The organism is Shewanella sp. NIFS-20-20 (genome assembly GCF_019209865.1).
In the GTDB taxonomy this organism is placed as follows: Bacteria; Pseudomonadota; Gammaproteobacteria; order Enterobacterales; family Shewanellaceae; genus Shewanella.
On record NZ_JAHUTT010000030.1, the window covers coordinates 1 to 46,304 of the forward strand.

Annotated in this window: 54 protein-coding genes and 1 pseudogene; 30 read left to right on the top strand and 25 right to left on the bottom strand. The window is 47.5% G+C overall.

From position 1 onward, the window contains the following. The first annotated feature begins 373 nt into the window (after nucleotides 1-373). The 5 genes from KU855_RS10760 to KU855_RS10780 all read left to right on the top strand — a co-directional run bounded on the left by KU855_RS10760 (nucleotide 374) and on the right by KU855_RS10780 (nucleotide 5,016). The gene (locus KU855_RS10760) at nucleotides 374-760 is read left to right on the top strand and encodes a DUF2306 domain-containing protein (RefSeq protein WP_218530289.1); all 387 of its coding nucleotides are present in this window, start codon (nucleotides 374-376) and stop codon (nucleotides 758-760) included. Nucleotides 761-868: 108 nt separating this feature from the next. Beyond that, nucleotides 869-1,951, top strand: coding sequence for an agmatine/peptidylarginine deiminase (locus tag KU855_RS10765; protein WP_256260980.1), 1,083 nt, complete (start codon nucleotides 869-871; stop codon nucleotides 1,949-1,951). A 198-nt stretch (nucleotides 1,952-2,149) separates the two neighbouring features. Then, nucleotides 2,150-2,404, top strand: coding sequence for a type II toxin-antitoxin system Phd/YefM family antitoxin (locus KU855_RS10770; protein WP_218530290.1), 255 nt, complete (start codon nucleotides 2,150-2,152; stop codon nucleotides 2,402-2,404). Next, nucleotides 2,397-2,666, top strand: a complete 270-nt coding sequence (locus KU855_RS10775) for a Txe/YoeB family addiction module toxin (protein ID WP_218530291.1) — start codon at nucleotides 2,397-2,399, stop codon at nucleotides 2,664-2,666. Before KU855_RS10770 ends, KU855_RS10775 begins: the two co-directional genes overlap by 8 nt. A 667-nt stretch (nucleotides 2,667-3,333) precedes the next feature. Next, complete coding sequence (locus KU855_RS10780; protein WP_218530292.1) at nucleotides 3,334-5,016, top strand: methyl-accepting chemotaxis protein; 1,683 nt, start codon at nucleotides 3,334-3,336, stop codon at nucleotides 5,014-5,016. 95 nt (nucleotides 5,017-5,111) lie between these two features. Here the strand turns inward: KU855_RS10780 and KU855_RS10785 are convergent, their stop codons facing one another. Continuing rightward, nucleotides 5,112-6,500: a DUF4397 domain-containing protein gene (locus KU855_RS10785; protein ID WP_218530293.1), complete on the bottom strand. Its 1,389-nt coding sequence runs from the start codon at nucleotides 6,498-6,500 to the stop codon at nucleotides 5,112-5,114. Between the two features lie 286 nt (nucleotides 6,501-6,786). Here KU855_RS10785 and KU855_RS10790 point away from each other — a divergent pair, with 286 nt between their 5' ends. Continuing rightward, nucleotides 6,787-7,281, top strand: a complete 495-nt coding sequence (locus KU855_RS10790; RefSeq protein WP_218530294.1) for a histidine phosphatase family protein — start codon at nucleotides 6,787-6,789, stop codon at nucleotides 7,279-7,281. 68 nt (nucleotides 7,282-7,349) lie between these two features. On the opposite strand, the gene KU855_RS19015 is transcribed toward KU855_RS10790, so the two are convergent. Both KU855_RS19015 and KU855_RS10800 read right to left on the bottom strand, forming a co-directional pair. Next, complete coding sequence (locus tag KU855_RS19015) at nucleotides 7,350-7,883, bottom strand: type II secretion system protein (protein ID WP_218530295.1); 534 nt, start codon at nucleotides 7,881-7,883, stop codon at nucleotides 7,350-7,352. 205 nt (nucleotides 7,884-8,088) lie between these two features. Continuing rightward, nucleotides 8,089-8,523, bottom strand: a complete 435-nt coding sequence (locus tag KU855_RS10800; protein WP_218530296.1) for an HNH endonuclease — start codon at nucleotides 8,521-8,523, stop codon at nucleotides 8,089-8,091. Nucleotides 8,524-8,859: 336 nt separating this feature from the next. On the opposite strand from KU855_RS10800, the gene KU855_RS10805 reads away from it, so the two are divergent. Further along, nucleotides 8,860-10,155, top strand: a complete 1,296-nt coding sequence (locus KU855_RS10805) for a M20 family metallopeptidase (RefSeq protein WP_218530297.1) — start codon at nucleotides 8,860-8,862, stop codon at nucleotides 10,153-10,155. Between the two features lie 70 nt (nucleotides 10,156-10,225). Here the strand turns inward: KU855_RS10805 and KU855_RS10810 are convergent, their stop codons facing one another. Together KU855_RS10810 and KU855_RS10815 are read right to left on the bottom strand one after the other, a co-directional pair. Further along, nucleotides 10,226-11,200: a LysR substrate-binding domain-containing protein gene (locus KU855_RS10810; RefSeq protein ID WP_218530298.1), complete on the bottom strand. Its 975-nt coding sequence runs from the start codon at nucleotides 11,198-11,200 to the stop codon at nucleotides 10,226-10,228. A 129-nt stretch (nucleotides 11,201-11,329) separates the two neighbouring features. Beyond that, a complete protein-coding gene (locus KU855_RS10815) occupies nucleotides 11,330-12,172 on the bottom strand; it encodes a hypothetical protein (protein WP_218530299.1) in 843 nt (280 codons plus the stop codon). A 194-nt stretch (nucleotides 12,173-12,366) separates the two neighbouring features. Between KU855_RS10815 and KU855_RS10820 the strand changes: the two genes are divergently transcribed. Continuing rightward, nucleotides 12,367-13,089 (top strand): YebC/PmpR family DNA-binding transcriptional regulator, encoded by a 723-nt coding sequence (locus KU855_RS10820; protein ID WP_218530300.1) that lies wholly within the window; start codon nucleotides 12,367-12,369, stop codon nucleotides 13,087-13,089. A gap of 54 nt (nucleotides 13,090-13,143) precedes the next feature. Here the strand turns inward: KU855_RS10820 and KU855_RS10825 are convergent. Then, a pseudogene (locus KU855_RS10825) lies at nucleotides 13,144-13,764 on the bottom strand (EamA family transporter); the annotation flags it as partial. A gap of 15 nt (nucleotides 13,765-13,779) precedes the next feature. Beyond that, complete coding sequence (locus KU855_RS19085; RefSeq protein WP_371316353.1) at nucleotides 13,780-14,034, bottom strand: hypothetical protein; 255 nt, start codon at nucleotides 14,032-14,034, stop codon at nucleotides 13,780-13,782. Nucleotides 14,035-14,254: 220 nt separating this feature from the next. Between KU855_RS19085 and KU855_RS10830 the strand changes: the two genes are divergently transcribed. Beyond that, on the top strand, nucleotides 14,255-14,503 hold the full coding sequence (locus KU855_RS10830) for a hypothetical protein (protein ID WP_218530301.1): 249 nt from the start codon (nucleotides 14,255-14,257) through the stop codon (nucleotides 14,501-14,503). Here KU855_RS10830 and KU855_RS10835 read toward each other — a convergent pair. Both KU855_RS10835 and KU855_RS10840 read right to left on the bottom strand, forming a co-directional pair. Beyond that, entirely contained in the window at nucleotides 14,500-15,921 is a 1,422-nt protein-coding gene (locus KU855_RS10835) for a GGDEF domain-containing protein (protein WP_218530302.1), read from the bottom strand. The two genes, KU855_RS10830 and KU855_RS10835, sit on opposite strands and share 4 nt — an antisense overlap. Next, nucleotides 15,906-17,045: an FIST signal transduction protein gene (locus KU855_RS10840; RefSeq protein WP_218530303.1), complete on the bottom strand. Its 1,140-nt coding sequence runs from the start codon at nucleotides 17,043-17,045 to the stop codon at nucleotides 15,906-15,908. Before KU855_RS10840 ends, KU855_RS10835 begins: the two co-directional genes overlap by 16 nt. 149 nt (nucleotides 17,046-17,194) lie before the next feature. On the opposite strand from KU855_RS10840, the gene KU855_RS10845 reads away from it, so the two are divergent. Further along, nucleotides 17,195-17,860, top strand: a complete 666-nt coding sequence (locus tag KU855_RS10845) for an OmpA family protein (protein WP_218530304.1) — start codon at nucleotides 17,195-17,197, stop codon at nucleotides 17,858-17,860. A gap of 50 nt (nucleotides 17,861-17,910) precedes the next feature. Here the strand turns inward: KU855_RS10845 and mgtE are convergent, their stop codons facing one another. From mgtE to KU855_RS10905, 12 genes are all read right to left on the bottom strand, one after another. Continuing rightward, a complete protein-coding gene (mgtE, locus tag KU855_RS10850) occupies nucleotides 17,911-19,284 on the bottom strand; it encodes a magnesium transporter (RefSeq protein ID WP_218530305.1) in 1,374 nt (457 codons plus the stop codon). 85 nt (nucleotides 19,285-19,369) lie between these two features. Next, complete coding sequence (locus tag KU855_RS10855) at nucleotides 19,370-19,645, bottom strand: HPr family phosphocarrier protein (RefSeq protein ID WP_218530306.1); 276 nt, start codon at nucleotides 19,643-19,645, stop codon at nucleotides 19,370-19,372. After that, nucleotides 19,632-20,486, bottom strand: a complete 855-nt coding sequence (rapZ, locus tag KU855_RS10860) for an RNase adapter RapZ (RefSeq protein ID WP_218530307.1) — start codon at nucleotides 20,484-20,486, stop codon at nucleotides 19,632-19,634. The genes KU855_RS10855 and rapZ overlap by 14 nt, the downstream gene beginning before the upstream one ends. Further along, the gene (ptsN, locus tag KU855_RS10865) at nucleotides 20,483-20,926 is read right to left on the bottom strand and encodes a PTS IIA-like nitrogen regulatory protein PtsN (protein ID WP_218530308.1); all 444 of its coding nucleotides are present in this window, start codon (nucleotides 20,924-20,926) and stop codon (nucleotides 20,483-20,485) included. The genes rapZ and ptsN overlap by 4 nt, the downstream gene beginning before the upstream one ends. Nucleotides 20,927-20,928: 2 nt before the next feature. After that, complete coding sequence (gene hpf / locus KU855_RS10870; RefSeq protein ID WP_218530309.1) at nucleotides 20,929-21,216, bottom strand: ribosome hibernation promoting factor; 288 nt, start codon at nucleotides 21,214-21,216, stop codon at nucleotides 20,929-20,931. 28 nt (nucleotides 21,217-21,244) lie between these two features. Continuing rightward, nucleotides 21,245-22,792, bottom strand: coding sequence for an RNA polymerase factor sigma-54 (locus KU855_RS10875; protein WP_218530310.1), 1,548 nt, complete (start codon nucleotides 22,790-22,792; stop codon nucleotides 21,245-21,247). A gap of 104 nt (nucleotides 22,793-22,896) precedes the next feature. Beyond that, nucleotides 22,897-23,628, bottom strand: a complete 732-nt coding sequence (gene lptB, locus KU855_RS10880) for an LPS export ABC transporter ATP-binding protein (protein WP_218530311.1) — start codon at nucleotides 23,626-23,628, stop codon at nucleotides 22,897-22,899. Next, on the bottom strand, nucleotides 23,628-24,218 hold the full coding sequence (lptA, locus tag KU855_RS10885) for a lipopolysaccharide transport periplasmic protein LptA (protein ID WP_218530312.1): 591 nt from the start codon (nucleotides 24,216-24,218) through the stop codon (nucleotides 23,628-23,630). The genes lptB and lptA overlap by 1 nt, the downstream gene beginning before the upstream one ends. Then, complete coding sequence (gene lptC, locus KU855_RS10890) at nucleotides 24,205-24,765, bottom strand: LPS export ABC transporter periplasmic protein LptC (protein ID WP_218530313.1); 561 nt, start codon at nucleotides 24,763-24,765, stop codon at nucleotides 24,205-24,207. The genes lptA and lptC overlap by 14 nt, the downstream gene beginning before the upstream one ends. Continuing rightward, on the bottom strand, nucleotides 24,762-25,310 hold the full coding sequence (kdsC, locus tag KU855_RS10895) for a 3-deoxy-manno-octulosonate-8-phosphatase KdsC (RefSeq protein ID WP_218530314.1): 549 nt from the start codon (nucleotides 25,308-25,310) through the stop codon (nucleotides 24,762-24,764). The genes lptC and kdsC overlap by 4 nt, the downstream gene beginning before the upstream one ends. Nucleotides 25,311-25,313: 3 nt before the next feature. After that, nucleotides 25,314-26,291 carry a KpsF/GutQ family sugar-phosphate isomerase gene (locus KU855_RS10900; protein ID WP_218530315.1) on the bottom strand — a complete coding sequence of 326 codons (978 nt, stop codon included), beginning with the start codon at nucleotides 26,289-26,291 and terminating at the stop codon, nucleotides 25,314-25,316. A 36-nt stretch (nucleotides 26,292-26,327) separates the two neighbouring features. Beyond that, nucleotides 26,328-27,290 (bottom strand): calcium/sodium antiporter, encoded by a 963-nt coding sequence (locus KU855_RS10905; RefSeq protein ID WP_218530316.1) that lies wholly within the window; start codon nucleotides 27,288-27,290, stop codon nucleotides 26,328-26,330. Between the two features lie 278 nt (nucleotides 27,291-27,568). On the opposite strand from KU855_RS10905, the gene mlaF reads away from it, so the two are divergent. From mlaF to KU855_RS10945, 8 genes are all read left to right on the top strand, one after another. Continuing rightward, nucleotides 27,569-28,381: a phospholipid ABC transporter ATP-binding protein MlaF gene (gene mlaF / locus KU855_RS10910; protein WP_218530317.1), complete on the top strand. Its 813-nt coding sequence runs from the start codon at nucleotides 27,569-27,571 to the stop codon at nucleotides 28,379-28,381. Continuing rightward, on the top strand, nucleotides 28,368-29,153 hold the full coding sequence (mlaE, locus tag KU855_RS10915) for a lipid asymmetry maintenance ABC transporter permease subunit MlaE (protein WP_218530318.1): 786 nt from the start codon (nucleotides 28,368-28,370) through the stop codon (nucleotides 29,151-29,153). Before mlaF ends, mlaE begins: the two co-directional genes overlap by 14 nt. A gap of 22 nt (nucleotides 29,154-29,175) precedes the next feature. After that, on the top strand, nucleotides 29,176-29,643 hold the full coding sequence (mlaD, locus tag KU855_RS10920; RefSeq protein ID WP_218530319.1) for an outer membrane lipid asymmetry maintenance protein MlaD: 468 nt from the start codon (nucleotides 29,176-29,178) through the stop codon (nucleotides 29,641-29,643). Nucleotides 29,644-29,653: 10 nt separating this feature from the next. After that, nucleotides 29,654-30,304: a phospholipid-binding protein MlaC gene (gene mlaC / locus KU855_RS10925; RefSeq protein WP_371316354.1), complete on the top strand. Its 651-nt coding sequence runs from the start codon at nucleotides 29,654-29,656 to the stop codon at nucleotides 30,302-30,304. 3 nt (nucleotides 30,305-30,307) lie between these two features. Continuing rightward, nucleotides 30,308-30,604, top strand: coding sequence for a lipid asymmetry maintenance protein MlaB (locus KU855_RS10930; RefSeq protein WP_218530320.1), 297 nt, complete (start codon nucleotides 30,308-30,310; stop codon nucleotides 30,602-30,604). A gap of 36 nt (nucleotides 30,605-30,640) precedes the next feature. Next, nucleotides 30,641-30,898: a BolA family protein gene (locus KU855_RS10935; RefSeq protein WP_218530321.1), complete on the top strand. Its 258-nt coding sequence runs from the start codon at nucleotides 30,641-30,643 to the stop codon at nucleotides 30,896-30,898. A gap of 9 nt (nucleotides 30,899-30,907) precedes the next feature. Further along, a complete protein-coding gene (murA, locus tag KU855_RS10940; RefSeq protein ID WP_218530322.1) occupies nucleotides 30,908-32,173 on the top strand; it encodes a UDP-N-acetylglucosamine 1-carboxyvinyltransferase in 1,266 nt (421 codons plus the stop codon). A 103-nt stretch (nucleotides 32,174-32,276) separates the two neighbouring features. Next, a complete protein-coding gene (locus KU855_RS10945) occupies nucleotides 32,277-32,438 on the top strand; it encodes a hypothetical protein (protein WP_218530323.1) in 162 nt (53 codons plus the stop codon). A gap of 1 nt (nucleotide 32,439) precedes the next feature. Here KU855_RS10945 and degS read toward each other — a convergent pair whose 3' ends face one another. The 3 genes from degS to KU855_RS10960 all read right to left on the bottom strand — a co-directional run bounded on the left by degS (nucleotide 32,440) and on the right by KU855_RS10960 (nucleotide 35,460). Then, complete coding sequence (gene degS / locus KU855_RS10950; protein WP_218530324.1) at nucleotides 32,440-33,519, bottom strand: outer membrane-stress sensor serine endopeptidase DegS; 1,080 nt, start codon at nucleotides 33,517-33,519, stop codon at nucleotides 32,440-32,442. A gap of 87 nt (nucleotides 33,520-33,606) precedes the next feature. Then, a complete protein-coding gene (locus KU855_RS10955) occupies nucleotides 33,607-34,974 on the bottom strand; it encodes a DegQ family serine endoprotease (protein WP_218530325.1) in 1,368 nt (455 codons plus the stop codon). A 150-nt stretch (nucleotides 34,975-35,124) separates the two neighbouring features. Further along, entirely contained in the window at nucleotides 35,125-35,460 is a 336-nt protein-coding gene (locus tag KU855_RS10960) for a ZapG family protein (RefSeq protein ID WP_218530326.1), read from the bottom strand. Between the two features lie 149 nt (nucleotides 35,461-35,609). On the opposite strand from KU855_RS10960, the gene zapE reads away from it, so the two are divergent. From zapE to rlmB, 8 genes are all read left to right on the top strand, one after another. Beyond that, complete coding sequence (gene zapE / locus KU855_RS10965; RefSeq protein WP_218530327.1) at nucleotides 35,610-36,716, top strand: cell division protein ZapE; 1,107 nt, start codon at nucleotides 35,610-35,612, stop codon at nucleotides 36,714-36,716. Nucleotides 36,717-36,955: 239 nt separating this feature from the next. Next, nucleotides 36,956-37,387, top strand: coding sequence for a 50S ribosomal protein L13 (gene rplM / locus KU855_RS10970; RefSeq protein ID WP_218530328.1), 432 nt, complete (start codon nucleotides 36,956-36,958; stop codon nucleotides 37,385-37,387). A gap of 14 nt (nucleotides 37,388-37,401) precedes the next feature. Beyond that, complete coding sequence (gene rpsI, locus KU855_RS10975; protein ID WP_140930891.1) at nucleotides 37,402-37,794, top strand: 30S ribosomal protein S9; 393 nt, start codon at nucleotides 37,402-37,404, stop codon at nucleotides 37,792-37,794. 333 nt (nucleotides 37,795-38,127) lie between these two features. Then, nucleotides 38,128-38,316, top strand: coding sequence for a DUF2065 domain-containing protein (locus KU855_RS10980; RefSeq protein WP_218530329.1), 189 nt, complete (start codon nucleotides 38,128-38,130; stop codon nucleotides 38,314-38,316). Between the two features lie 66 nt (nucleotides 38,317-38,382). Continuing rightward, nucleotides 38,383-39,678 (top strand): adenylosuccinate synthase, encoded by a 1,296-nt coding sequence (locus KU855_RS10985; RefSeq protein ID WP_218530330.1) that lies wholly within the window; start codon nucleotides 38,383-38,385, stop codon nucleotides 39,676-39,678. A 103-nt stretch (nucleotides 39,679-39,781) separates the two neighbouring features. After that, on the top strand, nucleotides 39,782-40,417 hold the full coding sequence (locus KU855_RS10990) for a tetratricopeptide repeat protein (protein WP_218530331.1): 636 nt from the start codon (nucleotides 39,782-39,784) through the stop codon (nucleotides 40,415-40,417). Nucleotides 40,418-40,456: 39 nt separating this feature from the next. Then, a complete protein-coding gene (gene rnr / locus KU855_RS10995; protein ID WP_218530332.1) occupies nucleotides 40,457-42,901 on the top strand; it encodes a ribonuclease R in 2,445 nt (814 codons plus the stop codon). A gap of 14 nt (nucleotides 42,902-42,915) precedes the next feature. Beyond that, complete coding sequence (gene rlmB / locus KU855_RS11000) at nucleotides 42,916-43,656, top strand: 23S rRNA (guanosine(2251)-2'-O)-methyltransferase RlmB (RefSeq protein ID WP_218530333.1); 741 nt, start codon at nucleotides 42,916-42,918, stop codon at nucleotides 43,654-43,656. 51 nt (nucleotides 43,657-43,707) lie between these two features. On the opposite strand, the gene KU855_RS11005 is transcribed toward rlmB, so the two are convergent. After that, nucleotides 43,708-44,457, bottom strand: coding sequence for a YdiY family protein (locus KU855_RS11005; protein WP_218530334.1), 750 nt, complete (start codon nucleotides 44,455-44,457; stop codon nucleotides 43,708-43,710). Between the two features lie 250 nt (nucleotides 44,458-44,707). Here KU855_RS11005 and rpsF point away from each other — a divergent pair, with 250 nt between their 5' ends. The 4 genes from rpsF to rplI are packed head-to-tail and all read left to right on the top strand — an operon-like array spanning nucleotide 44,708 to nucleotide 46,148. Continuing rightward, on the top strand, nucleotides 44,708-45,106 hold the full coding sequence (gene rpsF, locus KU855_RS11010) for a 30S ribosomal protein S6 (protein WP_218530335.1): 399 nt from the start codon (nucleotides 44,708-44,710) through the stop codon (nucleotides 45,104-45,106). A gap of 8 nt (nucleotides 45,107-45,114) precedes the next feature. Further along, nucleotides 45,115-45,420 carry a primosomal replication protein N gene (priB, locus tag KU855_RS11015; protein ID WP_218530336.1) on the top strand — a complete coding sequence of 102 codons (306 nt, stop codon included), beginning with the start codon at nucleotides 45,115-45,117 and terminating at the stop codon, nucleotides 45,418-45,420. Between the two features lie 12 nt (nucleotides 45,421-45,432). Next, a complete protein-coding gene (gene rpsR / locus KU855_RS11020; RefSeq protein WP_140930907.1) occupies nucleotides 45,433-45,657 on the top strand; it encodes a 30S ribosomal protein S18 in 225 nt (74 codons plus the stop codon). A 38-nt stretch (nucleotides 45,658-45,695) separates the two neighbouring features. Then, a complete protein-coding gene (gene rplI, locus KU855_RS11025; protein WP_218530337.1) occupies nucleotides 45,696-46,148 on the top strand; it encodes a 50S ribosomal protein L9 in 453 nt (150 codons plus the stop codon). The last annotated feature ends 156 nt before the right edge of the window (nucleotides 46,149-46,304 follow it).

A 46,304-nucleotide genomic window follows, 5' to 3' on the forward strand; every position in this document is an offset into this window, starting at 1 on the left:
CTAATTTCAGGGCTTCAGCTTTAAATTCAGCAGTGTGGGTCTTGCGGGGCTTTTTGGTTGTCATATTCACCTCGTTAAGTCATTTTACTCACTTAGCGTGGTGTCCAAAAGTATTGGATCAGATCACATCAGCTTCGCAGCGATATCCCTTACTGTTAACTCCATTCCCAGTAGTGCTTCTATCTGGTATCGTTCCTTGAGTGTCAGCTGCTTGTATTGTTTCACTATGTGAGCACCTGGTTGTTTGTGTGAGAACGTCAGCCTACGAGCAGCTGGCCATCAAGTCTATTCTAAGTGTGTTGGTTACTTTGAGAATCTAAGTGTGACTAATCATACATTTGCAGTAATTCATAAGAATAAAGGGTATTAATTCGTGAGCTATCTTGAACTTGCATATATTCATCTGGCAACTGTTATTCCAGCATTTTTAATTGGCACTTATCTTCTCTTTACAAAAAAAGGTACACCAAACCACAAAAAGTTTGGGAGAATTTATATGATTCTCATGCTTGTAACAGCGAGTATTTCTCTTTTTATGCAAGCTCAATTGGGCACGTTATTTTTAGGTCATTTTGGGTACATTCATTTGCTAAGTTTTCTAACAATTTATGCTGTACCCGTAGCATATTTCTCAGCTAAAAATGGCAATATTAAAAGACACAAAACCAGCATGGTCGCTTTGTATGTTGGTGGTATGCTAGTTGCAGGTACATTTGCTTTACTGCCGGGGCGTTTACTCCATGGCTGGCTTTTCGTTTAAGTATTAATTTAACCGTCACATAACAAGTCATTCCAGGTGTCGCCTACAGCGCACCGGCATGAAGCGTTAGGCACACAGGAGATTCACATGGTCACAAGAAGACGTTTCATGCAGAAAGCAGGAATCCTGACAGCGAGTTTGATCATGGGGTGCAGGGTGGGTGCCAGCGGCAAAGAAGAATACACTGATGGCTGGTTCATGCCAGATGAGAGCGACCCACACAAGCGCACATGGATGGCTTTTGGCGCGAGTGCCGCCATATGGGGACGAGATTTGCTACCTGAAGTACAGCGCAATCTCGCCACCCTTGCCCAAACTATCGCAAAATATGAACCGGTTTCTATGTTGGTCAGGGAAAACGAATACGACCTGGCGCGGGAAATGGTCGGGGATACAGTACAGTTGATCGTTTCTCCGCTGGATGACCTGTGGATCCGCGACACCGGTCCGGTATTCGTGATAACAGAACAAGGGAAGAAGGCTGCGGTAAATCTCAACTTCAACGGCTGGGGCGAGAAGCAGGAACACCGCTGGGATGCCAAGGTTGCAGATTTTGTGGCCTCACGCGCGGGCGTCAAGATCATTGGAACGCAACTGGTCATGGAAGGCGGCTGTATTGAGGTAGACGGTCACGGCACTGCTATTATCACGGAGAGCTGCACACTCAATGCGAACCGGAATCCAGGTATGTCCAAAGCTCAGTTTGAAGATTCTCTAATGCCTCTGTTGGGACTTGACAAGATCATCTGGCTGCCCGGCATCAAGGGAAAAGACATAACCGATGGTCACACCGACTTCTATGCGCGGTTCGCTCGCCCCGGTGTTGTGCTGGCAGGTTACGACCCTGATCCAACCTCCTTCGACCATGAAGTGACGAAGCGCCATTTAGAACTCCTTGAATCGGCTAGCGATGCACAGGGAAATAAGCTAGAAGTAATCACTCTTGAAGGACCCTCGACAGTACGAGAAGACTACGAAACGGAAGATTTCGCCGCTGGTTACATAGGCTTCTATGTGTGTAATGACGCAGTGATCATGCAAGAGTTTGGAGATGTAAAAGCCGACAATGCGGCTAAGGTGGCTGTGCAAAAAGCGTTTCCAGACCGAATAATTGAACAGATTAATATCGACGGTATTGCCGCAGGTGGTGGAAGCATTCATTGCGCGACCCAACAAGAACCGATGGCCTAACAAGTAGCAGCAGCGGAAAAAGCTACGCGCCGCCAATTTTTTGGTTCGCTGCGCTCACTTTACCAAAAATTGGCTCTGCTCCGCTTTTCCGCGGTGCAGGGCGTTAGTTGCCTTATCAATATTGCATGTCCAACTTACAGTACAAGTCTGTATGTAAAGACTATACTTGTTCCATTAAATGTACATGTGGAGGTTCTTATGAGAATCGTATCTTTTACTGAAGCTAGAAATGGTCTTAAAGCTGTATTAGACGGTGTAGTTAATGACGCAGATACAACAGTCATTACACGACGTGACTCTGAAGATGCTGTGGTTATGTCTTTAGATTACTACAATAGCCTAATGGAAACAGTTTACTTACTACGCTCTCCTCAAAATGCTGAACACCTCAATCGCTCAATTGCACAGTATCGTGCTGGTCAAACAACCGCACGAGATTTAATTGATGAGTAGCAGTCAACGCTTACTGTCATGGACTGACGACGCTTGGGGTGACTGCCTGTATTGGCAAACGCAAGACAAAAAAACGCTCAAACGCATCAACAAACTCATCAATGATGTTAAGCGTTCTCCTTTTGAGGGCATTGGTAAACCTGTACCGTTAAAAGAGAACTTATCTGATTTTTGGTCTCGTCGTATTGACGATACCAACAGGCTTGTTTATGCAGTCGATGATCAAGCGATAACGATAATTTCGTGTGGTTACCACTACTAGAACAAGCCCGAGTGATCCCTTTATAGTGTAAATATCGGCGTAAGAACTTACGTTTTTTAGGTGTGTGCTTAGCCGTAACATTTCTTACTAGCCGCATCGATCCCTTAGCACCGTCAGCTAATTTCGTTACCTCTACATATCAATGCCTTAGCACATCATTATTTTTTCTTGCTCCGCATCTTAAGTGTTAATTTTTTAATCCCTCCGCTTTAACCGTGGCGTTAGGAGTCGTTATTTTTTGCCTAATAAAGCTAAGCGGCCAGAGTGGATGCTGACGATGCGCCGAGCTGATTGCAACCCCTGATGGCGTTGTGAGTCTGTTTCTCGGTTGGTTAGCACTGGCGCCGACGGATCTAAGGGTACTGCATATAAGGTGTGACTCACAGCCATGTCAATGTGAGTAATCGCTAAGATTTAGGCAAGGCAGTGTGAATAATTTTTAGCGCACAGAATCATTGACTATACTTTTGACATTACGATTAATTTATCGCGTCAACATGGATGTAGCAATGAGTCATTGTCATATGGATATCAACCATTTTTTCCACTCCCTCAGTCAACCTAGCCTGTCCCCCACATGATATTGCCAAGCAATATGCTTGCTTAGCACCGCGGCTATTAAGGGAAGTTGAATCATTTTTTGTGCATATTTTACAAGGAAAGCAACATGGATGATGTTGATAACAAGGCTCAGGATGTCATGGCTGAGTTGCATGAATTAACCGCCAAATTTAATGCCATTAGCAAAGTTCAGGCGGTGATAGAATTTAATATGGATGGCACCATCATTACTGCCAATGACAATTTCCTCAATGCCATGGGCTATCGTTTGGCTGAAGTCCAAGGCAAACACCACAGCATGTTTGTTGATCTCGATGTTAAAAATAGTCGCGATTACCAACTTTTTTGGCAAAAACTCAATCGAGGTGAACATGAAAGTAAGGAATATCGGCGCTTAGGAAAATTTGGCAAAGAGGTGTGGATCCAAGCCTCTTATACCCCGATTATCGGTGTCAATGGTCGGCCGTATAAAGTCGTGAAAATAGCGACCGACATTACTGAGCAAAAGCGCAAAAATGCCGATATTTATGGCCAAATTGATGCCATCAGTAAAGCGCAAGCCGTGATTGAGTTTAATATGGATGGCACCATCATTACTGCCAATGATAATTTTCTTAATACCATGGGTTATCGCCTCGATGACATCAGGGGGAAACACCACAGTCTATTTGTTGAACCTCAGTATAAACACTCGAATGAATATAAAGCGTTTTGGCAAAACCTTAATCGTGGTGAATATGATGTCAATGAGTACCTGCGTTTTGGTAAAGACGGCAAACGGGTTTGGATCCAGGCGTCTTATAACCCGATTTTTGATACCAATGGCAGGCCCTATAAAGTGGTGAAATATGCCACCGATATTACGGCGAGAAAGCGAGCCATCGCCAAAATAAGAAACGTATTAATGTCGCTCTCAAAAGGGGATTTAACTAAATCGATCGATCAAGAACTGGTCGGTGAATTCCAAGTGATCGGCACCTCCTTAAATGAGTTCATCACTACATTGCGCAGTTTAGTCACGAATATTCGCACGACTTCTGCGAGCGTGTTTGAATCATCAAGAGAAATAGCTTCGGGCAATAATGAACTTAGCGTGCGCACTGAGGCGCAAGCCTCGCGTTTAGAGCAAACGTCATCGGCGATGGAGCAGCTCAGTAGTACGGTGCAGTTAAACGCCGAGAATGCAACCAGAGCCTCGGGATTGTCCTCATCAGTCATGCAAAAAGCCAATGACGGTGGCAATGTGGTCGCCAATACCATTCAGGCGATGCAAGCAATTAATCAGTCGAGTAAAAAAATTGCCGATATTATTGGCGTGATAAACGAAATTGCTTTTCAAACGAATTTATTGGCGTTGAATGCGGCGGTTGAGGCAGCAAGAGCTGGAGAACAAGGGCGAGGGTTTGCGGTCGTCGCCGCCGAGGTGCGCAATTTAGCGCAGCGCTCGGGCAGCGCGGCGAAAGAGATTAAAGAGTTGATTAACGACAGCGTGACGGCGGTTGATCGGGGCACTAAATTTGTCGGTCAAACCAAAGACACCTTTAAAGAGTTATTTCACTCTATTGAAGAAGTCAGTGAGATGATTGCCGATATCGATAATGCCGGTAAAGAGCAATCGACTGGGATAAAAGAAGTCACCATTGCCGTGAGTCAAATGGATGATATGACTCAGCAAAATGCTGCCTTAGTGGAAGAGGCTGCTGCGGCCAGTCAGTCGATGTCCGATCAGGCGCAAAATCTGATCAATCAAATTGACTTCTTCAATGACGGCCAGAAGCAATATCACTAGCGCCTGCCGGCCTTGAGTGATGGCGGGTCTCATGCCTCAGGTTACCACAGCTAATGGTTAGGGCTTTATTGCGCCTAACCATTAGCCCTGAGCGCTTAATTCACGTTAAAGTCATCCAGTAATATAACCCCCAGTGGCGCTCCGCCCGCTGCATTATCAACGGCAATCGCTGCGTAAATTCCGGCGGCATTTAGGCTGATTGCTAGCGGGCCTAATGCCACGGTTTTTGTGCCTGTCGGTGTCACATCTAAGACATAGTCACCGGCGGCAAGTTTGAGCACTGCCGTCGTGGCGCCAAAGGGTACATTAGCCACAGCTGGCGTGGCATTGGCAATGTTGCCATCAGTAGTGACATAGATATCCACCGAGCCCGCACTGGCCGAAGCATGGGTGATGCGAACTTTAGCTTCGGTGGCTACGCGCCGTCTATCTTCATCCACGTCGAGTATCGTTAAGCTGTCAAAAGGTAAGTTATCGTCGGCGGCTATCAAGGTATAGCTGCTACCCAAGACCGTCGTGAACGCGGCGGCATCGACAACGACTAGACTATTTTCGGCGTCGGCGGTAATGGTGGCGGTGTGATCTCCGGCACCAATGCTGACATAAGGAGTCACTTGCTTAAAAGTTAATGCATTTACGGCAGGGGAGTTGGCGCCGTCAAGCCAGACATCGACCGCGGGTGCGTCCGCGACGGCGTGAACCACGCGAATATCACTTTGGCTGTTAATATCACGCACCACCACGGCCGGTGTGTCTTCATCTGTAACGGCCAGCAGCGCCACCGGTGAGCCGCCAGTCCCTGTGTTAGTGATGGCAGCCACCAGATAATCCTCATCAGATGCGAGGGCGAGTGTGCCTGAATCATACACAGGTGTTTTGCTGTCTTTCGCGGTTATTCTAATTTGATAATCGCCAGCTAATATTTCTAAGGGGTCGCTATGTTGACCAAAGTCGACGGCACTTAAGGTCGGAGAGGTGTTACTAATATCAGCGTTTGGTGCAGTCGCATAAATATCAACCATACCGACGGCGGGCGCTGCATGTAATACCTGGAGACGGGTATAGCCGTCGGCAATCTCATTATCGGGATTTGCGATGAGCTTTAACGACACACTATTGGCAGTCGCTAAACTGCCAATAGCAATCGCCAGATACTGGGTATCGTTGGCGGCACTAAAACTGGCACTGAGGGCATCAACACCCGTGGTCGTGCCATCGGGTAAGATGGCGTCGACGGTCACGTTGTAATCTGCCGCGGCAATATCGAGCTCGGCACTGGCGGCGGTAAAAGGCACCTCATTTAATAGTGAATTGCCGTTTGCCATGATATTGACTGCAGGGGCATCGGCGATGGCATGGATCACTTGCAGCTGGGGTTGAGAAGGTTGCACAGGGGGGACAATCTCTTGCTTATTATCATCGTCGCCACAGGCGCTGAGCAACAACGCTGAGACCGCCAACAGCGGTAGAGTAAATGTTTTCATTAGAACCCTCTTTTTGGTGTGAAAAATAAATAGGGAGGCTCCTTTGGAGGAGCTGCAGCCGCGGGTGGTTTCACAAGTCAGGTATCGCATTAAGTCGACTAAGGGCATAAATAACGCCGCCCTTGATAAACCAGCTAACGTTACGTGAGTAGGCGTCGGTAGGATCAGTTGTTGGCGGAGTTTTGAGTAGGAGAGCAAAAGTTTGATAGGCTGTTATGCACGAGCTTACTGCACAACTGTTGTGAGTTTTCCTGCTATTAAATTTATATAAATCAAGGGGAGAAAAATGCACGCTAACGCAAAAATGATACACCTTAGTTGGCTGCTGATATTGGCCTTGATGGTCATGGCCCCCATGGCGCGGGCAGGCGATATCGTGTTATTGCGCCACAGCGAAAAGTTGCAGGGGCCTGATCCGGCGTTAAGCCCCTTGGGCCAAGCCCGCGCTGAGCGGATTGCCAGTCGTTTGGCGCCACTGCAACCCATCGCTGTCTATAGCACGGATTATCAACGGACATTACAGACGGCTGCACCTTTAGCTGAGCGCTTAGGTGTGGCGGTGACTGTGTACGATCCAACCCAGCTTGCGAGTTTTGCTCACTCCTTGCAGCAAAGCACGGGCACTGTGGTGGTTGTGGGCCACAGCAATACCACCCCAGTCTTGCTTAAGCAATTGACTGGTTGGGAGAGACACCTTGATGAGGATGAGTTTAGTGATATTTTTTGGTTGCAACAGCAACCACAAGGCTACCGCTTAGTGGAGTTAACTTCAGATGAGTGATGTCGGCAGCACTCTACCGACGGCTGCTAACGCCAAAGACGGGGTTAATTGGCTAACATGGGCGGAGATTAGCAATCCTCAGTTACCGCGTTATAGGTTACTTGACCATTGGGTGCGCTGGGGTAATAGACTTCGATAAAGCACTGCATCGACACTGAGGCCGGCGAGTCGGTAAAGAAAATAATAAAGTACGGTAAGGTCGGGGCCGAGCCGCCATAATGCTTGCTTAAGGTGAACTCACCTGAAATATTAGCGTATTCTCGGGCCGACACGACAAATTTGATTAAGCCGTAATAGCCGATAATATCTGGGGTGCCATCCGAGTTGGTATCTATGTTAGCCGTGGTCGCATTGATCTTGTTTTGACCTTGTAATACCGCTTTACTGTAGACCAGTTTATTGGCGCCATCTAACGAGGCTTTAGCACCTTCAAGCGCACTGATTTTAGCATCGCGTTGCAGATTAAGAAATTTAGGGGCAGCGGTTACCGCTAAGATGCCAAGAATAATGATCACGACAACCAACTCAATGAGAGTAAACCCCTGACTTTGGCGAGGGTGATTGGGCTGCGTTCCCGATCCTTGTGAGTAGCTATCAGCCATGAACAGAGTCAATCACCATATCCTTATCAAATCGTTATCTTCAGCATAGTTGCCAGTTTAAGCGCGTGCAATATTAGTCAGATACACAAGTTAACAAAACATTAACCTGTTGATAGCGATGTGTCGAGAAATATAGCCGTTGAATCGATGTACATTAGTGTTTGCTCACTTTGGCCTAAGTACTTAATACATCATGCGCTTTGGGTTACTGGTTGCTTTTACCTAAGTTACAGTCTTGGCAAAGTATTTGTAGGTTATTGATATCTAGCGCCAGCTCAGGATATTTGGAGCGCGGTAGAATATGATCGACGTGTAAGCTGATGCCATGTTGTTCTGGTGTTTGCCGGCATAAGGCGCAACGGGGTTCTCTGGTGCTCAGCACTTGATATCTCAAGCTGCGCCACGCATTGGATAAATAGAAGTTTTCAAGCGTTGAAGGAGCAAATTGGTTGAGTTGCTCACTATCGTCAAATTGTTGATAACCATCCGTCGGGGAAAAGTAACTGGCGCGAGCAGGTTGGTTGGGCTGCTGGAGCCGTAGCCATTTGAAGATATTACGTTTGGCACTGATTTCTGACTGATAACGGCGAGTACGAATCGTGTCGGCAACGCGATAAGTGACTTCAATTTTATATGCCATTTCACACCTTGATTGCCTCATACCGCGCTAGATTCATCTTGCCAAACTCCTTGAGTAATTACCAGTTAGATTGTTGATATTAGTCATGGTCTGGTCGTTGGTGTCGACCTGCCGTCGGGGGCGGCTGTTATTAGGGGCGCTCCCCTTTGTGTCTGAACAAGCGTTATCTCGGCTTGTTGCAATTTTGTTGCGTTGCGTCGTATCAAAAACCAGATCCGTGTGTTAGTTTGATTTTCATACAATCACTGCCAAGTTATTTCGCTTATGTTCTTATCGCAATGTGGGTCGCTTTGCTCTATCTCAAACCGAATATTCATCGCGGGCCTTGGTGTCCTGATGTGGCTACCAATGGCTATGGCCACGGATCTCGACGCTAGCGTTCAGCAAGCGCTACCTCGCCTTGAAACCTTGTATTTGGAGTTACATCAATCACCTGAGTTGTCCTATCAAGAGCGGCAAACCAGTCAGCGAATGGCGGCGGAACTCAAGCAACTGGGCTTTGATGTCACCGACAATGTCGGTGGCTATGGCGTCGTGGCGTTGGCTCGCAATGGTGATGGCCCTGTGATTATGATCCGCGCCGACATGGATGGCTTACCCATTATTGAACAAACGGGTAAGCCTTACGCCTCTAAAGTGACCACACTAGACGCCAATAACAACACAGTGGGTGTTATGCATGGTTGTGGTCATGATATTCATATGACTAGTTTAATAGGGACCGCGGCCCAATTAATGCAACGTAAAGATCAATGGCAAGGCACCTTGATGATAGTGGCACAACCGGCGGAAGAGGTCGGTGGTGGCGCCAAAGCCATGCTCAATGATGGGTTATATCAGACATTTGCTTTACCCGATGCGGTCTTAGGTTTACATGTGAGTGCGGCAATTCCAGCGGGTAAAGTGGGCACGATTTCTGGCTATGCATTAGCCAATGTTGATTCGGTGGATATTGTCATCAAGGGCAAGGGAGGGCATGGCGCCTATCCGCACATGACCATAGATCCTGTGGTGTTGGCGGCGCGGACGGTATTGGCCCTGCAAACCATTGTTAGCCGTGAAATATCACCGTTAGAGCCCAATGTGATTACTGTTGGCTCGATTCATGGCGGTGCTAAGCATAATATTATTTCTGATCAAGTGACGTTGCAGCTGACATTGCGCTCATATAATCCTGAAGTACGCGAACAACAAATTGCGGCGATCAAACGCTTAGTCACTGGCATTGCCATTAGCGTTGGCTTACCTGAATCCTTGATGCCAACCGTGGTGGTGCATCAAGATGAGAGCATTCCATCGACCTATAATGATCCGCAGTTAGCCGCTAGGGTTCAGCAAAGTATTGCGGCGGAATTGGGCGCTGATAACCTAGTGCAAGCCCCTGCGGTCATGGCGGGTGAAGATTTTGGCTTATTTGGCCGAACCGAGCAGCAAGTACCGATTACCTTATTTTGGCTTGGGGCGGTGAACCCTCAAGAGTATCAGGCAAGTATTGAGACTCACCAAGCCTTGCCGTCATTACACTCGAGCCAATTCGCGCCAGATTACCCGTTAACTCTGGCGACTGGGGTGCGAGCCATGACGCGAGCGGCGCTCGATGCCTTTGCCGCGCAGCAACCGCAACAGCAATAATCGCAGTCAGGCGCGTATGCACGAGCGGCTAGGGCCTGCATTGGCTTTGACCGCTGTGTTGGCCGTTGACCTAGTACACCGGCAGGGACAGGCTGCTCAGTAACTGTTGGCTCTGTTCTTCGTTATGCTGGTGCATAATGGTTTCCACCACATTTTTGCTCAGGTGGGGCGAGAAGGATGAAATAAAGTCGTACATATAGTTTTGCAGCAAAATATCTTTACTGAAGCAAATCCACGCTTTGCTGGGAGGGAACAGGTGATCTAAATTCACAAAAATCAGATCGCTATTGTGAATATCCCTTGCTGCCAATGACGAAATTATCCCGATCCCATAACCGAGTTCCACGTAACGTTTGATGACGTCGGCATCCATGACCGTCATAAAATAATGTGGCGACAAGCCTGCTCGCTCAAACATGATGTCTTGAGTGCGGCGCCCGGTAGAGCCTTGTTCATAACTGAGTAAGGGGTATTGACTCAATTGCGCCAGCGTCGGCCGTTTTTCCTTGGCTAGGGGGTGGTTTTTAGGCAGCACTAAGCCCAAGGTCCACAGATAAGCGGGCAAGACAATCAAGTCTTGATCGGATCCAATATCATGGGCGACGATAGAAAAGTCAGCATAGCCTTTACTGATGACGGCGTTGTTTTGCAATGGCAGAGTCGGGTGTAAATGGAAATTGATTTTTGGGTACTTCTTAGTGAAGTAAGACACGCTGCTTGGCAATAAATAACGGGCGATAGTGTGTGTAGTATAGATGTTTAGCGCACCGGTATCGGGATCAAGGTACTCTTTTGTCAGCACTTTAATTTTTTGCTCTATGGCGAGCATTCGTTCGGCTTGAACAATGATCTTTTCACCTATCTCGGTGATACCGCTAAGATTTTTTCCTCGGCGCTCGAAAATCCTCACCCCTAATTCTTTCTCGAGCAATCCGACCTGTTTACTGACACCAGGCTGTGAGGTAAATAGCGCTAATGAGGCATTTGAGACGTTGAGGTTGTTGTCCTTAATGGCCTTTAAATACTTGAGTTGCTGAAGTTTCAATCCTTTACCTCATAAGTCCTAACACCAAACTGATAAAGAATTATATACATTATCTACACTTAGGCCAGTTGGTTTGTTTAAGAAATCCCATCGGCGGGGTTCGCCTCACGCTATCATCTTGATGCCTAACTACCATGGCATCTCAAAACTTAGGCGGATCATGGTATCGCTATCCCAAGGTAAAATGGCCACGTAATCCGCGGCATTGATATCCCCCTTGGCATAGGGGTCGAGGTTATATTGTTGATGTTCGATGGAAAAAATTATCGAGTTACTGCGGTGTTTTTGTGGTTCACTGCTTGGCTTTTGGTAGATAAGCTTCAGTTTATATTGGTTTTCTAGGTTTTCATCCTGATTGCGCCACTGTTGGGCCGACAGGGTCAGTGACAGGGAGTCATTGACGGGGATCTGCGTTGCTATCTTACCTGTGTAAGCGAGGCTATCATTGCCAAAGTCACCGCGGTTATAGCCCCTTTCTTTGGGCACATCATCATCAATTTCGAGGAAGTAATAGCCTAGGCCAAGATCAAGCTCGGTACGCCAGCCGTTATCCTGATACGCCCACTCAACCCCGGGGAACAGCCTCAGTTGTTTTTCGACTGAGCTGACGGTATTGCGCCGACCGTCGAGCTCGACTTGCCAGTTGAGGCTTTGCTGTGCGGTTAATTGCAGCCATTGACCAGAGATGTGGTAGTCAGATGTAAACCACACGGGAATATGGTCGGGATCTAATTTGTCTTTATCATGATCAATATACACATGAATATTGCCTTGAAAACGCATGAGCTGGCCATACTGCCGGCCGAAGCTAAAATACCCATTGACCCCCAAGGTGGTCGAATCGACCTGATTGACCATAAAGTCGTGGATGCCGACCCCGTAGCGTAATTGCCAAGGGGCGTCATTGGGGCTGGCGAGTGCCGGCAATGCAAGGGCGGCGATGAAACTCAGGGCAATGGCTGGGGTCTTCACAGTGGGTCCTTTTGGCGTATTGTCAGCTTGAAACTTGATAAAATGTTAGCACTTTGCAGCGGCTAACGTTAGCGGATCACTGAGACTTTTGAGTAAGCCTTGTTTTGGATCATGGCCTAGGGTCGTTTTTGGCGGCCAACACTGTTAAAATCAACAACACTTATCTGAATTTTTCAAGTCAAAGAGTCACTAAGATGGGAAGAGCATATCAAAACCGTAAAGAGTCCATGGCAAAAACTGCGACTCAAAAGACAAGGGTTTACTCTAAATACGGTAAAGAGATCTATGTCTGTGCAAAGCAAGGTGGCGTTGAGCCTGATGGTAACTTATCACTGCGTCGGTTAATTGATCGCGCGAAAAAAGACCAAGTACCGACCCACGTTATCGAGCGCGCTATCGATAAAGCCAAGGGTGCTGGCGGTGAAGATTATGAAGTTGCCCGCTATGAAGGCTTCGGCCCAGGTAACTGCATGGTCATTGTTGACTGCTTAACCGACAATGTTAAACGAACATTCACTGAAGTGCGTCAAGCGTTTGTTAAGAATGATGCCAAGTTAGGTGGCCCAGGTACCGTTGCTCATATGTTCGATCATCAAGCGGTGTTCGTGTTCCCGGGTGATGATGATGAAAGCATTTTAGAATTGCTGATGATGGCTGACGTTGATGTGACTGATGTGGAAGTAGAAGACGGTATGGTCAGTGTATTTGCCCCCATTTCTGAATTCAGCAACGCCCGCACCGCATTGTTAGAAGCCATGCCTGAGGTGGTTTTTGCGATGGAAGAAATTTCTTTCGTGCCGCAAACCATGACCGAAATCAGTGGTGAAGATGTCGAAACGTTCGACAAATTTATCAATCAGCTTGAAGATTGCGATGACGTGCAAAATGTCTATCACAACGCTGAAATCAAAGACTAAGCTCTAGTCGATTAATCAAAAAAGGCCGCGTGTTCGTGGCCTTTTTTTATGCGACTATTTTACATGTAATCGATACTGTCGCCACGGCAATGAGTCTAAGGTGCACAGCAATAAGCCGGCCCAAATTAGACTGAAACTCACCAGTTTAATGTCGTCGAAGGCTTCGGCGAATACAAACACGGCTAACAGGAACTGCAAACTCGGTTCGATATACTGCATGAGCCCAATATTGGTGAGGCTGGTGCGACTAACGGCCAAGGCAAACAGTGCTAATGGGATCAAGGTGACGGGCGCGGACCCTATGTATAACAGCACTTGCTCGAGCCCGCCGGCGAGGGCATGGCTTTGGTCGGTGACGCTGAGATAGATAAGGTACCCCAAGGCTATCGGTGTTAGCCAAATGGCCTCAAAGGTCACGCTGGTGAGAGAATCGAACTTAATAAACTTTTTACACAAGCCATAGAGTGCGAAAAACCCAGCCATGATCAACGATATCCACGGTAATTGGCCATAGCCCCATATTAAGTAGGCAATGCCCGCGATGCCTAAAATCACCGCGACCAACTGCGCTTTAGACAGTCGCTCATGTAAACATATGACCCCGAGGGCGATGGCAAACAGGGGGTTGATAAAAAACCCTAAACTGGCGGCTAAGACTTGATCATGAGTGATGGCCCAAGTGAAGGCGTACTATGAAAAACACATGATAACGCTTGCCACTAAACACAGCAGACTCGAGCGTTTGTCTTGCCATAATAATGCCCATGGCAGACGTCGTTTCAGCAGCGTGAATATCACTAGCATCACGGGCACCGAAAACACCAGCCGATAACCTAGCAATTCGAACACATTAGCGTTAGGGATAAATTGGTAATACAGGGGCAGTAACCCCCAGACCGCAAAGGCGGCGGCTGCAAATAAATTGCCTTGTGTTTGGATTTTCATTTCAATGCGACTGTACAAATGTAGCGCAATATTATGGCAATCTTTGGGGTAGATTCAATGAGCTGTGATTTATTTTTACTTTATATTTCAAGTAGATGTATCGAAAGCGTTAATTGTGTTGCAGCTGTGATCTTTTGCTGAAAGCCTAGCTGATTTTTGCTGGGATCTTGTGGTAATTAGGTTATGATATTGGCAACTGTCGGAATAACTGAGAGATGCGATGAATATATCAACAGGTGTGGCGTTAGGCTTGGGAGCTTATCGGTTGGCTGACAGTGTCGGTATTAGTGATAAGCAAGCAAATCATGCCAGCAAACAAAGCGATACCGGCGTTCAAGAAGTGATCCATGATGTATTGGGGATGGACTCGCCGACTGAAATGGCAGCCAACGATTCATTAATGTATAAAGCTGGTCAAGTTGTCAAAGGTGCCGCAACTCTCGGTGGTATTATCGCCTTAGTGGTTTAGCTATACACTTGATTACGGCCGTTATTTTTTGCCAAATATAAATATTCATCGGCTTGTTTTAATAAATCTTCTAGGGTGTCCTTGCTCCCGTTGCTGGTGATTAACCCAATGCTGACGCTAGCATGAATGGTTTGCTGGGCATGAATGATAGGCTCAACGCTAAAGTGTTGGCGTATTCTTTCAGCAATGTCTTTAGCATCTTTGTGATTGGTATTGCTCAGCGCAACAATAAACTCTTCGCCGCCAAAGCGTCCAAACACATCTTCTTGGCGCAGTTGTTGTTGGGTTCGCTCACAAAACGCTATAAGCACTGCATCCCCGCCTGCATGGCCGTAGGTATCATTGATACCTTTAAACTTATCTAAATCCATCGCCAGTAAACTGAAGGGTTGTTGTAGCTCTTGGCAGTTGGCGAGATTAGTGGTGGCAATCGAATTAAAATGCCCTCGGTTGAAACATCCGGTTAAGGAGTCGGTTTGGGCCAGTCGCCTTAATTGACCTTCTAAGTGCTTACGTTCAGAAATATCTAAGAAGGTTTGAATGATGATGGATTTTCCCTCGAGCACCAGATTGCTGATGGCAATCTCGGAGGTAAAGCAAGGCGCATCCTCTGGGCAAATATCAACATCGATGCGATTCTTGGTGCTGGTGGCTTGAATTTTCGTTTGAAAAGGCATTAGGCATTCTTGATACCGCGGCCGATGTTTATTGGCAATCAACTGACTAAAATCATCAGGTAATACTTGGGTTGAGTCGAGATTAAACTTTTCCATGGCATAGTCGTTGAGCATCAAAACCTGATTATCCAAGGTGGTAATTGCAAAGCCAATGGGGGCTAAATTGATGACATCTTGCAGCTGTTGTAAGGTGCGCTTAGATTCATCTAAGGCCTGAGCCATATAATTATCCAATAACTTTCTGACGGTGATATCTCTAAAGATTAATAACACCTGTTGACCTCGTAAGTGGGCAAAACGGGTTTCGATAAACAGTTCATCCCCATGGCGAGTGAGACTAAACTCATAGAGATTCGGTTTACAGCCACTTCTGACTCCACTTAAGTGTTGGCTCAAACCGCTCATGTCGCCGTTGTAGATGGCGTCAGTTAATGTTTGATGATGTTGGTGTGGGGTGAAAATACCACTGAGGGCTTGGCCGAGCCTGATATCAATGACGCGATCGTGCTTATCTAACCACAGATAAGTATCAGGCATCGCATTAAGCAAGGCATTCAGGTTAGCATTTTTGGTGTTGAGTTCATTGGAGCTGAGATCCAGCGAGCGCTCAATGATCATCTGTTCTTCGGTAAAATCGTGATAGGCCTGATCGACTAAATCAATCAAGAGTGCCAGCTGGGGATCGTCTGCGAGCCCCTGTGGGAAGACTTTTTTGAGTTGACGTTTTAGTAATCGGTGCATGATTCAAACAGGCAAGTAATGGTCATGGTCTGATTATGTAGTTCGGCAAAGTGATTATTGTCAAATGGCGCAATTTCTCCGTAGGAATAAAAACCGCAAATTTGCGTCGCCTGATTAAGCTGTTCTTTGACGACATCGACTTCTTCACCCGTCATTTGTTTTAAGAGTTGTTTGCGACCGATGCAACTAATGAGAATCGCTACTTGGGGGTGCTTTATGGACTCCAAGCAGATATCGATAGCACTGGCGGCCCCATTAATGATGGACTCGGCATTGGCTCGCATTAGCCGTGCTGTCGCCCCCTTAGATATGCCACCGGCAAATGTTATGCTTTGTGCTTGCTCGTCAACGGCTAGCATAGTGCGCACTAATTTGGTGTCACTGCCTGGCTGCGAAATTTCTAACGGAAAGCGCAAACCACTGGCGGGAAGCGCTTCGACCATATCGCCTAGATATTCTTTATACACGGCCAATGCCGGTTGATTATCCAACTCAAATAGCTGATGTCCTTGGGCGGCGGTGATCATGCGTTCGGGGCCGAAAGGCAGCCAACCGCCGCGAGAGCCGTGGCTGACTTCTAGCGCGTGGCCATACAGACCGACTGCCACCACTTGTTTGGTTAGAAGTTGATCTTGGGCCAAGATAAATGTTTGTTGGAACTTAAAATTATCACCAGCAAGTCCCCCAGTGATGGCGACAGTATCGGGCAAGTTATCCACTAATCCTTGGGTGAGATCACTGCCAAATACATGCAAGCCATCACTGAGTACTAACAGCCATTTTAAGTCATCACCTTGCAGTTCGGTGGCGATCTCAGCCCCGATGTCATAGGAGGCTTCTGCTTGCTTAATGATGCGTTGGGTTAAACGAATTTGGGTGTGCTTGAAGGCCAAGATAGTCGCAACTAAACCATTGTCTGTGATCTGATGTTGACTAATTTCACCTGAGGTTGTTGCGCCAATAAAATGAGCTTGAGGAAGTTGTGAATAGAGGCTATCAAGGGCGGCTTGGTGTTCGACTAAATTGCCAAATAACAACACTAACACCTGCTGTGGATCGGCAATGTCGAGAGTGACGGCTTGATCCCAAGCGCCATTGTCATAACAAAGTTGTTGAGTTTGCATACGCTCTTCCTTGGCAGCTATATCACTTTCGTTTTATGATTCATGCCCTAAGTGTAGTCAACAATTTCGCTGGCGGTTAGTGGGAGCTAAACTCCTAATTTGCGATTACTGATCAGCGGCTTATGTTATTTCCATTTTGGGGACGATAAATGAATTTGAAGAATAAGAATTGGATAGCATTGCCTTTGTTTTGCTTGGCAATCAGTGGCTGCACTACCGTGAATCCTTATACCAATGAACAACAGTCTGCCAAGGCAACCAATGGAGCTTTGATTGGTGCGCTGGCGGGTGCTGCCATTGGGGTCGCGTCGTCCAGCAAAAATGACCGTGGCAAGGGCGCCTTAATTGGTGCTGCGTCGGGCGCTGCACTTGGGGGCGGGATTGGTTATTACATGGACGTTCAGGAAGCTAAGTTACGACAGCAGTTACAAGCCACGGGCGTAAGCGTGACGCGTGATGGCGATACGATTATTCTCAATATGCCTAATGCGGTGACCTTTGGCGTCGATCAAGCCCAGTTGAGCCAAGCTGCCAAGGAGGTCCTAAACTCGGTGGTATTGGTGGCCAATGAGTATCCTAAGACTCGGCTTAATGTCGTAGGCTACACCGACAGCAGCGGCTCTGTTCAGTATAACTTGCGTTTATCGCAAGTGCGGGCGGCAGAAGTGAGTAATTACATGATGCAGCAAGGTGTCAGTCCTGAGCGTTTAAGTGCCCAGGGTCAAGGGGAGGCCAGCCCTATTGCCAGCAACACCACCACAGAAGGCCGCGCTCAAAATCGTCGCGTAGAAATTGTGCTGACGCCCATCCAGTAAATTGTTTGATTGAGGCATGAAAGCAAACAGGACCCTGAGGGTCCTGTGATTTATAGGCTGTGATTCATTAGAAATAAGGTGGCCAGCCCTAAGAAGGCAAATAGGCCAATAACATCGGTAACCGTGGTCAATACCATGCCTCCAGCAAGGGCAGGGTCAATGTTGAAGCGTTTAAGTAGCAAGGGGATCGCCGCTCCGGCCAAGCCAGCGACTGTCATATTAATCAGCATCGCCCCGCCAATCAGCAGCCCGAGCGCCATATCATCTTTCCATAGCCAGACGGCGACAAACACCAAACAGGCCCATAAGAGACCGTTAAGAAAACCAATGGCGAGCTCTTTGCCAATCAGCCAACGTGAGTTGCTTTGACCCACTTGTCCAAGGGCAATACCGCGAATCACCAAGGCTAAGGTTTGGTTGCCAGCGACCCCGCCCATGCTGGGAACTATGGTCATCAGTACGGCGATGGTGGCAAATTTTTCAATGGTGCCTTCAAACATGTTGCTGACAGATGCGGCTAATAACGCCGCGAATAGGTTCATGGTTAACCATAACGAACGACGTAAAGTACTCTTGAGTACCGGGCCGAAGGTGTCTTCGTCATCATCCATGCCTGCCATCCCCATCATGGAGTGTTCGGCGTCTTCACGGATAATATCGACGACATCATCGATGGTAATACGACCCAATAAGTGACCTTGCTCATCAATGACCGGCGCCGACAGCCAATCGTGACGCTCAAATAGCTGCGAAACCTCAGTATCTGACATGGTGACGACAATCCCTTCCATATCAGCCATCATGATATCGCGTACCGATGAGGTCGGGTTAGACACCAGTAGGTCGGTGATGCGGATCCCGCCGAGCAAACGGTCACGTTTATCGACCACATACAAGGTATCTGTGGCCGTGGGTAAATTGCCACGTAAGCGTAAATAACGCAGGATCACATCAATGGTTACATCGGGCCTGAGTGTCACGGTATCGGTATTCATGATACTGCCGGCGGTGTCTTCAGGGTAGGATAATGCCTGCTCAACTCGGCTGCGATCTTGAATGCTCATCGATTGCAGCACTTGCTGATATAAGGCGTCGGGCAAACTACGTAAGATGTAGGCTAAATCATCGGTATCCATGCCAGCAGTTGCCTTAGCAACCCCTTGAGGAGACATTTGTTTGATCAGGTGATCTTTAAGATCTTCAGGAAGTTCTTCCAGAATTTCGCCAGCTTGATCATGGTCAATCAACTGCCATAACACCTGCCTTGTTTGTGGTGTTGACGATTCAATAATGTGAGCAATATCTTGGGCAGCCATGTTATTGAGCATGTCTCGCACATGCACAAACATACCGCTACCTATGGCTTGCGATAACTGATCGAGGAGTAATTGAGTGTGATCATTATTGAGTGCTTCGACTGGCATGTATCCCTCCCATGTGGCAGGGGCATATCATACTCTTAGCCTAGGTAAATTAACACGTCCAATTCAAACACTTCAGTGACAAGTGTTAGTCATTCTCATCAAAGCGAGCATTAATCAAGGCGCAGATAGCCTCCATCGCGGCTTCGGCATCTTCGCCTTCAGCTCGGATCAACAGTGGCTTTCCCGGGCCAGAGCCGAGCATGAGCAAGCCTAATACACTGGCGGCAGAGGCGTGTTTATCCCCTTGAATTAAGGTGATGTCGGCTTGATATTCGCTCGCTAAAATGGCCAGTTTGGTCGCGGGTCGTGCATGTAGGCCCAACTTGTTACACAGGGTAACTTGCCGTTCAAGCACTGGCATTGTTGAGTTCACGGTGACGCGACTTAACCGAGTGTTTGCTATTAGCGAAGCGCTTGGCTAGTTGATCAGCAACATATACCGATCGATGTTGGCCACCGGTGCAGCCGATGGCAATGGTCAAATAACTGCGATTATTGCGCTCGAGTTGTGGTAACCAGGTTTCGAGCAAGTTTTCTATTTGCCAAATAAATTTATTCACTTGCACTTGGCGACCAAGAAACTCTTGTACCGGCGCATCGAGCCCTGTAAATGGTCTGAGTTCCGGCTCCCAGTGGGGGTTAGGCAAAAAGCGCACATCAAACATGAAGTCGGCTTCGGTGGGCATGCCATGTTTAAAGCCGAACGACTCAAAATTGATGACTAACTCTTTTTCCACGCGCCCGAGTAATATTTCCCGCACCTGATCGCTTAACTCATAAATGGTTAAGTTGGAGGTATCGATAAAATGATCCATCAGCTTAGCCAAAGGCCCAAGCAACTCGCCTTCGCGTTTAATCGCTTCGCTCAAGGATGTTTGAGATTTTGACAGGGGATGCAAACGTCGAGTTTCGCTGTAGCGTTTAAGTAAAACTTGATCGCTAGAATTTAAAAAGAAGCTAGTGATCACTGTGCTAACAGGTAACTTGCTGAGTTGCTGTTCCAGGACTTTTTCTTGTTCAGGCAGGTTGCGCACATCAACACTAATGGCCACTTTGTCGTTACTTTCTTGTAAGTCGCTTAAAAGACTGCCGATTAATGACAGTGGCAGGTTATCTACGCAGTAATAACCCAAATCTTCTAACACTCGTAATGCAACGGACTTACCTGAACCGCTACGGCCAGAGACTATGACCAATTTCATGCTGTGATCACCTGATAGAGTTGAGATTCGTCTTCGGTTTTTCGAATTTGTTTGAGGATTTGCTTATCGCTGAGCTTTTCGGCGATGGCTGCCAAGGTGGATAAATGCTGTTGGCATTGATCGCTCGGAACCAAGAGGGCAAACACAATATCGACGGGTTGCTTATCAATGGCATCAAATGGGATCGGGGTTAGGCACTTGATTAACACGCCGATAGGCTCGCTGATTGCATCTAAGCGACCATGAGGGATAGCAATGCCATTGCCGATGCCTGTGCTACCTTTTTTCTCGCGAGCTAAAAGACTTTCGAAAATCTCTTGAGAAGATAGGTTGGGGTATTGAGCAGCCACCAAATCGCTGACTAGCTCAAGCCCCTTTTTCTTACTGCCCGGAGTGGCACAGGTGGTGCACTCTGGTCGCAGGATGGTACTAAGTTCCATCGTTAATGTTTTATCAATTTCTCTTTATGTTTAATGACTTGACGGTCTAATTTATCTATCAGGGCGTCAATCGCGGCGTACATATCTTGGTGTTCAGAAGTGGCATATATTTCGCCACCACTGACATGTAACTTTGCTTCAGCAATTTGCTGGGTTTTTTCAACATTTAGTACAACATGCACATTATTGATCTGTTCAAAATGGCGTTCAAGCTTTGTGAACTTGTTTTCAACATACTCGCGTAATGAATCAGTGACGTCGATGTGGTGCCCTGTCAGATTGATTTGCATAAATACGTGCCTCCATTGAAGTGGTGGGTTATAAACTCTTACGTTGATTCGATGGCGGTATCATCAAAGCCTCTCGGTATTTGGCTATGGTGCGTCTCGCTACGTTTATTCCCTGTTCGGCCAAAAGCTGAGCCATTTTACTGTCACTCAGTGGTTTCTTTTGGTTTTCTGCAGCCACGAGCTTCTTAATGAAAGCTCTAATGGCCGTAGAGGAGCATTCTCCACCATCATCGGTGCCGACATGGCTGGAGAAAAAGTACTTAAGTTCAAAAATACCCTTGGGGGTATGCATATATTTCTGGGTCGTGACTCGTGAAATCGTCGATTCATGCATTTCAACGGCTTCAGCAATATCATTCAATACCATAGGTTTCATGGCTTCTTCACCAAACTCGAAGAAGCCTTGCTGAAACTCGACGATGCAGGTCGCCACTTTTAACAAGGTGTCATTGCGGCTTTCCAAGCTTTTGATAAACCATTTAGCTTCTTGCAGGTGACCTCGAATAAACTGACTATCAGCTTGATTGCGGCTGGTACGAGCCATCGCCGCATAATGCTGGTTTACATTCAGTTTAGGCATATTATCTGGATTCAGTTCGACAACCCAACGCCCATTTTTTTTGATGACAGACACATCGGGAATGACATACTCGTCATTACTTGGGGTAATAAGGGCACCCGGGCGAGGATTCAGGGTTTGAATGAGCAACACGGCCTGTTTAAGATCATCTTCTTTTAGGCGGGTTTTGCGCATCAACAGCCTAAAATCTTTGGCGGCTAACAGTGTCAGATGCTCATCAATCAGCAACTTAGCTTCAGCCAAAAAAGGCGTCGCCGGCGAAAAATGTGATAGTTGAATGAGTAAGCATTCTCGCAAGTCTCTTGCGCCAACACCGATAGGGTCAAAATGCTGAATACGTTTCAGTACGGCTTCGACTTCATCAAGCTCGATGTCGTCATCGTCACTGATAGCTTCAAGGATCTCGGCGGTCGACAGAGTCAAGTAACCCCGCTCATCGATAGCTTCAATAATGGTGGTCGCAATGGCGTTATCGGTATCACTGAAGGGGGTGAGGTTTTTTTGCCATTCGAGGTGCTCATATAACCCTTCACTGGTTTCGCCTTGAAAGGGCATGTCATCATCGCGGATAGCCCCTGAGCCGGTATTGCTGGTGGCAGTAAACACTTCGTCCCAGCCACTGTCTACCGGCAAATCATCGGGCATGTTTTCTTGGGTAAGGGCGTCGGCAGTGTCTACGCTAGAACTATCCCCGTCATTATCGGGTTCATGCAGTGCATCAATATGCTCAGGTTCGCTGGCGCTGGCAGTTTCCGTGTCACTCGGTTCATTGGTGGCGTTGACAAGTGTAACGTCAAATTCATTCCCTTGGTCTTCCGGCTCTTGGCTGGGGTCAAATTGCTCCTCATCCATTTCCAATAGCGGATTAGATTCCAGTGCTTGCTGAATTTCCTGTTGCAGCTCCATGGACGATAATTGCAACAGACGAATGGCCTGCTGCAATTGAGGTGTCATGGTAAGTTGCTGACCCAGTCTAAGCTGGAGTGACGCTTTCATATTACCGCTATCCCTACTTATGAGAGTTGTGATGGAAAACACTGATTAATAAGCATATATCACAAAACAAAAGGCGTTCTCACTGATCGTCTTATTCTTGTTAACTATAGCTTGAATTGTTCGCCTAAGTACACTGCGCGCACTTGTTGGTTATCAAGAATTTCTTCGGGAGTGCCTTCGGCGATGAGTTCACCATGACTCACAATGTAAGCATGTTCACATACATCGAGGGTTTCACGTACGTTATGGTCAGTGATAAGTACCCCTAAACCCCGACTTTTCAGTTGCTCAATAATTTTTTTAATATCGATAACCGAAATAGGATCTACCCCAGCGAAAGGCTCATCGAGCAGAATAAACTTGGGGTTGGCAGCCAAGGCCCGAGCAATTTCAACTCGGCGTCGTTCACCACCCGACAACGACATACCTTGTGAGTCACGAATATGGGTAATATGGAACTCTTCTAGTAAATGTTCCAGTTGCGCTTCTCGCTCGTCACGGCTGAGTTCTTTACGGGTTTGCAATACCGCCATGATATTTTCGTAGACGGTGAGTTTACGAAAAATACTGGCTTCTTGCGGAAGATAGCCAATGCCTTTTCGGGCACGTAAATGCATCGGATCTTGGGTCAGGTTTTCATCATTGATAAAAATGTTGCCCTTATCGCTTTTCACGAGCCCCACCACCATGTAAAAGGTGGTGGTTTTGCCTGCGCCATTGGGGCCTAATAGACCAACAATTTGACCGGTTTTGACGGATAAGCTGACATCTTTAACGACCTGGCGGCTTTTGTAGCTTTTGGCGAGATGCTCGGCCTTGAGAGTCAAGGTAGTCATTATCGCGGCTGCTCCTCAGAAACGGGTGGTTTGTTAGAGGTCGTTGATTTGATCTCTTGTTTAAGCTTGCCGACATCTTTTGCGGGCACTTGGTCTTGAAAGCTTTCGGGTTTAATGATGGTGATCACTCGGTCATCTTTTTGCTTGTCGCCTTCGGCCACCAATTGTTGCTTTTCAATATTGTAAATAATTTTTTCGGCGCTGACCTTGCTGCCATCTTGTTCGATACTGGCGTTGCCAATTAATGTCATGATGCGCTTACTGATGTTGTATTGAATTTCATCGGCACTGGCAGTTGCGCGTAAGTTATTTTCAAGCAATTGCGAGTAAGTCGCTGGCGAGCCATGGGCCACTAAAATGGTGGCACCATCTTCAATATTACTGCTGGCACTGAGCTCTTGGGCGTCAATTTTAATCGTGCCTTGGGTGACCACAACCGGGCCATAATAAATCACACGCTTATTTTTGATATCAGCAAACTGACGTGCCGCATCAATTTTTACTTCTTGGGTCAGCGAGTCTGTATTGGCAATCGCACCCATGCTTAGACCACATAGCATGAGGGTGATGATCGATTTATTTAGGTTCATATGTTCCTTCTATCTGGCTTTTCAGCTCAATAGTTTGGGTATTTAAGTCAGCGTAGAGGCCTTTACCTGTCACCGTAAAACCTGATCCTTTGATATATATAGGTTCATCAGAGGTCATAATCATAGTGTTGAGATCCAATTCTAAATAACTGGTGGTCAGTCTTTGAATGGGCTCATTGGGTTCAATGGCGTCAATAATAACATTATTTTCTAATACTACCTTGCCCGAGAGCTTATCTAAACTGCCCTGACTGGCATAGAGGTGCCATTGGCCCTCGCCAGTGTCAGGGTAGACTTGATACACTGGGTTGGTGAAGTAAGTCATTTGGGTCTGATTGTAGTGCTCCATATGACTGGCACTGACGCGACTGCTGACCTTGCCTGATTCAGTAAATTCGACACTTTTTAAATCATCGGCAACAAAGTCAGGTTGAATTAAGCTCGACGCGGCTTGGCTGTCTTTGGCCGAACGCTTCACTTGCACTTGCCAATATAAGATCAGTGCGGCACTGAAAAATAAGACAATGGCCAAGGTGACCCGATTCATACGCTCATACCATGGGATAGTTGAAATTTGTCTTGGCTTAACAGTAGTAAGTCAGTCAGTTCGCGCACGGCCCCGTGCCCCCCATGAGTATTGGTGACCCAGGTCGCTTGTTGTTTAACATAAGGATGGCCATCGGCCACACACACTGATAATCCAACATGTTGCATCACTGGCAAATCAACAACGTCATCACCAATGTAGGCCACTTCATCGGCGCTCACATCTAGCTTGGCTAATAGTTCGTTAAAGGGCATCAGTTTATCATCAACCCCTTGATAGATATGCTCGACTCCCAATGCGGACATTCGCTGTTCGACAATGTGCGACTGACGGCCAGTGATCACCGCTACCTGCACGCCGACAGAGAGTAAGGATTTAATGCCATAACCATCGCGGGTATGAAATGCTTTGAGTTCTTCGCCCTGATTACCTAAATAAATGCGACCGTCAGAAAAGACACCGTCGACATCGCAAATCAATAGCTTCACTTTGGCGGCTTTTTCCCATACCGATTGCGCTATCGGTCCGTAGAAAGTTTGTTGCATTAGTTAAATTACTCCAGCCTTGACTAAATCGAGCATGTTTAAGGCTCCGATGGCGCGTTGTTGGTCGTCAACTACGATCAGGCCATTGATATTTCGGGTGTCCATAATCTTGAGTGCACCGGCAGCCAGGATATCAGCTTTGACCGTGACACAATTCTTGGTCATCACTTGACCAATTTCAGTATGACGCAAATCAACGTCGGCATCTATGATACGGCGTAAGTCACCGTCGGTAAAAATCCCTAACAATGTTTGGTTGTTATCGACCACCGCCGTCATGCCAAGCCCTTTTTTACTGATTTCATACAGGCTATTGGTGATCATGTCGTGGGGCAATACCTTAGGTAAATCCTCATCGGTATGCATGATGTCAGCGACTTTAAGTAACAACTTCCGCCCTAAACTGCCACCGGGGTGGGACAGTGCAAAATCATCACGAGTGAAGCGTTTGGCTTGCAATAACGCCACGGCTAAGGCATCGCCCATCACCAGTGTCGCGGTGGTGCTTGATGTCGGTGCTAGCCCCAGCGGGCAGGCTTCTTCTGGTACTTGTATGCAAAGATGCAAGCTGCTTAATTTTGCCATGGTGGATTCGGGTTTACCGGTAATCGCAATCACATCAATGCCAAATCGCTTAATGACGGGCATCAAAGTTAAAATTTCACTGGCTTCCCCCGAGTTGGAAATAGCAATGATGACATCATGCTCGGTAATCATGCCTAAATCGCCATGACTGGCTTCGCCTGGGTGCACAAAAAACGCCGCAGTGCCTGTACTGGCCAATGTTGATGCGATTTTATTACCAATATGACCGGATTTACCCATGCCCATAACGATGACTTTACCCTGACAGTTCACCAGCATGTTACACGCCTTGGCAAATTCACTCGAGTCGACAAATTGATAGAGGTTATCTAAGGCGCTTTTCTCGATATCGATGACCTTGCGGCCCCATTGTCGCCATTGATGTTCATCAGTCATAACGGTTTCTCTTAGTTCTTGCCCTTAGGGAGAGCATTAATGTGAGCTCAGTACCAATGCTTGGTAGCCGACAAACGATATAAGTAGTAGGGCGCCATGCCAAGGTCGAAGTTGCTGGCGACTACCGCTAAGTAATACCAAAATAGCTAAGGCGCTGCTGCTGGCTAACACCATATAAATATCGCGATTATTGGCCATAGCATCAATAGTCCCAGGCGCCAGTAAGCCGGGAATGGCTAATACCGCTAAAATGTTGAATAAATTTGAGCCGACGATATTTCCGATGGCCAAGTCATCTTCTTTTTTTAGCACGCCAGCAATACAGGCTGCTAATTCTGGCAAACTGGTGCCGACGGCGATGATCGTCAGGCCTATCACTAAATCTGACATCCCGAAGGCTTGGGCAATCCCGACGGCACCATCGACCATCCAGTCGGCAGATAAGGGGAGCAAAATGATGCCCAAAACAATCCAAAACAACGTGACCTTGGTGGATACCCCTGTGGGGATTTCAGCCTCGGCATCTTCTGCCAAGCTATCGGCGTTTCTTTTATTGATCCCATGCCAAATCAAATAAGCCATCAGAGTGACAAACAGCAACAAGAGCAGGCCACCGTCAGTGCGACTAAGTTCGCCATCATACAGTAAATATCCGGCCAGTACTGTGGCGCCCAGCATCATAGGGATTTCGCGCTTAAGCGTTTGTGAGCTAACTGCAATAGCACCAAACAGGGCCGTGATCCCTAAAATCAGGGTAATATTCGCAATATTCGAACCGAGCACATTACCAATGGCGGTGTTGGCCATGCCATTCATGGATGCGCTGGCCGCCACAAACATTTCTGGGGCCGAGCTGCCCATCGCGACGATGGTGAGACCAATCAGCATCGGTGGTAGCCCTAAGTTACGAGCAAAGGCGGCGGCGCCATACACAAATTTATCCGCGCTCCATACTAAGAGACCGAGGCCGACGGCTAGCAGCAAAAGATTAAATAACATTTAATAACAATGATTATTGGAGTTATGGGAGCATTTTCGCTGGATTTGGTGCAAATTAAAAGTGTTGCTGTAGCAGAGTGGTGACTTGGTTGTGCTTCAGCGGGCATTTTCGTACAATTTAGTCTGTTTTTTGCCGAGCACCGGTACTGGTACTCGCTAATTGCCCGGCATCAAGACTGGAATGCATCGATTGCAGTCACTTATCATTTTGGGAGTGGGGTGAGGTCAGGCTCATGACAGCGCCACACCATGGATATTAATTTTCGTTAGGATGCCATATGCCACAACTCTCAACGCCACTCGTTGAAGTCAAACGTCTGAGTTTCAGTCGCGGTCAACGCCTTATTTTTGACAACCTCAACTTGACGATTCCTCGGGGCAAAGTGACGGCTATCATGGGCCCAAGTGGTATTGGTAAAACCACCTTATTAAAACTGATAGCTGGGCAGTTAACTCCTGAACGCGGCGAAGTGATGTTCGATGGTGACAACATTCATCAGTTATCACGCCAGAAATTATACCAAGTGCGGCGGCGGATGAGCATGCTGTTTCAAAGCGGCGCCTTATTTACCGACATGAATGTGTTCGATAATGTCGCGTTTGGCTTGCGAGAGCATTCAGGGTTACCAGAAACCATAATTGCCAGAATCGTGTTAATGAAGTTGGAAGCGGTTGGCCTGCGCGGCGCGGCGCAACTATTCCCTAATGAGTTATCTGGTGGCATGCAACGGCGAGCAGCGCTCGCGCGGGCGATAGCGATGGAGCCTGAAATGGTGCTGTATGATGAACCGTTTGCCGGCCAAGATCCTATTTCCATGGGCGTCTTGGTCAAGCTGATCCGTGACCTCTCCAGTTCACTGAATTTAACGTCTGTGGTGGTGAGTCATGACGTAGATGAAGTCATGTCGATTGCCGATTATGTGTATGTTGTGGCTGACAAAACCATTATTGCTGAAGGAACGCCGGCGCAATTACGCCAAGCAGACAATGCCAAACTCCAACAGTTTTTGCATGGCCAACCCGATGGGCCAGTGCCGTTTCATTTTCCGGCGCAAGATTATTTGCAGGAGCTCACCCATGTCGATGCTTGATTCGATAGCCGCCATTGGCCGTTACGCCATTAATCAAATTGCCGGATTTGGTCGCGCGGGCTTGATGCTGTGGGGCGCCATCGCTCATTGGCCTCGAGTGGCCAAAGGCACGCCATTACTGATAAAGCAGATCTACGTGCTCGGGGTGCAGTCAATGCTGATTGTGCTGGTGTCGGGCTTATTTATTGGCATGGTATTGGCCTTACAAGGGTATACCGTGTTAGCGGACTTTGGCACTGAGGAAAGTCTAGGGCCTATGGTCGCGTTAAGTTTATTGCGTGAACTCGGTCCGGTGGTGACTGCCTTGCTGTTTGCGGGGCGTGCCGGTTCGGCTTTAACGGCTGAAATCGGCTTGATGAAAAGTACCGAGCAATTGTCTAGCCTTGAAATGATGGCCGTGGACCCCTTGCGCCAAGTCATCGCCCCCCGATTTTGGGCGGGGGTGATCAGTATGCCATTACTAGCGCTGATGTTTACGGCGGTGGGTATTTTTGGTGGTCATTTGGTTGGTGTTGAATGGAAAGGCATAGATCAAGGCGCTTTTTGGTCGATACTTCAAGCCGCGGTAGAATGGCGGCAAGACATAGTCAATTGCATCATTAAAAGCCTAGTGTTTGCGATTGTAGTGACCTGGATTGCGTTATATCGAGGTTATCATGTCACACCAAATCCCGAGGGGATTAGTCAAGCGACGACCCAAACCGTGGTGCAGTCGAGCTTAGCGGTACTGGCGTTGGATTTTTTACTGACAGCCGTAATGTTTGCACGTTAATTGTCAATATGGGATAGGACAAATGTTAACTCGAAAGATTGAAATCATGGTGGGGCTGTTTCTGTTGGCGGGGCTGGCGGCATTGTTGATACTGGTCGTGAAAGTCGCCAATGTGGATTTAACCAGTGGCGAACAAAGCTACACTTTAGAGGCGCGCTTTAATAATATTGGTGGCTTGAAGGTGCGCTCTCCCGTGAAGGTTGGCGGTGTGGTAGTGGGGCGAGTCACAGGGATCACGCTTGACACTGAAAGACTGGAGCCGATTGTGACCATTAAGATTGATAATCGCTATAATCAATTCCCTGAAACCAGTAGTGTGGCGATTTTAACGTCGGGATTATTGGGTGAGCAGTTTTTAGGGCTAACCCCAGGGTTTATTGATGAGGACATTGGGATGCTCACCGATGGCGATCGGATTGATGATACCCGCGGCGCATTAGTCCTTGAAGACTTGATTGGCCAGTTTCTTTACAGTAAATCAGATAAATAAGGGAGGATGAATGATGTCTACATTATTGAAAGCCGTCAGCGCGATTTTTATACTCATGGTGTCTTTGGGCGCTAAAGCCACGCCAATCGATAGCCAAAATCCTTACCGCTTAATCGAGACGGTCGCGCAACTCACCTTCGATCGCTTTAAGCAAGATCAAGCGAAGATTGCTGCCGATCCTGAATATTTAAAAGTGATAGTGACAGAAGAGCTGATGCCTTATGTCGATGCAAGGTATGCCTCCTACAAAGTGCTAGGTCAGTATTTACGTCAAACGACACCGGAGCAACGAGACGCTTTTTCGGCCGCCTTTGAACAATATTTAGTGGCTACTTATGCCCAAGCCTTTACTGAGTATACCGATCAAAAAATCGCGTTTGCGCCAGCAAAGGATTTTAGCCAAGAGAAAATAGTGACTGTGGATGTGGTGATTATTGAGCCTGGGCGCCCTGATATTACCGTTGCCTTTAAGTTACGCCGTCTTAAAAATGACGATTGGAAAGCTATCGACATGATCGCTGAAGGCGTGAGCCTGTTGGCGTCGAAAGAGTCTGAGGTGGCGGGGTTAATTAGCCGTGATGGCATTGATGCTGTGATTACCCAGCTCAATCAACTGGCCGATAAACCGATCACCTTGAAGTCTGACGTTAAAGGAAACTAATCGATGTCGCTAGCGGTCAGTGTCGACGTAGTGGGTGATGAATGCGTTATTCGCGGACGCCTCACCGAAAAAGAGGTCATCGAACTCTGGCCGCAACGCCATCAGTTGATTGCCGAGCAAGCGCTTAGCCTAAATTTATCTGAACTTGAGTACAGTGATAGCGCTGGCGTCGCATTTCTTATTGAACTGTGGCATCTAAGATCCGCGCAACAAAGACCACTGACTTGGGTTGCACCTTCGCCACAACTGAGTAAACTGCTCAGTCTGTATGATTTAGAGTCACAATTTCATTCGCGCTAATACAGGGTATTAAGCGAACCAGTTAAGGGTTATCTAATGGATTGCAAAGAAATCGAACAGCTGCTGTTAGCAACACTGCAGCTTGAAGAAGTGCATGTCAGCACTGATGGTAGTCATTTTAAAGTGATAGCCGTGGGCGAATGTTTTGAAAATATGAGCCGAATTAAGCAACAACAGAGTATTTATGGGCCGCTTATGGATAGCATTACCAGTGGCCAATTACATGCATTAACCATTAAAACTTTCACGCCGACACAATGGAAACGCGAAAAAGTTTTCAACATGCCAGTCTAGAGAGAAAGTGTGGATAAATTAACCATTCAAGCCAGTGGCGCGCTTAGCGGTAGCGTCATCATTTCTGGTGCAAAAAATGCAGCGCTGCCGATCTTAATGGCAGGTGTATTGACTGAATCAGAATTCGTATTAAGCAATGTCCCACAGTTACGCGACGTCGATACCAGCTGTAAGTTATTGCGCTGTTTAGGCGCTGAGGTCGATGTGGCGCAAGACGGCGTCATCAAGATCCGTACCGATAAATTAGATAATTTTTGTGCGCCTTATGACTTGGTGAAAACCATGCGAGCGTCCATCTTAATCTTGGGGCCGTTATTGGCCCGTTTTGGTACTGCGGATGTCTCCTTACCTGGGGGGTGCGCGATTGGTGCTCGTCCAGTCAACTTGCATTTGCATGGGCTGGAGCAAATGGGCGCGCACATTGAAGTTAAAGAAGGTTATGTTAAGGCTCGCGTTGACGGTCGCTTAAAGGGCGCGCATATCTTTATGGATATGGTCAGTGTTGGCGCGACTGAAAACCTACTGATGGCCGCTGCGTTAGCCGATGGCGAAACCATCATTGAAAATGCGGCTCGTGAACCTGAAGTCACTGATTTAGCCAACTGCTTAATCGCAATGGGGGCGAAAATCACCGGTGCCGGCACTGATACTATCCGCATTCACGGGGTAGAAAAACTCAATGGCTGTCACTACCGTGTAATGCCTGATCGCATTGAAACCGGAACGTTTTTAGTGGCGGCAGCAGTGACTCGCGGTCATATTCGCTGCGAAAACGCCATGCCTAAATCTTTGGAAGCCGTCTTGGCTAAGCTTGAAGATGCGGGAGCGAAAATTAGCTGTGGTGATGACTGGATTGAACTTGATATGCAGGGACAACGTCCTAATGCAGTCAATATTAAAACTGTTCCCTACCCAGGGTTCCCGACCGATATGCAAGCTCAGTTTTGTGTCTTGAACGCCTTAGCCACAGGGTCGGGCACGATTGTCGAGACCATCTTTGAAAATCGCTTCATGCATGTGCCTGAGTTATTGCGTATGGGCGCTGAAATGGAGCTCGAAGGTCACACTTGTATTATCCATGGGGTTGAGCGTTTGAGCGGTGCTCAAGTGATGGCGACAGATTTACGTGCCTCTGCGAGTTTAGTGATTGCTGGGCTGATGGCTGATGGTGATACTGTGGTTGACCGTATTTATCACCTCGACCGCGGATACGAGCACATCGAGCAAAAGTTTAAAGGCTTAGGTGGGCATGTCGTGCGCACCAAAGCAAAATAAAGCGTTATTGCTTCTCAGGAAAACTCGGCTTGCCGAGTTTTTTTATTTACAGAACCCATAAGCTGGACTAGGTTGATAACAGTACTTTTTATAGGGGATTGGGATGCGATGGATTTCGAGCTTTAGCTTGTTGGTGCTGGCATTAGTTCTGTATTGCTTTGGCCAATATTGGAGTGCTATTTCCTTAATTGTGCTGGGTGTGGTGTTTGAGCTGGCATTTTGGTGGAGTTTATTTTTACCTAAAAGCCAGCACAATAACGACTAAGTTAAGGGGTGATATTTTTCTCACCGATAATAATCGGTAACTCCATCGCCTTACCATCGCGGATCAGCGTCATGGTCACTTGGCTGCCCGGTTGAGTTTCAGCGATCCTATCCATCAACATCTCCACGCCAGGCACATCCTCTTGCTGGTATTGGGTGATAACATCACGAACTTTTAATTTTGCTTTAGCGGCAGGTCCATTGGGATCGACTCCGGTGACAACCACCCCATTAAGACTCGGCAAGTTTAGGATCTGTGCCATCACAGGCACCACGGGCTCACCTGAAATGCCTAAGGCGCCGCGGATCACTCGTCCGTCTTTAATTAATTTTCCCATGATGCTATGGGCCAATTTAATGGGGATAGCAAAGTTGATCCCATGGCCGCCGTTATCACCGCCAATTTTAAAGGCGGCCGTATTGATGCCAATGAGCGAGCCATTAGTGTCGATAAGCGCGCCGCCTGAGTTACCGGCATTAATCGCGGCATCGGTTTGCAAAAAGTCTAGATAACCACTGGAAAGACCGTTACGACCGGTGGCACTGATAATGCCTTGGGTAATGGTTTGGCCTAAGTTGTAGGGGTTGCCAATCGCCAATACCACATCGCCCACTTCCGCCGGCGTTGATAGCCCAAGAGGCACAGTGGGTAAATTTTCGCCTTCAATTTTGAGTACGGATAAATCGGTTTCGGGATCCGAACCGACCACTTCCGATGTAAATTTACGGCCGTCTTGTAATGCCACTACAATTTCATCGGCTTGTTTAATCACGTGAAAGTTAGTCAGAATGTAACCTTGTTGACTCATGATGACGCCGGAGCCTAGCCCCTGAAGGGCGCTGTTACCAAGCGGCTGACGTTTATCAATGCTCAGGCTATAAATATTGACGACGGCGGGGGCGGCACGGCGCACGGCCTTGGCAAAAGATAATTCGACATTGCCATTGCTGCGGGGCTCAAATAAGTTATTGAGGGAAGCATTGTGCGGTAATAACTGATTAACCGTTAGGATAACGGCTGCCATAAACAGGCCAAGTAGCGTGGCTTTACCCAGGTAAATAAATAAGTGTTTAAAAGTCATGGCCAGTATCAATTTCAATATGTGGCGATAGCCTACCATGAAAGCGATGGTTAAGTCAGCGGACGCAGGACGTCCGCTGACTGACTTTTACCCTCTTAGAACAAGGTATAAGGCATTTTTGTCGCGCACTATTTTCAATGCCGTGGTGCCAATGGCGTTGCTCATGGCTTGTTGGAGTTGTTTGAGGTTGTCGACCTTGCCGCGATTGACTCCAATAATAATATCGCCGCTCTGAAGACCACTCATCGCGGCAGGGGAGCCTTGGGCGACATCAATCACTTCAACTCCTTTGGCGATATCTTTAAACTTGGCACCGGCCATCATGGGGTGCATTTCTGCCACGGCTGCGGTACTCATTTCTTTCGCTGCGCCTAAGGTCACCTTAAGGGTTTCGTTGTCACCATCACGATTAATCCCCAAACGTATGTTTGCTCCCGCGCCTAAGGTGGCCACTTGAGCGCGTAACTCATGGAAACTTTTGATCTTACGACCATCAATACTGGTGATGATATCGCCAGCCTGGATGCCGGCATCGGCCGCTGCGCTCTTCGGTAGCACTTCGACCACAAAGGCTCCATGCGGAGTCGACAGTCCCATGGCTTTGGCCAGTTGATTATCCAGATCGCGCCCAGAGATACCTAAAATGCCGCGCCGCACTTCGCCGTGCTCAATGATTTGTTCCACTAAGTTCAAGGCCATATTGGCAGGGATGGCAAAACCAATGCCGACATTGCCGCCATTGGGAGCCACAATGGCGGTATTAATGCCTAATAACTCGCCATTGAGATTCACCAAGGCGCCGCCGGAATTACCTGAATTAATGGCGGCGTCGGTTTGAATAAAGTTCTCGAGCATTTCGATGCCAAGGCCGCTGCGACCAAGGGCGCTGACAATGCCTGAGGTAACGGTTTGCCCCAAACCAAACGGATTGCCAATGGCAACGGCAAAATCGCCGACTCTGAGGGTATTGGAATCACTTACCTTGATGGCGACGAGATCATCGGCATCAATTTGTAATAGTGCGATATCAGATTCGGCATCATTGCCGACTAATTTCGCTTCGACTTCGCGGCCATCATGTAATCCGATCATGATATTGTCGGCACCATTAATGACATGGTTATTGGTAATGATATAACCTTCATCGGCATCAATAATCACCCCAGAACCCAAGCCTCGAAACGGGCGTTCGCGCACTTGTTGCTGCGGGGCATTGGGGCCGAAGAAATAGCGAAAAACGTCAGGAACTTGTTGGGTTGACACTTGCGTTCCCGACACGGCAACTGAAACGACCGCAGGCGTGGTTCGCTCGAGCATAGGTGCCAGACTAGGTAATACTTGGCCATCGACAATGGTCGGCAAGGCGGCGTTGGCTGGGACAGCCACTAAGCCAACGCTCGCACTTAATAAGGTGGCGGCAAGTGTGGCTGAAACTAAAGATAACGATGTCTTCATCGACGTAACACTCCCTATGTATTTGCAATAAATGAACCCAAAGCAATCGCGATATAAATACAAAAAGTCGATTTAAATTTCAACTATGTATCGTCTCTAAATTATGAGTAATAGCTGATTAAAAAGTTCATTTATAAGCAAAATATGTGGTTACGCTGGCTGAGTCGGCTCCTGGGGGCTTATGCCTTGGGTTGTTAGTTGGGCTAAGGGCTTGATTTCGGCCTCGGCCTCAAGATCCAATTGCTTGGCCGCTTGATCCCAATGAATGTTGAGCTTGTTGATTTGCTCAGAGAGGCCGGCGAGCAACTGATTGTGCTCAACAAATTGATCCGATACCTCTTGGCGATATTGATTCAATTCGAGGGTGGCCTGTTCAACTTGTTTTTGACTCTGTTGGGCATTGGGCGTTTTTGATAAGAGTTGGCGACCGAGGGCGCCGACGCAAATACCCATGACAAATGCGGCCAATAAAAGCGCTAATTCCATATCGATTCCTTTAATAATGGCTAAGTGACGATTGTGCCAGAATCGACACCGCTTGTCAGTGATATCCGCGAGGGTTGTGCAGCAACAATAGATGCAAAAATCAGCGACCATGGTATGATTTTTTCCAGTGACCAACGACAGGATGTAACGTGTCTCAATTATCGCCTTTACAACATTACCAGCAAGATTTACTGCGTGATGACTTTAGTCATGATGCCGCGCAAGAACAAGCCGTGATCGCCTTAGAAGCTGTCTATCAAGCCTTGTTGAATCGTCAAGCGCCGGGGTTATTACAACAATGGCAATATAAGCTGGGTTGGCGTCAACGCCAGAGTATCCAGGGGCTCTATTTGTGGGGTGGGGTCGGTCGCGGTAAAACCTACTTAATGGATACCTTTTATCAAGCCTTACCCTTTGAGGCTAAATTAAGGGCGCATTTCCACCGTTTTATGCACCAATTGCACCAAGATCTTCACGCCCGTAAAGGCACCCGAGATCCGCTCTTGGTCATCGCGGCTGAAATGGCGAGCCGATATCGAGTCATTTGCTTTGATGAGTTCTTTGTCTCTGACATTACGGATGCGATGCTACTTGGCACCTTATTTACCGCCTTGTTTGATCATGGGGTGGTGTTGGTCGCAACCTCGAACATTATTCCGGATGACTTATATAAGAACGGATTGCAGCGCGCCCGTTTTTTGCCTGCCATCGCCCAAATCAATCGACATTGCACTGTGTTGAATGTCGATGCCGGCATTGATTACCGACTCCGGACACTGGAACAAGCCGAAATTTATCATTTCCCATTGGATAACCAAGCCGACGCCAATTTAGCTGACTATTTTAGTAAATTGGCGCCTGAAGCCGAATGCACTGTCAATGCAATTGAGCTTGAAGGTCGAATGTTGTCGATTCGTTGTCATGCCAAGGGGGTGTTGTGGTGTGATTTTAGGGCGCTATGTGATGGTCCCCGCAGCCAAGCAGATTATATGGAGCTGGCAAAAGAGTATCATACGGTACTGCTAAGTCATGTGGAACAGATGGGGGCGCAAACGACGGGTGATGATATTGCTCGGCGCTTTTTGGCTTTGGTTGATGAATTTTATGAGCGCCAAGTGAAACTGATTATTTCAGCCGCGGTGCCACTTGAAATCATCTATGCTGATGGTTTGCTTAACTTTGAATTTCGCCGTTGCCGCTCGCGCCTAACAGAAATGCAATCGCACGAGTATTTGGCGTTGCCACATTTACCCTAAGCTAACGAGCGACAAAAGGATCGATGCGATCGCCGATCTTTTTAGAATTTAAGTGAAATATCAGGTGATTTTTAACTCAGCCTTGGCTATAATCCGCAGCCTGCCCACGTTACTCCGCCGATTGGGCGGAACAAACCATGTTTGCTTACTTTGCTCGAAGGGGTAAGGTGGCGACACTTCGTGTTATTTGATTGGCAAATAGCATGTGAGACAGAATTTAACTTTGGGTTTTTGTAAAAATGAAGACTACTTTTACTGCTAAGCCAGAAACTGTATCTCGTGACTGGTACGTTGTTGATGCTGAAGGCAAGACTTTAGGTCGTATTGCTACCGAGATTGCTTTGCGTTTGCGTGGCAAGCACAAAGCTGAGTACACTCCACACGTTGACACTGGTGATTACATCATCGTTGTTAATGCTGAAAAAGTGACTGTTACTGGTAACAAAGCAAAAGGCAAGACGTACTACTCGCATTCAGGCTTCCCAGGTGGCATCAAGCAAATCAGCTTTGAAAAGCTGCAAGCTCACAAGCCAGAAATGATCATCGAGAAGGCAGTTAAGGGTATGTTGCCAAAAGGCCCTCTGGGTCGCGCTATGTTCCGTAAACTGAAAGTTTACGCTGGCGCAGAGCACAACCACGCTGCACAACAACCTCAAGTTCTTGATATCTAAACGGGATTAAGCAAATGGCTGCAACTCAGTACTACGGCACTGGCCGTCGCAAAACTTCAACTGCCCGCGTTTTCGCAACTGCAGGTAGTGGTAACATCGTAGTTAACCAGCGTCCACTGGACCAGTATTTCGGTCGTGAAACCGCTCGTATGGTTGTTCGTCAACCACTTGAGTTGGTAGAAATGACTGAAAAGCTGGACATCTATGTGACTGTTAAGGGCGGTGGTATCACCGGTCAAGCAGGTGCTATCCGTCACGGTATTACCCGTGCTCTGATGCAACTGGACGAAGCAATGCGTCCTTCACTGCGCGCTGCTGGTTTCGTTACCCGTGATGCTCGTCAGGTTGAACGTAAGAAAGTTGGTCTGCGTAAAGCACGTCGTAGACCTCAGTTCTCTAAGCGTTAATATTTCGCTCGAGTACGAATTGGAAACCCAGCCTTATGGCTGGGTTTTTTTATGCCTAAGTTTTACGTCCCGGTCATGCAGATAACCCACAGCGAGTCCTGAACGAGTCAGTCTCGGGTGACTTTAGACGTTTGCGCTCAGTCAGCGCCGTCGCAGTGATAGGCAAGGTGCAAGCTGCCAGCATTAATAACCTCCTGACTGAGAAAATGAGGTTGGGCGCTGTCAGTTGAGTTATTGACTGCTGATGTGCATCAAGATTAAATGCCCTCTGTGGCTATCGCCGTATACGTTAGGAAATTGTTCGAACCCAAGATGACAATTGAGGAGTCATAGATGACGTTGAGTCAGTGGATGCTAGTGTTAGCCATTGTTTTGGTAATTGAAGGCATTGGGCCATTATTATTTCCCAATCGTTGGCGAAATTATCTACGGGAATTGACCGCTATGGAAAACAATGCGTTGCAGCGCGTTGGCGGGGCATTAGTGACTGCTGGAATAGTTTTATTGATTATTTTTTCATAAATCACTTGCCCTATGCCCCCTAAAATCTGTTAAAATCCTGCTTTAACCGCAACCTTGCAGCAAACAATGGGCAAAAACGTAGTTGTTCTCGGCACTCAATGGGGTGACGAGGGAAAAGGTAAAATTGTCGACCTTCTCACCGAACAGGCAAAATATGTAGTTCGCTATCAAGGCGGCCACAATGCTGGTCATACCTTGGTTATCGATGGTGAAAAAACCGTCCTTCACTTAATTCCGTCTGGGATTTTACGTGATAATGTCACTTGCATTATCGGTAATGGCGTGGTGCTTGCACCAGATGCGCTGATGAAGGAAATCGCTATGCTCAAAGAGCGCGGCGTTCCGGTTGAGGAGCGCTTGCTGATCTCAGAAGCATGTCCTTTGATCCTACCCTTCCATTGCGCTTTGGATATCGCTCGCGAACAGGCCCGTGGCAACAATGCCATTGGTACGACTGGTCGTGGTATCGGTCCTGCCTATGAAGATAAAATCTCCCGTCGCGGCTTGCGTGTTGGTGATCTCTTCAATGCAGAGCTGTTTGCTGAAAAGCTGAAAGAAGTGATGAAATATCACAACTTTATGCTGACAGAATACTATGGCGTCGATGCAGTTGATTACCAAACAACCTTGGATGATGCATTAGCATTGGCCGACTACCTCAAGAGCATGTGTGTGGACGTCGCAGAACTGTTAGATCAAGCGCGTAAAGCGGGTGATAACATTCTGTTCGAAGGCGCACAAGGCACCTTGTTGGATATCGACCATGGTACTTATCCTTTTGTGACCTCGTCTAACACGACCGCTGGTGGTGTAGCAACGGGCAGTGGCTTCGGTCCTCGTCACTTAGATTATGTACTGGGCATCATTAAGGCGTATACCACGCGCGTGGGCGCAGGTCCTTTCCCGACGGAATTGAGAAATGAAATCGGTGATTATTTAGGAACCAAAGGCCACGAGTTTGGTGCGACGACTGGTCGTAAACGTCGTCCAGGTTGGTTAGATATCGTGGCCATGCGCCGCGCAGTGCAAATCAACAGCATCACTGGTTTCTGTTTAACTAAGCTTGACGTTCTCGATGGCTTAGAAGAAGTGAAGTTATGTGTGGGCTATCAAAATGCTGATGGCACTATTTCACAAACCACTCCGTTAGCGGCAGAAGGCTATGATTTAGTGACTCCTGTGTATGAAACTATGCCAGGTTGGAGTGATAACACCTTCGGTGCCACTTCAGTTGAGCAGTTGCCACAGGCGGCCATTAACTACATCAAGCGTATCGAAGAATTGCTCGAAACGCCTGTTGATATCATCTCTACCGGTCCAGACCGCAATGAGACCATGATCTTGGTTAACCCATTTAACTAAGCTCTGTGATATCAAAAAAAGGCCGCAATTTGCGGCCTTTTTTATTAAGAATGTGCAACTATGGCCGATACCTAGAAAGAGATGGACATTGGAGACTGGGGTCATGGTAAGAAAAATTAGCTTATTTATCTTAGCACTTAGCTGTTTAGGGCTTTCTGCGGTGAGTGCCAATGCGGCATTAGACGCGGTCGATATTTATTCTGATAAGCAATTATTGTCTCTGATCCATCAACAACAATATTTACAGCGAGTGAAATCCGATGATTGCCAGTTATTGCAAGACATCGAAGCTCGCGCTATGGTGCTAAAGCAACCTTTATATCAGTATTTATGGGGTGAGATGCTCAATTATGGCGTGTGTGTGTCCGCCGATCCCCGCCGTGGAATGACCATCTTACAGATGGCTGCCGAACAAGGCAGCAGTGAAGCCATGGTGAAAATAGCTCAGTATTATCATGATGGTAGATTCGTGATCCAAAATAAACACAGGGCCGTGCAGTTTGTGTTACCTGCTGCGGCTAACGGTGATCAGCAAGCACGTATTATGCTGGTCAGATTACAGGCGCAGGGGTATGGTAGTCCTATGGATTATGAAATGGGTTACCACTGGTTGTTTAATGAGGTATTTGCCAATACCGCAACCAAGCTTGAAGCCTTGCAATTGTTACAACAATTAGAAGCCAAAATGCCTGCCAGTGCCGTATTTAGGGCACAACAACAGCGGCTCGTTGGTAATTGATATGCCCCGCAATAGCGACGGGGCCAAAATGGAAATTGAATGATAAAAGACCCTCATTTTGAGCGTGAATCCGAAAATTACGAAAACCCAATCGCCAGCCGCGAATGGATTTTAAATTATTTACAAAGCCAATCTGCGCCCCTAACTCGGCAAAACATTGCCGATGCCCTCAAGTTAACCGACGAAGATCAATTGGAAGCTTTGCGCCGCCGTTTGCGCGCGATGGAGCGTGACGGTCAGTTGGTGTTTACCCGTGGCCAATGTTATGGCTTACCAGAGCGCATGGACTTATTGACTGGCACTGTGCTGGGTCATCGTGATGGCTATGGTTTCTTCCGACCCGAAGAGGGCGGAGACGATCTGTTTATTTCTGAGCGAGATATGCAGCTCTATTTTCATGGCGATAAGGTGCTGGCTCAGAAAGCCGGTGTTGGCCGAAAAGGTGGCCGCGATGCGCGCATTGTGCGTTTGGTGCAACCACGAACAGGTGCCTTAGTTGGGCGTTATTATGTGGATTGTGGCATGGCATTCGTTGTGCCTGATGACCGCCGCATCACCCAAGAAATTTTGATCGATCAAGACGATCGCTTTGGTGCGCGTCATGGCGATGTGGTCGTCGTTGAGTTAACTCGCCGCCCAGGCCGTTACATCAAAGCTGCTGGTAAAGTCACAGAAGTATTGGGCAAGCAGCAAGCTCCGGGTATGGAAATCGAAATCGCATTGCGCAATTATGACTTACCTCATACTTGGTCGAGCAACATTGAGAAAAAACTCAAGCGTATTGGCGATGAAGTGACAGAGGAAGATAAAAAAGGCCGAGTGGATTTACGCCAATTGCCTTTAGTCACTATTGATGGCGAAGATGCCCGTGACTTCGATGACGCTGTTTACGCAGAGAAAAAACGTGGCGGAGGCTGGCGACTGTGGGTGGCGATTGCTGATGTTAGCCATTATGTTCGAACGGATTCAGCCTTAGATGCTGAGGCGCGCTCACGGGGGAATTCAGTGTACTTCCCATCGCAAGTGATCCCGATGCTGCCGGAAAAATTGTCTAACGGTTTGTGTTCGTTAAACCCCGGCGTTGATAGGTTATGCATGGTGGCGGAAATGATGATTTCTGCCAATGGTAAGCTGTCGGGTTACAAGTTTTACCCCGCGGTCATGCATTCCCACGCGCGCTTTACCTACACCCAAGTGGCCGCAATGCTTGAAGGTGGTGAGATTGCGCCTGAGCATCAAGCATTGTTCCCCCATTTAAAGACATTACAAGATCTGTATTTAGTGCTGGATGAACAACGGGCACAGCGCGGCGCAATTGCGTTTGAAACCTTAGAAACCCAGTTTATTTTCAACGCGGATCGCAAGATTGATAAAATCGTGCCAAGAGGTCGAAACCAAGCGCATAAAATCATCGAAGAATGCATGATTTTAGCTAACGTCGCGTCTGCCGCGTTTGTTAAAAAACACAAAGGTGAAGTGTTATATCGGGTACATGATGCTCCATCTGAACAAAAGCTGACCCAGTTCAAAGAGTTCTTAGCCGAACGCGGCTTAAGTATGGATGGTGGCTTAGAGCCAACGCCTGCAGATTATCAGGCATTGATGGAAAAGCTGGCGGGTCGCCCAGATGCTGAACTGATCCAAGTCATGCTCTTACGTTCGATGCGACAAGCCGTGTACACCCCTGATAATGAGGGCCACTTTGGCTTAGCGCTCGAGGCTTATTCGCATTTCACCTCGCCTATCCGTCGTTACCCCGATTTGATCTTACATCGGGTGATCCGCTATTTACTGGCGAAAGAGCAGGCCAATGCTGATGAAAAGTGGACCCGTGATGGCGGTTACCATTACCAACTAGATGAGTTAGATAAACTCGGTGAAGAGTGTTCTAACACCGAGCGACGTGCCGATGAGGCGACGCGCGATGTGAGTGATTGGCTTAAATGCGAATTCATGCAAGATCACGTGGGAGATACCTTTGAGGCCGTGATCGCGTCGGTCACCAGTTTTGGCTTATTTGTCCGCCTCAACGACTTGTTTATTGATGGCTTAGTGCACATTTCAAGTCTGGGCAGCGATTATTACCAATACGATCCAATGCGTCAGCGCTTGGTAGGTGAAGCCAGCGGTCAAATTTACCAACTCGGTGATGCGGTCACCGTTAAGGTGGCGGCGGTCAACTTAGATGATCGACAAATTGATTTATTGATGGAAGGCGAAGTCGCAGGTAGCCGTCGCCGCAAGCCAGCCAATAAGTTGACCGCGCGTGAGCGGGTTAATTTAGAAGGTGCCAAATTGGCTAAAGGGTCTAAGGATAAGGCTAAAGAGGTCGGTAAAGACAAGGCTAAAGACAAGCCTTCATCGAAAAAACGTGGCTCATCGAGTCGCCGTAAAGCGCCCACGAAAGGCTCTGGTGGCGAGGCGAAAGCTGTGGCTAAGCCTAAGCGTGCCAAAAAACCGACCAAGACAAAGCGCAAGAAGTAAGAGACTGTAAGTAAATGAAGAAGCAAGAATTAGTATTCGGTATCCATGCCGTCGGCTCAGTGTTAGAAAACCACCCTGAGCGGGTATTAGAGTTATATCTGTTACAAGGTCGAGTCGATGAGCGGGTAACGCCACTGATTGCCAGAGCTCAAGAGTATGGTGTGTCATTACAGCAAATGTCACGTAAGGTGCTGGATGACAAGACTGGCAGCAGTCAACACCAAGGGATCGTTGCGCGCGTCAAACCCGCGAAGGTGTTAAGTGAGCATGATTTAGAGGCGTTATTGAAAGCAACAGAAAAACCTTTCTTGTTGATCCTCGACGGTGTTACCGATCCTCATAATCTTGGGGCGTGTTTGCGTAATGCTGACGCTGCCGGTGTTCAGGGGATTATCGTCCCTAAAGACAACTCGGTCGGTATTACTTCGATTGTGACTAAAGTGGCCTGCGGTGCTGCTGAAATCGTGCCATTATTCCAAGTGACCAACTTAGCGCGCACCATGCGCTATTTGCAAGATAAGGGCATATGGATCATAGGTACCGCCGGTGAAGCCGATGGCACCTTGTATCAAGCCGATTTAACTGGGCCATTAGCCATTGCGATGGGCGCTGAGGGTAAAGGCTTACGCCGGTTAACTCGTGAAGCTTGTGACAGCTTAATTTCCATTCCAATGGCGGGCAGTGTATCAAGCTTAAACGTATCGGTTGCGACCGGGGTTTGCTTGTTTGAAGCGGTGCGTCAGCGTTTAGCTTAATTGTACCCCTTGAGATGATTCACTAAAAAAGATGAGCCACGCTCATCTTTTTTATTGGAAGGTATAGAGCAAATTAAAGGTGGTGATGGTGTCTGTTTGTTTGGTGCCCTCAGGCACTACCTCAGTGTATTTCACATTGACACCGACTTTAAAAGCCCAGTCTTGAAACATGGTGTTCTTATAACCCATGTCGAGTGCGAGGGTATTGTTATTTTCCCCCACTTCCGCGGTCAGATCGGCACCCATGCTCGAATACTCATGGAATTTTTGCTCAAATTTAGCCGCCGTTCGTAAAATAAAATCACGTTCAGCGATGGCCTGACCTTGGCTGGTATCGGCCACAAATGGCAAGTTATATCGATAACCTGGGCCCACTTCTAAACTCAGTTTGGTGTTACGCAATTTAATGGCGTCAAAGCCATAACCGCTTGATATTGTGATGATCTCAGTGTACGAGCCAAATTTATCCCAAGTAAAGTCGCCGCGGCCAAACACGTAGCCACCATTCAATTTGTAGTTTGACTGGAATTGAAAGTCATACTTTTCGGCGGTGGTGGTATTGGAGTCTGATGAAAAATAGGCTTTTACGGTCGCTATTTGCTTAGCGTTAATGGTGTCGTAAACCAGTTTGGTACGGCCATTAAAGCTGCTGGACTCAGTGTTACCGGTATTGAGCTGAAAGCCAGCCTCTATTTCGGCCGTAAAATCACTCGGTGGTTCTTGATAGTCTGGCGGCACTAATGCCAGCGCTGGCGCCGAGAATATGGGAAGTACTAACAATAATTTAAATGAATTAGGCATAGATGTTTTCTTGTTTTAGTGAGGCTTTATACCATCTAGGCAAGGCGTAAACCGATTTATCGAGGCCCATAATACCGATTTAGTGACGGGTCGCAAAGCAGCATTTTTTGGCAAATAGCGATTAATGCTTGAGTTTATGGCGGCGTTTTTGTACTATCGCGCTCCTTAATCAGTCACTATATTTCGTTCCTTGCCTCCAATTGGTCCGACTGAGCCAAAACCGAGGCTACCTAACCGTAAGGAGCAATAAATGCGTCATTACGAAATCGTATTTATGGTTCACCCAGATCAAAGTGAACAAGTACCAGGCATGATCGAGCGTTACACTGGTTTAATCACCGAAGCTAACGGCAAGATCGATCGTCTGGAAGATTGGGGCCGTCGTCAACTGGCTTACCCAATTCAAGACCTGCATAAAGCTCACTATGTTCTGATGAACGTAGAAGCAACTGCTGCAGTAATCGAAGAACTGGAAACTGCTTTCCGTTTCAACGACGCCGTTCTGCGTAGCATGGTAATGCGTACTAAAGCAGCCATCACTGAAGCTTCTCCAATGGCTAAGGCCAGAGATGAGCGCGACGCACGTCGTTCTTTCTCTTCTGACCGCGCTGAAGAAGTTACTGAAAACGCTGAAGAATCTGCTGAGTAAGTTTATCTGTGTCACTGAATCATCTGTCTATGTCTGGGAGCATAGTGCGCTCTAGACAATTTGACAGTCCCGGCGGTATTAGCCACTGGGTGTTAACACTGGAACATAAGTCTCAGCGTTATCAAGCCGAAATGTTGCGCAATGTCTATTGCCAGATTCAGGTGATTTTAAGTGGAGAACGCTTTTTAAGCGTTGCAGACAAACTCAAAGCCGGTGTGGAGATCGAGGTGCAGGGATTTATTAACCTGCAGCAAAGCCGAAATGGTCAAAACCGTTTGGTGCTTCACGCTGAAAATGTCGAATTGAAATCTTAGGAGACTGTCAACATGGCACGTTATTTCCGTCGTCGTAAGTTCTGCCGTTTCACCGCTGAAGGTGTTACTGAGATCGATTACAAAGATATTGTTACACTGAAAAACTACATCACTGAGAGCGGTAAAATCGTTCCTAGCCGTATCACTGGTACTAGCGCTAAATACCAGCGTCAATTGGCTCGCGCTATCAAGCGTGCTCGTTATCTGTCACTGCTGCCGTACACTGATCTTCAGTAATCGGTATTGACTCCTAGTCATATTTAGAGGAATTGATAATGAACGTTATTTTGCTTGATAAAATCGCGAACCTGGGCAACCTGGGTGACCAAGTTACTGTTAAAGCCGGTTATGCTCGTAACTACCTGCTGCCACAAGGCAAAGCAGTTGTAGCTAACGCTGCTAACACCGAAGTGTTTGAAGCACGCCGCGCTGATCTGGAAGCTAAATTGGCTGCAGAATTAACTGCTGCTAACGAACGCGCTGAACAAATCGTTGCCTTGGGAGCAGTTGTTATTGCTTCTAAAGCTGGCGATGAAGGTAAGCTGTTCGGTTCAATTGGCAACCGTGACATCGCTGATGCAGTAACTGCTGCTGGCGTTGCTCTGGCTAAAGCTGAAGTCCGTCTGCCATTGGGCGCTCTGCGCAACACTGGTGACTTCGAAGTTGAAGTTCAGCTGCACACCGAAGTTAAGTCTGTTGTTAAAGTGACTGTTGTTGCAGAAGCTTAATTAACACTGACAAAAAAACACCGCCTCGGCGGTAATGCCGATCAGTTAAGACAGATCGCTTGACGATCTCACTGAAAGGATCAAAATCCGATGACCCCTTGTCATCGGATTTTTTTATGCAACTTTCAGAAGCTTTGGCGCGTACTCATATCAATC

Bases quoted from the DNA above. Each gene is read 5' to 3' on its own strand.
- mlaE (WP_218530318.1), top strand. From the start codon at position 28,368: ATGTCGATGCTTGATTCGATAGCCGCCATTGGCCGTTACGCCATTAAT.
- KU855_RS11005 (WP_218530334.1), bottom strand. From the start codon at position 44,457: ATGCCTAATTCATTTAAATTATTGTTAGTACTTCCCATATTCTCGGCG.
- rpsR (WP_140930907.1), top strand. From the start codon at position 45,433: ATGGCACGTTATTTCCGTCGTCGTAAGTTCTGCCGTTTCACCGCTGAA.
- KU855_RS10900 (WP_218530315.1), bottom strand. From the start codon at position 26,291: ATGACTGATGAACATCAATGGCGACAATGGGGCCGCAAGGTCATCGAT.
- rapZ (WP_218530307.1), bottom strand. From the start codon at position 20,486: ATGAAATTGGTCATAGTCTCTGGCCGTAGCGGTTCAGGTAAGTCCGTT.
- rpsI (WP_140930891.1), top strand. From the start codon at position 37,402: ATGGCTGCAACTCAGTACTACGGCACTGGCCGTCGCAAAACTTCAACT.
- KU855_RS10985 (WP_218530330.1), top strand. From the start codon at position 38,383: ATGGGCAAAAACGTAGTTGTTCTCGGCACTCAATGGGGTGACGAGGGA.
- KU855_RS10980 (WP_218530329.1), top strand. From the start codon at position 38,128: ATGACGTTGAGTCAGTGGATGCTAGTGTTAGCCATTGTTTTGGTAATT.
- KU855_RS10960 (WP_218530326.1), bottom strand. From the start codon at position 35,460: ATGGAATTAGCGCTTTTATTGGCCGCATTTGTCATGGGTATTTGCGTC.
- KU855_RS10955 (WP_218530325.1), bottom strand. From the start codon at position 34,974: ATGAAGACATCGTTATCTTTAGTTTCAGCCACACTTGCCGCCACCTTA.
- KU855_RS10945 (WP_218530323.1), top strand. From the start codon at position 32,277: ATGCGATGGATTTCGAGCTTTAGCTTGTTGGTGCTGGCATTAGTTCTG.
- KU855_RS10855 (WP_218530306.1), bottom strand. From the start codon at position 19,645: ATGCCAGTGCTTGAACGGCAAGTTACCCTGTGTAACAAGTTGGGCCTA.
- rnr (WP_218530332.1), top strand. From the start codon at position 40,457: ATGATAAAAGACCCTCATTTTGAGCGTGAATCCGAAAATTACGAAAAC.
- KU855_RS10905 (WP_218530316.1), bottom strand. From the start codon at position 27,290: ATGTTATTTAATCTTTTGCTGCTAGCCGTCGGCCTCGGTCTCTTAGTA.
- KU855_RS10785 (WP_218530293.1), bottom strand. From the start codon at position 6,500: ATGAAAACATTTACTCTACCGCTGTTGGCGGTCTCAGCGTTGTTGCTC.
- lptC (WP_218530313.1), bottom strand. From the start codon at position 24,765: ATGAATCGGGTCACCTTGGCCATTGTCTTATTTTTCAGTGCCGCACTG.
- KU855_RS10875 (WP_218530310.1), bottom strand. From the start codon at position 22,792: ATGAAAGCGTCACTCCAGCTTAGACTGGGTCAGCAACTTACCATGACA.
- KU855_RS10990 (WP_218530331.1), top strand. From the start codon at position 39,782: ATGGTAAGAAAAATTAGCTTATTTATCTTAGCACTTAGCTGTTTAGGG.
- KU855_RS10780 (WP_218530292.1), top strand. From the start codon at position 3,334: ATGGATGATGTTGATAACAAGGCTCAGGATGTCATGGCTGAGTTGCAT.
- kdsC (WP_218530314.1), bottom strand. From the start codon at position 25,310: ATGCAACAAACTTTCTACGGACCGATAGCGCAATCGGTATGGGAAAAA.
- KU855_RS10820 (WP_218530300.1), top strand. From the start codon at position 12,367: ATGGGAAGAGCATATCAAAACCGTAAAGAGTCCATGGCAAAAACTGCG.
- KU855_RS10805 (WP_218530297.1), top strand. From the start codon at position 8,860: ATGTGGCTACCAATGGCTATGGCCACGGATCTCGACGCTAGCGTTCAG.
- rlmB (WP_218530333.1), top strand. From the start codon at position 42,916: ATGAAGAAGCAAGAATTAGTATTCGGTATCCATGCCGTCGGCTCAGTG.
- KU855_RS10935 (WP_218530321.1), top strand. From the start codon at position 30,641: ATGGATTGCAAAGAAATCGAACAGCTGCTGTTAGCAACACTGCAGCTT.
- KU855_RS19015 (WP_218530295.1), bottom strand. From the start codon at position 7,883: ATGGCTGATAGCTACTCACAAGGATCGGGAACGCAGCCCAATCACCCT.
- ptsN (WP_218530308.1), bottom strand. From the start codon at position 20,926: ATGGAACTTAGTACCATCCTGCGACCAGAGTGCACCACCTGTGCCACT.
- KU855_RS10775 (WP_218530291.1), top strand. From the start codon at position 2,397: ATGAGTAGCAGTCAACGCTTACTGTCATGGACTGACGACGCTTGGGGT.
- mgtE (WP_218530305.1), bottom strand. From the start codon at position 19,284: ATGCCAGTCGAAGCACTCAATAATGATCACACTCAATTACTCCTCGAT.
- lptB (WP_218530311.1), bottom strand. From the start codon at position 23,628: ATGACTACCTTGACTCTCAAGGCCGAGCATCTCGCCAAAAGCTACAAA.
- KU855_RS10835 (WP_218530302.1), bottom strand. From the start codon at position 15,921: ATGCACCGATTACTAAAACGTCAACTCAAAAAAGTCTTCCCACAGGGG.
- mlaC (WP_371316354.1), top strand. From the start codon at position 29,654: ATGATGTCTACATTATTGAAAGCCGTCAGCGCGATTTTTATACTCATG.
- KU855_RS10840 (WP_218530303.1), bottom strand. From the start codon at position 17,045: ATGCAAACTCAACAACTTTGTTATGACAATGGCGCTTGGGATCAAGCC.
- rpsF (WP_218530335.1), top strand. From the start codon at position 44,708: ATGCGTCATTACGAAATCGTATTTATGGTTCACCCAGATCAAAGTGAA.
- KU855_RS10830 (WP_218530301.1), top strand. From the start codon at position 14,255: ATGAATATATCAACAGGTGTGGCGTTAGGCTTGGGAGCTTATCGGTTG.
- hpf (WP_218530309.1), bottom strand. From the start codon at position 21,216: ATGCAAATCAATCTGACAGGGCACCACATCGACGTCACTGATTCATTA.
- mlaF (WP_218530317.1), top strand. From the start codon at position 27,569: ATGCCACAACTCTCAACGCCACTCGTTGAAGTCAAACGTCTGAGTTTC.
- KU855_RS10790 (WP_218530294.1), top strand. From the start codon at position 6,787: ATGCACGCTAACGCAAAAATGATACACCTTAGTTGGCTGCTGATATTG.
- lptA (WP_218530312.1), bottom strand. From the start codon at position 24,218: ATGAACCTAAATAAATCGATCATCACCCTCATGCTATGTGGTCTAAGC.
- rplI (WP_218530337.1), top strand. From the start codon at position 45,696: ATGAACGTTATTTTGCTTGATAAAATCGCGAACCTGGGCAACCTGGGT.
- KU855_RS10800 (WP_218530296.1), bottom strand. From the start codon at position 8,523: ATGGCATATAAAATTGAAGTCACTTATCGCGTTGCCGACACGATTCGT.
- KU855_RS10845 (WP_218530304.1), top strand. From the start codon at position 17,195: ATGAATTTGAAGAATAAGAATTGGATAGCATTGCCTTTGTTTTGCTTG.
- degS (WP_218530324.1), bottom strand. From the start codon at position 33,519: ATGACTTTTAAACACTTATTTATTTACCTGGGTAAAGCCACGCTACTT.
- KU855_RS10765 (WP_256260980.1), top strand. From the start codon at position 869: ATGCAGAAAGCAGGAATCCTGACAGCGAGTTTGATCATGGGGTGCAGG.
- mlaD (WP_218530319.1), top strand. From the start codon at position 29,176: ATGTTAACTCGAAAGATTGAAATCATGGTGGGGCTGTTTCTGTTGGCG.
- KU855_RS10930 (WP_218530320.1), top strand. From the start codon at position 30,308: ATGTCGCTAGCGGTCAGTGTCGACGTAGTGGGTGATGAATGCGTTATT.
- KU855_RS19085 (WP_371316353.1), bottom strand. From the start codon at position 14,034: ATGAAAATCCAAACACAAGGCAATTTATTTGCAGCCGCCGCCTTTGCG.
- KU855_RS10770 (WP_218530290.1), top strand. From the start codon at position 2,150: ATGAGAATCGTATCTTTTACTGAAGCTAGAAATGGTCTTAAAGCTGTA.
- rplM (WP_218530328.1), top strand. From the start codon at position 36,956: ATGAAGACTACTTTTACTGCTAAGCCAGAAACTGTATCTCGTGACTGG.